The sequence below is a fragment of the Luteibacter sp. W1I16 genome (genome assembly GCF_050434905.1).
In the GTDB taxonomy this organism is placed as follows: Bacteria; Pseudomonadota; Gammaproteobacteria; order Xanthomonadales; family Rhodanobacteraceae; genus Luteibacter.
In genome coordinates this window covers 1,252,835-1,308,098 of record NZ_JBNDJJ010000001.1, presented here as the reverse complement: position 1 = coordinate 1,308,098, position 55,264 = coordinate 1,252,835, and the positions used below count along the sequence as shown (strand labels likewise).

The 55,264-nt window shown below is 66.7% G+C and carries 54 protein-coding genes (2 of these 54 cut by a window edge); 18 read left to right on the top strand and 36 right to left on the bottom strand.

What is annotated here, in order from left to right:
• Window positions 1-34, bottom strand: the 5' portion of a protein-coding gene (locus tag QFZ41_RS05910; RefSeq protein WP_429197899.1) for a hypothetical protein. Its footprint begins 128 nt before the window's first position; only the first 34 of its 162 coding nucleotides appear in the window; the start codon lies at window positions 32-34; its stop codon lies beyond the left edge, outside the window.
• Between the two features lie 2 nt (window positions 35-36).
• Entirely contained in the window at window positions 37-1,644 is a 1,608-nt protein-coding gene (locus tag QFZ41_RS05905; RefSeq protein ID WP_429197898.1) for an electron transfer flavoprotein-ubiquinone oxidoreductase, read from the bottom strand.
• A 146-nt stretch (window positions 1,645-1,790) separates the two neighbouring features.
• Here QFZ41_RS05905 and QFZ41_RS05900 point away from each other — a divergent pair, with 146 nt between their 5' ends.
• Both QFZ41_RS05900 and QFZ41_RS05895 read left to right on the top strand, forming a co-directional pair.
• Window positions 1,791-3,191: an amidase gene (locus tag QFZ41_RS05900; RefSeq protein WP_429197897.1), complete on the top strand. Its 1,401-nt coding sequence runs from the start codon at window positions 1,791-1,793 to the stop codon at window positions 3,189-3,191.
• A complete protein-coding gene (locus tag QFZ41_RS05895; RefSeq protein WP_429197896.1) occupies window positions 3,140-3,787 on the top strand; it encodes an alpha-ketoglutarate-dependent dioxygenase AlkB family protein in 648 nt (215 codons plus the stop codon). Before QFZ41_RS05900 ends, QFZ41_RS05895 begins: the two co-directional genes overlap by 52 nt.
• A gap of 156 nt (window positions 3,788-3,943) precedes the next feature.
• Here QFZ41_RS05895 and QFZ41_RS05890 read toward each other — a convergent pair whose 3' ends face one another.
• Genes QFZ41_RS05890 through QFZ41_RS05875 form a run of 4 tightly spaced genes read right to left on the bottom strand, consistent with a single transcriptional unit; the run spans window position 3,944 to window position 7,414 of the window.
• On the bottom strand, window positions 3,944-4,549 hold the full coding sequence (locus QFZ41_RS05890; RefSeq protein ID WP_429197895.1) for an ABC-type transport auxiliary lipoprotein family protein: 606 nt from the start codon (window positions 4,547-4,549) through the stop codon (window positions 3,944-3,946).
• The gene (locus QFZ41_RS05885) at window positions 4,546-5,484 is read right to left on the bottom strand and encodes an MlaD family protein (RefSeq protein WP_429197894.1); all 939 of its coding nucleotides are present in this window, start codon (window positions 5,482-5,484) and stop codon (window positions 4,546-4,548) included. Before QFZ41_RS05885 ends, QFZ41_RS05890 begins: the two co-directional genes overlap by 4 nt.
• Before the next feature lie 5 nt (window positions 5,485-5,489).
• Window positions 5,490-6,272, bottom strand: a complete 783-nt coding sequence (locus QFZ41_RS05880; protein WP_429197893.1) for an ABC transporter ATP-binding protein — start codon at window positions 6,270-6,272, stop codon at window positions 5,490-5,492.
• Window positions 6,269-7,414, bottom strand: coding sequence for an MlaE family ABC transporter permease (locus tag QFZ41_RS05875; protein WP_429197892.1), 1,146 nt, complete (start codon window positions 7,412-7,414; stop codon window positions 6,269-6,271). The genes QFZ41_RS05880 and QFZ41_RS05875 overlap by 4 nt, the downstream gene beginning before the upstream one ends.
• 124 nt (window positions 7,415-7,538) lie before the next feature.
• Here QFZ41_RS05875 and gcvT point away from each other — a divergent pair, with 124 nt between their 5' ends.
• Window positions 7,539-8,645, top strand: a complete 1,107-nt coding sequence (gene gcvT / locus QFZ41_RS05870) for a glycine cleavage system aminomethyltransferase GcvT (RefSeq protein WP_429197891.1) — start codon at window positions 7,539-7,541, stop codon at window positions 8,643-8,645.
• On the opposite strand, the gene QFZ41_RS05865 is transcribed toward gcvT, so the two are convergent.
• Together QFZ41_RS05865 and QFZ41_RS05860 are read right to left on the bottom strand one after the other, a co-directional pair.
• Complete coding sequence (locus QFZ41_RS05865) at window positions 8,646-9,263, bottom strand: DUF3103 family protein (RefSeq protein ID WP_429197890.1); 618 nt, start codon at window positions 9,261-9,263, stop codon at window positions 8,646-8,648.
• 72 nt (window positions 9,264-9,335) lie between these two features.
• On the bottom strand, window positions 9,336-10,487 hold the full coding sequence (locus QFZ41_RS05860) for a DUF3103 family protein (protein WP_429197889.1): 1,152 nt from the start codon (window positions 10,485-10,487) through the stop codon (window positions 9,336-9,338).
• Window positions 10,488-10,805: 318 nt separating this feature from the next.
• Here QFZ41_RS05860 and gcvH point away from each other — a divergent pair, with 318 nt between their 5' ends.
• The 3 genes from gcvH (at window position 10,806) to QFZ41_RS05845 (ending at window position 13,528) form a co-directional block, all read left to right on the top strand.
• Window positions 10,806-11,201 carry a glycine cleavage system protein GcvH gene (gene gcvH, locus QFZ41_RS05855; protein WP_429197888.1) on the top strand — a complete coding sequence of 132 codons (396 nt, stop codon included), beginning with the start codon at window positions 10,806-10,808 and terminating at the stop codon, window positions 11,199-11,201.
• A gap of 433 nt (window positions 11,202-11,634) precedes the next feature.
• Window positions 11,635-12,222, top strand: a complete 588-nt coding sequence (gene metJ / locus QFZ41_RS05850; RefSeq protein ID WP_429197887.1) for a met regulon transcriptional regulator MetJ — start codon at window positions 11,635-11,637, stop codon at window positions 12,220-12,222.
• Window positions 12,223-12,496: 274 nt separating this feature from the next.
• Complete coding sequence (locus tag QFZ41_RS05845; RefSeq protein ID WP_429197886.1) at window positions 12,497-13,528, top strand: energy transducer TonB; 1,032 nt, start codon at window positions 12,497-12,499, stop codon at window positions 13,526-13,528.
• A 35-nt stretch (window positions 13,529-13,563) separates the two neighbouring features.
• Here QFZ41_RS05845 and QFZ41_RS05840 read toward each other — a convergent pair whose 3' ends face one another.
• Entirely contained in the window at window positions 13,564-14,913 is a 1,350-nt protein-coding gene (locus QFZ41_RS05840) for a serine hydrolase domain-containing protein (RefSeq protein WP_429197885.1), read from the bottom strand.
• 185 nt (window positions 14,914-15,098) lie between these two features.
• Here QFZ41_RS05840 and QFZ41_RS05835 point away from each other — a divergent pair, with 185 nt between their 5' ends.
• Complete coding sequence (locus tag QFZ41_RS05835) at window positions 15,099-16,379, top strand: NTP/NDP exchange transporter (RefSeq protein ID WP_429197884.1); 1,281 nt, start codon at window positions 15,099-15,101, stop codon at window positions 16,377-16,379.
• Here QFZ41_RS05835 and QFZ41_RS05830 read toward each other — a convergent pair.
• The 3 genes from QFZ41_RS05830 to mtgA form a co-directional block, all read right to left on the bottom strand.
• Window positions 16,376-16,804, bottom strand: a complete 429-nt coding sequence (locus QFZ41_RS05830; RefSeq protein ID WP_429197883.1) for a CBS domain-containing protein — start codon at window positions 16,802-16,804, stop codon at window positions 16,376-16,378. The two genes, QFZ41_RS05835 and QFZ41_RS05830, sit on opposite strands and share 4 nt — an antisense overlap.
• Before the next feature lie 78 nt (window positions 16,805-16,882).
• Entirely contained in the window at window positions 16,883-17,827 is a 945-nt protein-coding gene (locus QFZ41_RS05825; protein WP_429197882.1) for a glycosyltransferase family 2 protein, read from the bottom strand.
• An 8-nt stretch (window positions 17,828-17,835) separates the two neighbouring features.
• Window positions 17,836-18,576, bottom strand: a complete 741-nt coding sequence (gene mtgA / locus QFZ41_RS05820; protein WP_429197881.1) for a monofunctional biosynthetic peptidoglycan transglycosylase — start codon at window positions 18,574-18,576, stop codon at window positions 17,836-17,838.
• A 107-nt stretch (window positions 18,577-18,683) separates the two neighbouring features.
• On the opposite strand from mtgA, the gene QFZ41_RS05815 reads away from it, so the two are divergent.
• Window positions 18,684-19,604 (top strand): Hsp33 family molecular chaperone HslO, encoded by a 921-nt coding sequence (locus QFZ41_RS05815; RefSeq protein WP_429197880.1) that lies wholly within the window; start codon window positions 18,684-18,686, stop codon window positions 19,602-19,604.
• On the opposite strand, the gene QFZ41_RS05810 is transcribed toward QFZ41_RS05815, so the two are convergent.
• A complete protein-coding gene (locus tag QFZ41_RS05810; protein WP_429197879.1) occupies window positions 19,605-22,499 on the bottom strand; it encodes a bifunctional diguanylate cyclase/phosphodiesterase in 2,895 nt (964 codons plus the stop codon).
• A 259-nt stretch (window positions 22,500-22,758) separates the two neighbouring features.
• On the opposite strand from QFZ41_RS05810, the gene QFZ41_RS05805 reads away from it, so the two are divergent.
• Window positions 22,759-23,712, top strand: coding sequence for a hypothetical protein (locus tag QFZ41_RS05805; RefSeq protein ID WP_429197878.1), 954 nt, complete (start codon window positions 22,759-22,761; stop codon window positions 23,710-23,712).
• A 244-nt stretch (window positions 23,713-23,956) separates the two neighbouring features.
• On the opposite strand, the gene QFZ41_RS05800 is transcribed toward QFZ41_RS05805, so the two are convergent.
• The 6 genes from QFZ41_RS05800 to QFZ41_RS05775 all read right to left on the bottom strand — a co-directional run bounded on the left by QFZ41_RS05800 (window position 23,957) and on the right by QFZ41_RS05775 (window position 29,692).
• Window positions 23,957-24,865, bottom strand: a complete 909-nt coding sequence (locus QFZ41_RS05800) for a DUF4097 family beta strand repeat-containing protein (protein ID WP_429197877.1) — start codon at window positions 24,863-24,865, stop codon at window positions 23,957-23,959.
• A gap of 24 nt (window positions 24,866-24,889) precedes the next feature.
• Window positions 24,890-25,309: a hypothetical protein gene (locus QFZ41_RS05795; protein WP_429197876.1), complete on the bottom strand. Its 420-nt coding sequence runs from the start codon at window positions 25,307-25,309 to the stop codon at window positions 24,890-24,892.
• Window positions 25,306-25,893 (bottom strand): RNA polymerase sigma factor, encoded by a 588-nt coding sequence (locus QFZ41_RS05790; RefSeq protein ID WP_429197875.1) that lies wholly within the window; start codon window positions 25,891-25,893, stop codon window positions 25,306-25,308. The genes QFZ41_RS05795 and QFZ41_RS05790 overlap by 4 nt, the downstream gene beginning before the upstream one ends.
• 115 nt (window positions 25,894-26,008) lie before the next feature.
• Entirely contained in the window at window positions 26,009-26,944 is a 936-nt protein-coding gene (locus tag QFZ41_RS05785; RefSeq protein ID WP_429197874.1) for an IS110 family transposase, read from the bottom strand.
• 265 nt (window positions 26,945-27,209) lie between these two features.
• Complete coding sequence (locus tag QFZ41_RS05780; protein ID WP_429197873.1) at window positions 27,210-29,003, bottom strand: phosphoenolpyruvate carboxykinase (GTP); 1,794 nt, start codon at window positions 29,001-29,003, stop codon at window positions 27,210-27,212.
• A gap of 98 nt (window positions 29,004-29,101) precedes the next feature.
• The gene (locus QFZ41_RS05775) at window positions 29,102-29,692 is read right to left on the bottom strand and encodes a TetR/AcrR family transcriptional regulator (RefSeq protein ID WP_429197872.1); all 591 of its coding nucleotides are present in this window, start codon (window positions 29,690-29,692) and stop codon (window positions 29,102-29,104) included.
• 139 nt (window positions 29,693-29,831) lie between these two features.
• On the opposite strand from QFZ41_RS05775, the gene QFZ41_RS05770 reads away from it, so the two are divergent.
• Together QFZ41_RS05770 and QFZ41_RS05765 are read left to right on the top strand one after the other, a co-directional pair.
• Complete coding sequence (locus QFZ41_RS05770; RefSeq protein ID WP_429200192.1) at window positions 29,832-30,710, top strand: alpha/beta fold hydrolase; 879 nt, start codon at window positions 29,832-29,834, stop codon at window positions 30,708-30,710.
• A 54-nt stretch (window positions 30,711-30,764) separates the two neighbouring features.
• Window positions 30,765-33,236, top strand: coding sequence for an acyl-CoA dehydrogenase (locus tag QFZ41_RS05765; RefSeq protein WP_429197871.1), 2,472 nt, complete (start codon window positions 30,765-30,767; stop codon window positions 33,234-33,236).
• 288 nt (window positions 33,237-33,524) lie between these two features.
• On the opposite strand, the gene ptsP is transcribed toward QFZ41_RS05765, so the two are convergent.
• From ptsP to QFZ41_RS05705, 12 genes are all read right to left on the bottom strand, one after another.
• The gene (ptsP, locus tag QFZ41_RS05760) at window positions 33,525-35,282 is read right to left on the bottom strand and encodes a phosphoenolpyruvate--protein phosphotransferase (RefSeq protein ID WP_429197870.1); all 1,758 of its coding nucleotides are present in this window, start codon (window positions 35,280-35,282) and stop codon (window positions 33,525-33,527) included.
• Between the two features lie 32 nt (window positions 35,283-35,314).
• A complete protein-coding gene (locus QFZ41_RS05755; RefSeq protein ID WP_429197869.1) occupies window positions 35,315-35,584 on the bottom strand; it encodes an HPr family phosphocarrier protein in 270 nt (89 codons plus the stop codon).
• On the bottom strand, window positions 35,577-35,969 hold the full coding sequence (locus QFZ41_RS05750) for a PTS sugar transporter subunit IIA (protein ID WP_429197868.1): 393 nt from the start codon (window positions 35,967-35,969) through the stop codon (window positions 35,577-35,579). Before QFZ41_RS05750 ends, QFZ41_RS05755 begins: the two co-directional genes overlap by 8 nt.
• 37 nt (window positions 35,970-36,006) lie before the next feature.
• The gene (rapZ, locus tag QFZ41_RS05745; RefSeq protein WP_429200191.1) at window positions 36,007-36,888 is read right to left on the bottom strand and encodes an RNase adapter RapZ; all 882 of its coding nucleotides are present in this window, start codon (window positions 36,886-36,888) and stop codon (window positions 36,007-36,009) included.
• Between the two features lie 19 nt (window positions 36,889-36,907).
• A complete protein-coding gene (hprK, locus tag QFZ41_RS05740; RefSeq protein WP_429197867.1) occupies window positions 36,908-37,858 on the bottom strand; it encodes an HPr(Ser) kinase/phosphatase in 951 nt (316 codons plus the stop codon).
• A gap of 221 nt (window positions 37,859-38,079) precedes the next feature.
• Complete coding sequence (hpf, locus tag QFZ41_RS05735; RefSeq protein WP_429197866.1) at window positions 38,080-38,430, bottom strand: ribosome hibernation-promoting factor, HPF/YfiA family; 351 nt, start codon at window positions 38,428-38,430, stop codon at window positions 38,080-38,082.
• A 120-nt stretch (window positions 38,431-38,550) separates the two neighbouring features.
• The gene (locus tag QFZ41_RS05730; protein WP_429197865.1) at window positions 38,551-40,032 is read right to left on the bottom strand and encodes an RNA polymerase factor sigma-54; all 1,482 of its coding nucleotides are present in this window, start codon (window positions 40,030-40,032) and stop codon (window positions 38,551-38,553) included.
• Window positions 40,033-40,131: 99 nt separating this feature from the next.
• On the bottom strand, window positions 40,132-40,851 hold the full coding sequence (gene lptB / locus QFZ41_RS05725; protein ID WP_429197864.1) for an LPS export ABC transporter ATP-binding protein: 720 nt from the start codon (window positions 40,849-40,851) through the stop codon (window positions 40,132-40,134).
• A gap of 4 nt (window positions 40,852-40,855) precedes the next feature.
• Window positions 40,856-41,374: a lipopolysaccharide transport periplasmic protein LptA gene (gene lptA, locus QFZ41_RS05720; RefSeq protein ID WP_429197863.1), complete on the bottom strand. Its 519-nt coding sequence runs from the start codon at window positions 41,372-41,374 to the stop codon at window positions 40,856-40,858.
• A 25-nt stretch (window positions 41,375-41,399) separates the two neighbouring features.
• Window positions 41,400-41,999: an LPS export ABC transporter periplasmic protein LptC gene (lptC, locus tag QFZ41_RS05715; protein ID WP_429197862.1), complete on the bottom strand. Its 600-nt coding sequence runs from the start codon at window positions 41,997-41,999 to the stop codon at window positions 41,400-41,402.
• The gene (locus tag QFZ41_RS05710; RefSeq protein ID WP_306852076.1) at window positions 41,996-42,544 is read right to left on the bottom strand and encodes a KdsC family phosphatase; all 549 of its coding nucleotides are present in this window, start codon (window positions 42,542-42,544) and stop codon (window positions 41,996-41,998) included. The genes lptC and QFZ41_RS05710 overlap by 4 nt, the downstream gene beginning before the upstream one ends.
• 55 nt (window positions 42,545-42,599) lie before the next feature.
• On the bottom strand, window positions 42,600-43,613 hold the full coding sequence (locus tag QFZ41_RS05705) for a KpsF/GutQ family sugar-phosphate isomerase (protein WP_429197861.1): 1,014 nt from the start codon (window positions 43,611-43,613) through the stop codon (window positions 42,600-42,602).
• Between the two features lie 176 nt (window positions 43,614-43,789).
• Here QFZ41_RS05705 and QFZ41_RS05700 point away from each other — a divergent pair, with 176 nt between their 5' ends.
• On the top strand, window positions 43,790-44,029 hold the full coding sequence (locus QFZ41_RS05700) for a BolA family protein (protein ID WP_429197860.1): 240 nt from the start codon (window positions 43,790-43,792) through the stop codon (window positions 44,027-44,029).
• Between the two features lie 57 nt (window positions 44,030-44,086).
• Window positions 44,087-45,346, top strand: a complete 1,260-nt coding sequence (murA, locus tag QFZ41_RS05695; protein ID WP_429197859.1) for a UDP-N-acetylglucosamine 1-carboxyvinyltransferase — start codon at window positions 44,087-44,089, stop codon at window positions 45,344-45,346.
• Between the two features lie 173 nt (window positions 45,347-45,519).
• Here the strand turns inward: murA and QFZ41_RS05690 are convergent, their stop codons facing one another.
• The 3 genes from QFZ41_RS05690 to purM all read right to left on the bottom strand — a co-directional run bounded on the left by QFZ41_RS05690 (window position 45,520) and on the right by purM (window position 48,080).
• Window positions 45,520-46,212 carry a DUF3108 domain-containing protein gene (locus tag QFZ41_RS05690; RefSeq protein ID WP_429197858.1) on the bottom strand — a complete coding sequence of 231 codons (693 nt, stop codon included), beginning with the start codon at window positions 46,210-46,212 and terminating at the stop codon, window positions 45,520-45,522.
• A gap of 174 nt (window positions 46,213-46,386) precedes the next feature.
• The gene (purN, locus tag QFZ41_RS05685) at window positions 46,387-47,034 is read right to left on the bottom strand and encodes a phosphoribosylglycinamide formyltransferase (protein WP_429197857.1); all 648 of its coding nucleotides are present in this window, start codon (window positions 47,032-47,034) and stop codon (window positions 46,387-46,389) included.
• Between the two features lie 8 nt (window positions 47,035-47,042).
• Window positions 47,043-48,080 (bottom strand): phosphoribosylformylglycinamidine cyclo-ligase, encoded by a 1,038-nt coding sequence (purM, locus tag QFZ41_RS05680; protein WP_429197856.1) that lies wholly within the window; start codon window positions 48,078-48,080, stop codon window positions 47,043-47,045.
• Window positions 48,081-48,217: 137 nt separating this feature from the next.
• On the opposite strand from purM, the gene QFZ41_RS05675 reads away from it, so the two are divergent.
• From QFZ41_RS05675 to hda, 3 genes are all read left to right on the top strand, one after another.
• Window positions 48,218-49,204, top strand: coding sequence for a DUF2066 domain-containing protein (locus QFZ41_RS05675; protein ID WP_429197855.1), 987 nt, complete (start codon window positions 48,218-48,220; stop codon window positions 49,202-49,204).
• A gap of 73 nt (window positions 49,205-49,277) precedes the next feature.
• Window positions 49,278-50,444 carry an AI-2E family transporter gene (locus tag QFZ41_RS05670; protein ID WP_429197854.1) on the top strand — a complete coding sequence of 389 codons (1,167 nt, stop codon included), beginning with the start codon at window positions 49,278-49,280 and terminating at the stop codon, window positions 50,442-50,444.
• Window positions 50,441-51,136, top strand: coding sequence for a DnaA regulatory inactivator Hda (gene hda, locus QFZ41_RS05665; RefSeq protein ID WP_429197853.1), 696 nt, complete (start codon window positions 50,441-50,443; stop codon window positions 51,134-51,136). Before QFZ41_RS05670 ends, hda begins: the two co-directional genes overlap by 4 nt.
• Window position 51,137: 1 nt before the next feature.
• Here hda and QFZ41_RS05660 read toward each other — a convergent pair whose 3' ends face one another.
• Window positions 51,138-52,181, bottom strand: coding sequence for a metallophosphoesterase (locus tag QFZ41_RS05660; RefSeq protein WP_429197852.1), 1,044 nt, complete (start codon window positions 52,179-52,181; stop codon window positions 51,138-51,140).
• Between the two features lie 139 nt (window positions 52,182-52,320).
• On the bottom strand, window positions 52,321-53,124 hold the full coding sequence (locus tag QFZ41_RS05655) for an inositol monophosphatase family protein (RefSeq protein WP_429197851.1): 804 nt from the start codon (window positions 53,122-53,124) through the stop codon (window positions 52,321-52,323).
• A 134-nt stretch (window positions 53,125-53,258) separates the two neighbouring features.
• Here QFZ41_RS05655 and QFZ41_RS05650 point away from each other — a divergent pair, with 134 nt between their 5' ends.
• Both QFZ41_RS05650 and QFZ41_RS05645 read left to right on the top strand, forming a co-directional pair.
• Window positions 53,259-54,026 carry an RNA methyltransferase gene (locus QFZ41_RS05650; RefSeq protein WP_429197850.1) on the top strand — a complete coding sequence of 256 codons (768 nt, stop codon included), beginning with the start codon at window positions 53,259-53,261 and terminating at the stop codon, window positions 54,024-54,026.
• Window positions 54,027-54,163: 137 nt separating this feature from the next.
• Window positions 54,164-55,264, top strand: partial view of a bifunctional aspartate kinase/diaminopimelate decarboxylase gene (locus QFZ41_RS05645; RefSeq protein ID WP_429200190.1) — the beginning only. The gene runs 1,461 nt beyond the window's last position; the window shows 1,101 of its 2,562 coding nt (coding positions 1-1,101); it begins with the start codon at window positions 54,164-54,166; its stop codon lies beyond the right edge, outside the window.

Below are 55,264 nucleotides of genomic sequence, written 5' to 3'. Positions count from 1 at the left end.
CCAACCAGGCGAGCCATCCCAGGCGAACGAGCATGGTCAGAGGTTCTGGTAATTCGGCCCAGACCCACCCTCAGGCGTCACCCAGGTGATGATCTGATAAGGGTCCTTGATATCGCACGTCTTGCAATGCACGCAATTGGCCGCGTTGATCTGCAAACGCCGCCCTGCGTCATCCTGCACGATCTCGTACACCCCCGCCGGGCAGAACCGCTGGCAAGGATTCCCATACTCGGTGGTACACCGCTCGATACAGATCGACGTATCGGCCACCTTCAGGTGCACCGGCTGGTCTTCGTCGTGCTCGGTGGCGGCGAAGTAAACGCTGGCCAGACGGTCACGCGGCGCCAGCGTCCGATCGACATAGTCCTTCTTCGGCGCCTCGTACTTGCCGAGCTTACCGAGGGCCGACCAGTCCGCGTGGTTCTTCAACGTCCAGGGCGAACGCCCACCGGTCACCGTCTCCCATGCCGCATTGATCAACCCCCACCACAACCCCTTGTTGAAGCCAGGCCGGATGTTGCGCACCTTCTTCAGTTCATCGACGACGGCGGAGCCGCGCAGCTTCGCATCCCAGCCAGCCGGCGACAGCTGCGACGCGACGAGATGTTCGGCGGCGAGCATGCCCGACGCGATGGCCTGGTGGGTACCCTTGATCTTCGGCACATTGACCAGCCCGGCGGAGTCACCGATCAGGATCGCGCCCGGCATCTCGACCTTCGGCAGCGATTGCGCGCCGCCTTCGATGATGGCGCGCGCACCCGCGGACACGATGCTGCCGCCTTCGAGCAGGCCCTTCACGTTGGGGTGGTGCTTGAACTGCTGGAACGCCTCGAACGGCGAGAAGTTCGGGTCGGGGTAGTCCAGGCCGACCACGAAGCCGACCGCCACCCGGTCGTTGTCCATGTGATACAGGAAGCTGCCGCCGTAGGTGTCGTTGGCCAGCGGCCAACCGAGGGTGTGCACCACCTTGCCCGGCTCGCCCCGGCCGGGCGGCAGCTGCCAGAGTTCCTTGATGCCGATGCCGTAGGTCTGCGGATCGCTGTTGGCGTCGAGGTCGAACTTCTTGATCAGCGTCTTGCTGATATGGCCGCGGCAGCCTTCTGCCAGGACGGTCACCTTGGCCCGGATGTCGATGCCCTCGGTGTAGCCGGGCTTGTGGCTGCCGTCACGCGCGACGCCCATGTCGCCGATGCGCACGCCGTTCACCGCGCCGCTTTCGTCGAGCAGGGCCTCGGCCGCGGCGTAGCCCGGGAACACGTCCACGCCCAGGGCCTCGGCCTGCGGCGCCAGCCAGGCGCACAGGGCGCCAAGGCTCACGATGAAGTTGCCGTGGTTGTTCATCTGCGGCGGCGTCATCGGCGCCTTGATGCCGGAGGCGTGGTCGCGCAGGAACCAGAACTCGTCCTTGGCGACCGGCACGCATACCGGCGGCGGGTTCTTGCGCCAGTCGGGCAGGAGGCGGTCGAGCGGGGCCGGTTCGATCACCGCGCCGGAGAGGATCTGCGCGCCGATCGTCGAGGCCTTCTCGATCACGCAGACCGAGACCTCGGGATTGAGCTGTTTCGTACGAATGGCGAACGCCAGGCCCGCCGGGCCGGCCCCGACGACGACGAGGTCGTATTCCATGGTTTCGCGTTCGCTCATGGCTGGCTCACTCAACGGCTGGCTGCGGGATCAACCCGGCATTGTCCGGTTTCGCCGGGAGCGGGGCAAATCGGCGTTTCAAACGTCACGGGTTGCACGATCTTCACGTGGGGCGTTCATAATCGTCCCACGCGCAAGGAGATTTCATGAATACGATGCCGCCGGTCGCCGATGTCGACATGCGACGCGCCACACTGCTGCAGATCCTGCATTGGCTGGCCATTGGACGGGTCCAGCCACAGGCCCTTTCCGACGTTTACCAGGACGCCATCGAGCGCCTGAACCCCCGGCTCAACGCCTTCGCCGACTACAGCGTCTCCCTGATCCAGGAACAGGCCCTGGCGGCGGACAGGCGGCGTCGCGACGGTGTCATCGGCCGTCTCGACGGCATGCCGATCGCCATCAAGGATAATTTCGACGTGGCCGGCGTGCCGACGCGGGCCGGTATGCGGCGGCGAACCGTCGTTCCCGAGGAAGACGCCCATATCGTCGCGCGGCTGCGCGCGTCGGGGGCCGTGCTGGTGGGCAAGACCAATATGGACGAAGGCGCCCTCGGCCTGACCACGAACAACCCCTTCCATGGCGCGACGCACAATCCGCACCGCCTGGGCTACACAGCGGGCGGTTCGTCCGGGGGTGCGGCCGCGGCCGTGGCTGCCGGACTCGCGGTCGCGGCGATCGGCTCGGACACACTCGGTTCGATCCGCGTGCCCGCCAGCTACTGTGGTGTCTATGCGCTGAAACCCACGCATGGCGAGATATCCACCCGCGGCCTGGTACCCGCGGCCCGCCGCCTCGATGCGGTGGGCCTGCTGGCGCGCGGCGTGGACGATCTCACGGTGCTCTTGCAGACGCTGGCCGGGTACGACGCCGACGACGCGCGCTCCCGCCGGCGCCGCGTCGCCTTCTCACCGCCGGATTGGGAACCGGGCAATCTCCGCGCGGGTTTCCTGCCGGATCTCGCGGCGGTGGGGGTGGAGCCGGATGTCATCGACGTCTTCAACGACGCCCTGTCAAAGTTGAAAGGCGAACTGGGCGAGCGCCGAACGGTCGATTTCTCCGACTGGGATTTCGCCAGGACCCGCCGTGCCGGCCTCCTGCTGATGGAGGCCGAAATGCTCAACACCTTCGCGACCGAACTGGCCGATGAGGCCTATCCGGTGTCGAACGGATTCCGCGACATGGTCGGTTTCGCGGCAAGGAAGTCCGCGGCCGACTATGTGGCGGCCGACCTCGTACTCGATGCGGCCACGCTGAAAATGCGCCGCCTGTTCGCCCAGGTCGACGTGCTGGTGCTGCCCACGACCCCGCAGGGCGCGTTCCCGCTCGATGGGCCGGTGCCTTCTTCGCAGGCCGACCTGTGCAGCTTCGCCAGCCTTGCCGGTTGCCCGGCTGTGAGCATTCCCATGGGCACCTTGTCCAATGGCATGCCGATCGGCCTCCAGCTGGTGGGCGCTCGCGGCTCGGATCTCCGCCTGCTCGAACTGGCCGGCGTATGTGCGTCGTCGCTGGACGCGGAGCCGCCGTACCCGGTCGAACCCGTCTGAGCCCCGGCTGGCATCGCGTCGCACTGCCCGGCGCGGACATCACCTTCGCGCCGGCATGGCTGGAGCGCGAAGAAGCCGACGCGTTGCTGGCAAAGTTGATCGACGAAGTGCCCTGGGAAGTGCATCGCATCCGCATGTTTGGCCGGGTAGTTGATTCGCCCCGGCTGAGTGCATGGATCGGTGACGACGACGCGACGTACCGCTATTCCGGCACGCGCTTCGTGCCACATCCTTGGACACCGGTGTTGGCGGCGCTGCGCGAGCGCGTCGCCGAGGCGTGCGGTGGCCGTTTCAACAGCGTTCTCGCGAACCTGTATCGCGACGGCGGCGATCGCATGGGTTGGCACAGCGACGACGAACCGGAGCTGGGGCCGGAGCCGTTGATCGCTTCATTGAGCCTGGGCGCCGAGAGGACGTTCCGTTTCCGGGCGAAGGCGGGCGGCGAGCCAGTGGCGATCGATCTTCCGCATGGCGGCCTGCTGCGGATGGCGGGGGGCACGCAGCGTTTGTACAAGCATGAGTTGCCGGTGCGGAAGCGGGTATTGGGGCCGCGGGTCAACCTCACCTTTCGTTCTATTGGAGAGCTTCGCCGCTGAAGCGGCTCCCACAAGAGCATCGCCGACAGGGTCGGCTCCCACCGAGGCGAAGAGCATCGCCGGCTAGCCGGCTTCCCACCAGGTTACCGTTAATCCATCAGGTTACGGTTAATCCGGTGGGAGCCGACCCTGTCGGCGATGCTCTTGTGCGACAACCTACTTCCCCGGCACCGTCTGCAACGTCCACCCCACCACATCCGCCGACACCTTATCCATCGCCCGGCCGAAGGCCTCGACCACCCGCGGCACTTCCTTCCCATCGACCGGCTCGTGCACCTCGAAGCGACGGCTGCCCACGATCTGGTGCTTGCGCGTGCTCGCCAGCACCGCGTCGTAACGGATCACCACTTCCGGCTTGCCGCCCACGTATTCCGTCTGGAACGCATCCAGGCCGCCGCCCAGTTCATAGTCCGCGGCCAGGTTGCTGTCGTCGGTGCTGATCGCGGCGACGCGTCCGGTATCGCGGAAGGCATCGGCCAGTCGTTCGCGGAAGAGGTGCGGCGAGGTGTCGGCCCAGCGGGCGCCGCCATAAACCGTGATCGTGTTCGACTCCGGTACCACCGCGATGCGCGAGTTGTCGAGGGCGCGCGGCGCGTTGGGCGCGGCGATGCGCAGCGCCCAGTTCACGGGCGTCGGCGCGGCGGGGCGAGCGCCCGGCGCCGCTGGCAACGTATAGATATGTGGCGTTTCCGCCTTGGGCAGGATCGAACACGCCGTCAGCAGCGCGAGAACCAGCGGAGCGGCGAAGCGGACACGGCTCATGGGGTGAACTCCTTGGTCTTTTCGCGGCCGAAAAGATAGCCGCTGGGATTCTCGTCGAGGCGGCGCGTGATCGAACGCAGCGAGCCCAGCGTGTCGCGCAGTTCGCGCAGTGCGGGCGCGAGTTCGCCAAGGCTGGCGGCGCCGCCGTTGATCGCGTCGCTGTTGTCGTTGAGCAGGCGGTCGACCGAGGCCATGGAGTGTTCCAGCGAGGCCATCGCGCGCTGCGCGCTTTCCAGCGTCGCCTTGCCCTGGCCTTCGATGAGCCCGTTGGCGTTGTGCACCAGCGTACGGCTCTCGGCCAGTGTGTCGTTGGCCTGCTGGGTCGCCAGGGCCAGTTGCTTGATCAGGGAACGGATGTCCTCACGCTCGTCCGCGATCACGCCGGTGGTCTTGTCCAGGTGATCGAGCGTGCGCTCGATCCGGTGCACGTTCTCCTTCGACAGCAACTCGCTGGCGCGTGCGGCGGCCTGGTTGATATTGGTGATCAGGTCTTCGCCGTTGGCCAGCAGGCGGGCGAAAGGCGAGGGATCGGCGATGATCACCGGCACCTCGCCATCGTGGCCCACCAGCGGCGGGCTGCCCGGCGAGCCGCCCGAAAGCTGGATGATCGCCACGCCGGTCACGCCCGTGAGCGCGAGCTTGGCGTGGGTGTCCTTGCGCAACGGCGTGTCGCCTTCCACACGGACACGCGCCAGCACGCGGCGGGGATCCTGCGGGTCGAGGCGCAGTTGCATCACGTCGCCCAGGCGGATGCCGTTGTACTGCACGGCGCCCCCTCGGGACAGGCCGGTCACCGCCTCGTTGAAGACGATATCGTAATAGTTCCATTCCTGGTCGGAATGCGCTTTCGCCAGCCAGACGCCGAAGCCGAGGCCGAAGAGCACGACGAGGACGGTGAACAGTCCGATCAGGACATGATGGGCGCGGGTTTCCATGGTCTTCAGTCCTTGCCGGGATGAGCGGCGCGGGTGGCCGCGCGGCCGCGCGGTCCATTGAAATAAGCCTGTACCCAGGCGTCGTCGGTGCGCGCCACTTCGTCGATGGGTGCGGCGGCGAGCACGCGCTTCTGCGAAAGCACGGCGACGCGATCGCAGGTGGAGTAGAGGGTGTCGAGGTCGTGCGTCACCAGGAAGACCGTGAGGCCCAGGGCATTGCGCAAGGTGACGATGAGGCTGTCGAAGGCGGCGGCGCTGATCGGATCGAGGCCTGCGGTCGGCTCGTCGAGGAACAGGATCTCCGGGTCGAGGGCCAGGGCGCGGGCCAGCGCCGCGCGCTTGACCATGCCGCCGGAAAGCTGCGAGGGGTATTTCCTTCCCGCGTCCACGGGCAGGCCGGCGAGGGCGAGTTTCACACCGGCCAGCCGCTGCGCATCCACGCGGGGAAGACCGGCGTGTTCGACCAGGGGCAGGGCCACGTTCTCCGCCACGGTGAGCGAAGAGAACAGGGCGCCACTCTGGAACAGCACGCCGAAGCGTCGCTCCACCCGGGACCGCCGTTCGTCGGACAGGGCGAGCAGGTCTTCGCCGAACACGCGTACCTCCCCGGCCACTGGCCGCACCAGTCCGACGATCGTGCGCAGCAGCACGGACTTGCCGGTGCCCGAGCCACCGACGATGCCGATGATCTCGCCCCGGTAGACGTCCAGGTCGAGGTTCTCGTGCACGGTCTGCGTGCCGAACCGGTTGACCAGGCCCCTCACCTCGATGACGGTCTCGCGCGTCACCAGCCCATCTCCATATAGAAGAGGGCGGCGAGCGCGTCGAGCAGGATCACCACGAAGATCGACTGCACCACGGCCGAGGTGGTGTGTTCGCCGACGGACTGCGCGCTGCCGGCCACCTTGAAACCCTCCATGCAACCGATCACCGCGATCATGAAGGCGAAGACGGGCGCCTTGGCGATACCGACCAGGAACTGGGTCAGTGAGATATCCGCCTGGAACATCGACAGGAACATCGAGGGCGACATCTTGAGCACGGCCATGCAGACCACGCCGCCGCCGACGATGCCCGCGATCATCGCCAGGAAAGTCAGCAGCGGCAGCGCCACGAGCAGGGCGAGCACGCGCGGCAACACGAGCAGTTCCACCGGGTCGAGGCCCAGGGTGCGGATGGCGTCGATTTCCTCTCGCGCCTTCATCGAGCCGATCTGCGCCGTGAACGCGCTGGCCGTGCGGCCGGCCAGCAGGATGGCGGTGAGCAGCACGCCGAACTCGCGCAGGAAGGCGAAACCGATCAGGTCCACCGTGAACAGGCTGGCGCCATAGCTCGCCAGGGCGGTGGCGCCGAGGAAGGCGACCACGCAACCGACCATGAAGGAGAGCAGGGCGAGGATGGGCACGGCATCCAGGCCGGTCTGCTCGATGTGCGACACCAGCGAGGTGACGCGCCATCGGCGCGGGCGCCACACCGTGGCCAGGAATCCCTGCAAGGTGATGCCGATGAAGGCCAGCAATTTGGCCGTCTGTTTCCAGAAGCCTTGCATGGCCTTGCCGATGCGCTCCAGCGCGGCGACGAATCCGGCGTCGCGCGGACGCTTCACGCCGGTGCAATAGGTATCGATGGCATCGCCCACGGTCTTCAGCAGCGCGCGGCGCGCCGGTGGAAGCGCCTCGTCCTGGGCCAGTGCCTGCGTGCGCGAACTGCCCAGCAGTTCGGCGATGACGAAGGCGCCCGAGGTATCCATGGCGCCGAGGCGGTCGATATCGACGGCGATGTCCGGGCCGATCGAGCCGGCCAGCTCGTTGGCGCGGCGCTGGAGGTCGGAGTAATGGGGCAGGGTCCAGTCGCCGGCGATGGCCAGCCGCGCTCCGCCCGTGTCGCGGGTGAGCGTGGCCGAGCCGGGGAGGGGTGGTGCTGTCGCCATGCGTCAAAGGCTAGCAGGACTACCGCACGAAATCGCCGATGCTGCGACCGCGCTTGGACGAGAGGCCCCTGGGCCCCGATAATGCCAGGCTGCACCCGCCGCCATTCCCCTGCAAGGTACGACGATGACCGACAAGACCGCACTCAACGCCACCCACCGCGAGCTCGGCGCCCGCATGGTCGACTTCGGCGGCTGGGACATGCCCATCGCCTACGGCTCGCAGATCGAGGAGCACCATGCGGTTCGCAAGGACGCCGGCATGTTCGACGTGTCGCATATGACGGTGGTCGATCTCACCGGCGATCGTACCCGCGAGTTCCTTCGCAAGCTGGTGGCCAACAATGTCGACAAGCTGGCCAAGCCCGGCAAGGCGCTCTATACCTGCATGCTCGATGAGAACGGTGGCGTCATCGACGACCTCATCGTCTATTTCCTCCGCGAGGACTTCTTCCGCCTGGTGGTGAACGCCGCCACGCGCGCCAAGGACCTGGCATGGATCGAGAAGCAGGCGGCCGCCTTCGGCGTCACCGTCCGCGAGCGTCCCGAGTTCGGCATGATCGCCGTGCAGGGGCCGAACGCCCGCGCGAAGACGATCGGCCTGCTGCCCGAAGAAGTCCGCGAGAAGGCGACGAAGCTCGGCAAGTTCGCGGCCATCGAGGTCGAAGGCCCGAACGGCATGCCCCTGTTCCTCGCCCGCACCGGCTACACCGGTGAGGACGGGTTCGAGGTGGTGGTCCCGAATACCCGCGTCGTGGAGTTGTGGAACCTGCTGCGTGAGGCGGGTGTCGCCCCGGCCGGACTGGGTGCGCGCGATACGTTGCGTCTCGAGGCGGGCATGAACCTCTACGGCCAGGACATGGACGAGACGGTGACGCCGTGGGAGGCGTCGCTGGCCTGGACGATCTCGCTGGACGAAGGCCGTGACTTCATCGGCCGTTCGGCGCTGGAGAAACAGAAGGCGGCGGGTGTGCCGCGGGTCATGGTCGGACTGGTCATGGACGACAAGGGCGTGCTGCGCCACGGCCAGAAGGTACTGACGTCCGCCGGGGAGGGAGAAATCCTCTCGGGCGGTTTCGCGCCGACCCTCGGTAAGTCCGTGGCGTTCGCCCGTGTGCCGGCCGGCGAACTCGGCGACGTACGCGTGGACATTCGGGGCCGTGAAGTACCGGTGCGCGTGGTGAAGTTCCCCTTCGTCCGCGACGGCCAGCCGATGCCAGGCATCGTCGACTGATCACCCGCCCGGTTCGAGCGTGAGCATGGCGTTCCTCGCGGCGCCGTTCTGGTTGAGATATTTCTTGCCGCGCTCGATCACGTAAAACGAGTCGACGTAGTCTGTTTCATTGAGGAACGCGCGCGTGCGCATGGTGGCGAGGACCAGGTCGCCCATCGTCTGTACCTGGGATCTCGCGGCCGCCAGTGAGGATCCCGGTAGCCATGTTTCCAGGGAGGCCAGGACCTCGGCCAACTGGTCGATCAACCGGTCGTGCCGCGCGGCGCCATCGTCTTCGAAAAGCTGGATGTTGACGTAACCCGCGGAGAACAGGCTCCAGTCGACGAGCGGGTGATCCGGGTAAAACCAGCGACGGTCGTGGGTGAGCCATGGCATGGGGTGGATCTCGACACGTGCCTTCCCGTCATGGCCAACGCCGGAAACGACGGCGAAGATCTCCGCGGCACCGGCGGCGTCAGGCTCCTTGTCATCGCGCAAAAGGATGCGGCGAAGGATGGTCGTCGCGGTACTGGCATGGCCATCCCCGGTTGAAGGGATGGCCCGGGCAGGGATCGCCCAGAACGCGCTTCCAATGACGAGGACGGCCAGGGCGAGCCTGCCGGGCGTGACGCTTTTCATATCGATACCGTTCCTTGGCGTATACAGGCAGAGGAATGGAGGGGCGGCCGCGAGGCCACCCCTCCACTGACATCACCGGCCCTTCACTTCATAGGGCGCGAGGATCATCTTCGCTCCGCCGCGTGCGCCCACCAGCGGCTTCATGGTGGTGCCGTAGTTCCCTCCGCGCTCGATCACATAGAACGAATCCACGTAGTCCGCATCGTTCTGGAACCACTTGTCGTCCATGGCGTTGAGGATTTCGGCGCCCACCTTCGACACACCGGCGACGATCAGGGCAGGTGGTGCGCCGGGCGAGACCACGGTTGCCAGGCTTCCGACCGCCTTGGTGACGGCCACGGCCAGCGCCTTGAAGTTGGTGTTGCCATCTTCCTCGAAGAGCTGCACGTTGACGTAGTTGCTGCCGTAGTCCGTCCAGTTGATCAGGTCCATGTTCGGCGTGTACCAACGCTTGTCGTGGTCGAGCCAGGGCATGTCCTTCGTGATGAGTTGCGCCTTGCCATCGGGGCCGACGCCGGACACGATGGCGAAGATCTCGGCATCACCCTGCACATTCGGTTCCTGGTCGGATTCAAGGTGGATGTTCTTGAGAAGGGTCAGCTGTTCCGGTCCGGCCACGCGCGAGGTGCGGGTCCCGCCGCTGGACTGCACGCCGCCGTTGCGGAGCACCTCGTTCATGACGCTCATGCCGGCCCGGATCGCCGCGGAGCTGTCGGATTCGACGATGAGCATCGGCACGTCCGGCGTGGAGTCGAGTGAGAAGCGGCGCTCCTGCCCGGCAACGTCATAGGCGACCACCTGTTTTTCTCCGGTGGCCGGATCCTTGCTGACGGTCGCCGTCCAGAAGTCACGAATGCTCGCGATCGGCTGGCCCTTGTCCACGCCATGCACGCGGATATCGAAGAGCGCTTCCAGCGCGCCATCGAGACCGCGCAGCCGGATGGCCTGACGTTCCAGGTCGCGCAGGTCGGCGGTCGCGTCCTCCCTGGCTTGCGTGCCGTGTTCGGCGTAGTTGCGCAGCACGTCGGCCAGCGGCGCCTTGCCCTTGCTCAACTGTTCGCGAAAGGTGGCGTCGAAGGTGGGGTCGTTGACCAGGGCGGCGATGCCCTTGGCCACTTCCTCCCGGGCCTGGTTCACCGACGTGACCTCCGCGGCCATGATGGGTGAAGAAAGAGCGAGGGCCAGCGCGGTGCCGATGAGGGTGGTCTTGAGGATCCGTTTCATGGGGCTTCCTTAGGATGATGGGTTCGCGGTTCGCACCGCAGGGGTGTCGGCAGTCGCCCGATGAGAGGGGAGGGCTATGCCGATGCGGCGTCGCCGAAGTCGAGCCGCAACATCAAGGTAGTCGCCCTCGCCGATGGTCTTCTGTCGGCGGAGGCGCCGGTTCGTGTCGGCGTAGCGCCTGTCCTTCGCCTGTCCGAACCTTGAAGTTTTCCATCCTTTTTTCTTCCCCAACCCGGCTCGAACGCTTTCCTGGAACCCATAGAACGGTACAATCGGCCGTCATACCCGCGACCGTCCCGAGACAACGAGGCATACCCCATGAGCGAAATCCCCGGCGATCTGAAATTCCAGAAGTCCCACGAGTGGGTCCGCGTCGAACAGGACGGTACAGTCACCGTCGGCATTTCCGACCACGCGCAATCTGCGCTGGGCGACCTCGTCTACGTCGAACTGCCGGAAGTGGGCAGTGAAGTCGCGGCTCACGCCGGCGTCGCAGTCGTCGAATCGGTGAAGGCCGCCTCCGATATCTATGCTCCCGTTTCCGGCAAGGTGATCGCCGTGAACGACGCGCTCAGCGACAAGCCGGAGACGATCAACGAGGACGCCTATGGCGACGGTTGGATCTTCAAGTTGGAGATCTCCGACAAAGCCGAACTCGACGACCTGCTCGGTCCGGACGAGTACGCCGAACTCGCCGAGAACGACGATCACTGATCCCCTCTTCGAACCCCGAACATGGTGCCGGTCGACCTCGACCGGCATTTTTTTGTCCGTTTGGGCGGGTCCGGCAAAAATATTTTTTGCCCCCAGTTGAACTCCGTTCATCCCCCGGGAAGGGGTCCGACGACACCATCCGGGCGATCTCTCACGAACGCCATCTCACGTCGCCGCTTGTCGTCGTCGTTTCTCGTGGCGAACGAAAAATGCCTTTATTTAAGGTGTTTGCTGAACCGATAAATTCGCTCGGTATGTTTTGTTTTGGATGTCCAATTATCCGTGGCACTCGTCGCGACGGGTGCGAACGTACCTCGTCGGTGGCAGGGAAGGCCCGGCTATGCGTCCGCAAGGTCTTCAATTTAGAGCCAAAATTTATTGACAGCGGAAATGTTCAGGAATAGCTTTTGCGTCAATTGACGGGGAACCGGAAATGGAAACAGGAAAATTCATCAGGCCGTACGTGGAGCATGGTTCGAAAGCGGGCTCGGTTAGAAAGATCACAGTATCGATTCCGCTGCACATCCTCCGCCTGCTTTCCGATGAACGTACTCGCCGCCAGGTGAACAATTTGAGGCACGCGACGAACAGCGACCTGCTGGTCGAAGCGTTCCTCCACGCTTTTACTGGGCAACCACTGCCAACTGATGAGGAGCTGAGAAGAACTATGGCCACTGCCAAGAAAGCCACTGCCAAGAAGTCCGCCGCCAAAAGGGCGTCGAAGAAGTCCACCGTGAAGAAGACCGCCGCGCGCAAGTCGCCGGCAAAGAAGGCCTCGACCCGTAAGGTCGCGACCAAGAAGGCCGCGACCCGCAAGTCGCCGGCGAAGAAGGCTGCTGCTAAGAAGGTAGCCCGCAAGGCGCCCGCCAGGAAGGTCGCCGCCAAGAAGGCGGTGAAGAAGGCCGTTCGCAAGGCCCCCGCCAAGAAGACCGCGCGCAAGGCTGCACCGCGCAAGGCTGCTTCGAAGAAGGTCGCCGCCGCCAAGGTGGTCCGCGCGACCAAGGCCGCCAAGGCCAAGTAAGCGTCACCTTCCAATAAGAAAGTACGTTTTGCGAATTAGCTCCCCGCGGTGCCCAGCGCGGGGAGTCACTTCGAAAACTTGACCCCGGCCTGGCCGGGGTCGTTCGTTTCAGGGCTACCGATTTTTCCGCCCGGGAAAAGCTCCTAGGCCGCCCAACTGGATTCACGCGCCCATTACGGTTACCTTGTCGCCACATCGCGCTGCGGAGGACGGGGGGTTCTTCGCGTCAAGCCATCAGGGGGCGCGCGCCTTGCGGAGTCCGTTCTGTAACGCCATGGATAACCGTCATCGCTTTGCCGCGCGCTCGCGAGCCCGCGGCGCCATCAATCCCGTCACCCTCGCCGTCATCGCCATCGTGCTGGCGCTCGCGGTCGCGGCCTGGTTCCTGATCATCAAGCCCTACCGCGACGCGGCGGCCGGTTCCACACCGGTCCCCACCGCCGCGCAAAAGGCGGCGGCCACGCGCGAAGCGCCTCCGGCCAACGTGGACGCGCTCAGTGTCGACCAGCTGTTGGCCGAGGCGCGTACCGCCATGAACGAGCAGCGGCTCGTCGCGCCGGCGGGCAACAACGCCTTCGAGTTCTACATGAAGGTGTTGCAGAAGCAGCCTGGCAATCCGGTCGCCGCGGACGCGTTGCGCGAGACCTTCTCCTACGGCGCCGCCGCCACCGAGCAGACGATCAACCAGCGCGACTTCAACGAGGCGCAAAGGGAAATCGACCTGCTGGCCAAGGCCGATCCCGAGAACTACACGCTCACGATCCTTCGTTCCAAGCTGGACGCCCAGCGCAAGACGCTGGATCGCGAGCAGCAACAGGCGGTCGATGCGCAGAAGGCGCAGCTCGCCCAGCAGAATGCCGCCGCGGCCGCGAAGCTGCAGGCGGAGCAGGCTGCCGCCGCCGAAGCGCAACGCCAGCAGGCGGCTCGCGAACAGGCGGCACGGGTCGCGCAGCAACCCCAGGCGGCGAACGCCACGGCCGCGCGTCCGGCCGCCCCGACGCCGCGCGCACCCGCGGCGGATGCCGCCGATGCGATCAGCGATGCCGTGCTCATCCGCCAGGTCAGCCCGCGCTACCCCACGGCCGCGATGCGTGCGAACCAGGAAGGCTGGGTCGACGTGGAGTTGACGGTGGGCACGGATGGCACGGTGACCAACGTCGCCGTGGTCGATGCGCAGCCCAAGCACGTCTTCGATCGTTCCGCGATCGATGCCGTCAGCCGCTGGGAATACAAGCCGGCCACCCGCAACGGCGAACCGATGACCGTGACGCTACGGCGCCGGTTGCAGTTCAACCTCGGCAGGTAACGACAGGTCCAGCCGTGGCCGGCGCCGCGGCTGGATCAATCCGGTTTCTTCTTCCTGGCCGGCGTCTTCGCCGCGCTCTTCTTGACCGGGGTCTTGGTCGCCGCCTTCGCGCGCGACTTCGCCGGTGCCTTCGCGGCTTTCGCCACCGGCGCGGTGCGCGCCGAGCCTTCCACGCCCGCCCAGTCCACATGCGGCAAGCCGAGCAGGCTGTCGAACACCATCGGCATGAGGCCGGCCGGGATCGGCCCCGCGGCGTTCCACATCGTCACCACGCCCGCGTGGTACTTGGGGAAGAAGCCGATCATGGTGCGGTAACCCGACACGGCACCCGCGTGGTAGATGAGGTCTTCGTTGGCGTACTTGAACACGCGCCAGCCGAGCGCGTAGTGCGCATCCGTCACGCGCGCCCGGCGCCAGGGCAGCGAGCGCTCCTCGGAGGGCGTCGCCACTTCCGGCGCGTGCAGCACGTCGAGCAGCGGCGTGGGCAGCACGTCGGGACGGCCGCCCATCTGGGCCATCAGCCATTGCTCCATGTCGCGCAGGCTCGCATTCACGCCCGCCGCCGGAGCGACGCGGTAGTAGCTGTCGTTGGGCTCGTAGGGAATCCAGTTGTGCGGACCGCCGCGATGCGGACGGGCCCAGCTCTTGCTCGCCTCGAGTGCGTCACGGCCGTAGCTGGCGGTGGTCATGCCCAGCGGTGCGAAGATCCGGCGCTCCACCTGGCGGAAGAAATAATCGCCCGTGGTCGCGTAGATCACGTCGCCGATCATGCTGAAGGCGACGTTCTGATACCCGTAGCATTCGCCGACCTTGCAGGAGAGGTCGACCTCGTCGAGCTTGCGCACGAGCTCCTCGTACGGCGCGTCGGATTCGAGCATGGAATCGTAGGTGTTGCGTGGCAGGCCGAGCCGCTGGCCGAGGATATCCCTCACGGTGGCCTGCTGGGCCGCCTGCATGTCCTTGAGCTTGAAGTAGGGGATGGTGTCGATGAGCTTGGTGTCCCAGCTCAGGAACCCGGCGCGCACCAGTACGGCGGTGACGCCGGTGGCGAAGGCCTTCGACAGGGAGGCAAGGCGGAACACCGTTTCCGGCGTGGCGGGTTCCTTGGTCTTCGCATTCGCGTAGCCGATGGCGCGTTCATAGACGACCTTGTCGTCGACGATCACGGCGGTGACGATGGCCGGCGCGGCGTCGCGGGCCTCGGCGGCGTCGAGCCATTGCTTATAACTCTCGACGGTCGCCTTGACCCGTTCCGGCGGCAGCCTGACCGCCTCGGGATCGACGTGGACGACAGGCGGCTTCGGCGGCGGCGCGGCGAGCGCGAAGGGAGCGGCAACGGCGCAGGCGAAAGCGCAGGCGAGCAGGGAAGCGGAACGGAACGACATGCTTTTCTCGCGGGGTCGAGGCGTGGGGCACGCCGCGGAGTGGGGACGCCGGGAGGAGTCCGGACGTCGTTCCCGGCATTGTCTTTTACTTCCTCGTCCGCGACAACGGATGGTGCCTTGACGACGCTGAACGGCACGCCTCGCCATGCTAGGCTTCACCGACTCCACCGGACACGCCGGCCATCGTGAACGCACCACCGCATGCCACCCGGAGCAAGGGGATCACCCTGGCGCTCTCGGTCATCGCCTTCTTCCTGGTGCTGACTTCCTATTACGTCCTGCGACCCGTGCGCGACCAGCTCGTCGGCGCGGCCGGCTCGTCGTCGCTGCCGATGTTCTACGCGATCGTCTTCGTGGTCATGCTGGCGCTGACGCCCGTGTTCGGCTGGCTCGTCGCCCGGTTTCCCCGCAAGCAGGTGCTGCTGGGCAGCTACCTTTCCTTCATCGTCTGCCTGGTCGCCTTCGTCCCTGCGTTCGCTGCCCAGGACCGGATCGGCGCCGTGGCGCTCGGGCGGGTGTTCTTCGTCTGGGTGAGCGTCTTCAACCTGTTCGTGGTCTCGCTCTTCTGGAGCGTGATGGCGGACGTGTACCGGAGCGTGCAGGCGCGCCTGGTATTCCCGTTCATCGCGTTCGGCGGGATGGCCGGCGCGCTGGTGGGGCCGTTGCTCACGCGATCGCTGGTGCTTCGCCTGGGCGTGCCGTCCATGCTCGTGGTGTCGGCCGTTACGTTGCTGTTGGCCCTGGGAGCGCTCCTGGCGCTGCCTACGGACGAGGAAGGCAACGACCGCAGTGGGGGAGCCCCCGTCGGCGGCTCGATCCTGCAAGGTGCCAAGGCGGCGTTCTCACAGCCTTTCCTGCGCTACATGACCCTGCTGATGCTGCTGAGCGACGGCATCGCCACGTTGGCCTACGCATTGATGGCCGACTATACGAAAGCCCATTTCGCGGACAACGCCGCTCGCACGGCGTTCTACGCCGACCTCGACCTGTGGATCAACGGATTCGGCGCCTTGTTGCAGCTCACGCTCACGCCGCTGCTGTTGCGTGGCTTCGGCCCCCTCTGGGCACTCGTGCTGCCCTCGGTGGTGAACGTGGGACTGCTCCTGCTGCTGACCTTGCATGGTCCGTCGGAAGCCACGCTGTTCGGATTCGCCGTTCCGTTGATCGTGATCGTGCAGGTGGTCACGCGCGGGATGACCTACGGCATGACCAAGCCCGCTTCGGATGCGCTCTACACGCGCATGCCGCGCGAGGCGCGCTACAAGGGCAAGAACTTCATCGAGACGGCGGTCTGGCGCTTCGGTGACCTGGTCGTCACCAGCGGTCTCACCGGTCTTCACGCCGTGGGCGTGGGCATCGGGGGTATCGGCCTGATCGGCGCGGGACTGGCGGCCGTCGCCACCGATGTGGCCCGGCGCGCCGCGACCTCGCCGGACCTCGAACCGGAATCGAAGGACGACGCCTAGCCGACGATGTAGCTCTCGAGCTGGTTGATGGTTTCCTTCTGCTCGGAGATCGTGGCTTTCACCAGGTCGCCAATGGAGACCATGCCCACCACGCGACCGCCTTCCAGGACGGGCAGGTGGCGCAGGCGGCCGTCTGTACACAGGCGCATGCATTCGTCGACGGACGCATCCGGTGCGACCGTCACCACGCTGGCCGTCATGATGTCGGCCACGGGCGTGTCGCGCGACGAACGGTCCTTGAGGATCACCTTGCGCGCGTAATCGCGCTCGGAAACGATGCCGACCAGTTCGCTGCCCCGGATCACCGCCAGCGCGCCGACGTTCTTCTCGGCCATCTGCTGGATCGCTTCATAGACGGGCGCCTCGGGTGCGACGGCGAACACCGCCGTGCCCTTCGCTGCCAGGAGATGCTTGACCTGCTGCATGCTCGACTCCCCGGATGGACGCGGCGCGTGCCGCTCGGGCTCCAGTCTACCGCCGCGGCGGGCCGGCCAGGGTAACGATCAGGTGAAGGGCGGACGTTCGCCCCGGCGCGATTCCACGTAGTAGAGCGGCCGGCGTTTGGATTCGGAGTAGGTACGGCCGACGTATTCGCCGATGACGCCCAGCGCGAGCAACTGCGCGCCGCCGAGGAACAGGATCACCACCATGAGCGTGGGGTAGCCACGGACGGGGTCGCCCCATATCAGGACCTTCAGCAACACCCAGAGGCCGTAGAGGAAGGCGAGCGTGGCGGCGGAGACGCCGAGCCACGTGGCGATGCGCAAGGGTGCGGTCGAGAACGAGGTGATGCCCTCGATCGCGAGGTTGGTCAGCCGCCAGTAGTTCCATTTCGTGCTGCCGGCGTAGCGGGCATCGCGGTGGTAGGTGACGGCGGCCTGCCGGTAGCCGATCCAGGCGAACAGGCCCTTCATGAACCGCTGCCGCTCGCGGAGTTCACGCAGCGCTTCCACCGCGCGCCGCGACAAAAGGCGGAAGTCGCCGGTGTCGCGTGGCAGCGGGGTGTCGGACACGCGCTCCATCACGCGGTAGAAGGCGGCCGAGGTGAATTTCTTCGTGCGTGTCTCGCCGTCGCGTTCGCCGCGGGTCGCGTAGACCACGTCGTTGCCTTCGCGCCAGCGCGCGATGAGCGCGGGAATGACTTCGGGGGGATCCTGCAGGTCGGCGTCGATGACGACGACGGCATCGGCGTCCACCTGGTCCAGTCCGGCGGTGAGGGCGGATTCCTTGCCGAAGTTGCGCGAGAGCCGCATGGCTTCCACGCGTGGATCCCGGTCGGCCAGCGCGCACAGGCGTGCCCACGTCTCGTCCTGGCTGCCGTCGTCGACGTAGACGACGTGCGCGCTCGCCTCGATGGTGTCGAGGACCGCGCCCAGCCGGCTATGGAAGCTGTCGATGACCAGGGCTTCGTTATAGGCGGGAACGACGATGGCGAGAGAGAAGGGCATGGGCGTTCTCAACGGACCCGGCCGGCGACGGCGGCCGGGCGGGAAAGGTAGGCCGGCCCGCCGAGCTGGCCCATCTGCTGGGCGATCCACGCGGTACGCCGCTGCACGTAGGCAGTGGGCGCGTCGATGCGGAAGCGGCGCGGATTCGGCAAGACGGCGGCGAGCCGGGCGGCCTGGATGACGCCCAGCCGGTCGGGCGCGGTGTGGAAGAACACGTCGCTTGCCGCGCCGACGCCGTAGACGCCGTTACCCAGCTCGACGATGTTCATGTAGACCTCAAGGATGCGCCGCTTCGGCCACAGGGCCTCGATCAGCACCGTGAAGTAGGCTTCCAACCCCTTGCGCACGAAGCTGCGCCCGTTCCAGAGGAAGAGATTCTTGGCCACCTGCTGGCTGATGGTGCTGGCGCCGCGCAGGCGCTTGCCTTCGTCGGCGGCGTCGATCGCATCCTGGATCGCGTCCACGTCGAAGCCATGGTGGAAGGGGAACTTCTGGTCTTCACCCGCGACCATCGCGATGCCGACCTGCGGCGAGATGCGGTCCCACGGAACCCAGCGGTGCCGGTAAGTGAAATCCTTCTCGCCACTGGTCAGTGCCTCGACGCGGCGCTCCATGATCATCGCGCTGGTCCACGGCGGCACGAAACGCAGTACCCCAACCACCAGGCACGACAAGGCCACCCACGAAACGAGCAGCAGGCCGATAAGGCGGGCGATCCGGCGGAGCGGTGAACGGGGCGTCGGACTCATGGCGGCGCGGTGACGGAGGATGGCGCAGTATAAGGGCCTGGACCTTCGCGGGCTTGCTGGCGCGCCGGCGAGTCCCCATCTTCCGTCGGATCACCCAGGAGACCGCCGTGACCGATTCGATCGTCGAAACCCTTGCGTCCGAAGACGTATTGCACCGCTTCATGCTCGAGAAGGCGGGCGTGCGCGGCGTACTGGTGCGCCTTGGTGCCAGCTGGCACGAGATCGCCTCGCGGGTCGACTACCCGGCAGGCTTGCGTGACACGCTGGGCCAGGCCGTGGCCGCCAGCGCGCTGCTCACGGGCAACATCAAGTTCGAGGGCTCGCTGTCGCTGGAATTCAAGAGCCAGGGTCCGCTGCACCTGCTTTTCGCCGAATGCACCGACAAGGGCCGCCTGCGCGGTCTTGCGCGCTACGACACGGCAGCCTTGCCTCCGCGGCTCGAGCTGGGCGGCCTGCCCGAGGCGATGCTCGCCATCACCATCGGCCACGCCGAGCGCGGCCGTTACCAGGGTGTCGTGGACCTGGATGACGCCGAGTCGATCGGCCAGGCGCTGGAAAACTATTTCGAACGGTCGGAGCAGCTTCCCGCGCGCATCCTGCTTGCCGCCAATGGCAAGCACGCCGTGGGCCTGATGCTGCAGCCGGTGCCAGGCGAGGGTGGCCACAGCGCGGCCGAGGACGATGACGATGCCTGGGCACGAGTCGGCCATCTCACGGCCACCCTCAGCGCCAGCGAGATGCTCGCCACGCGGCCGGAGGAATTGCTGTATCGCCTCTACCACGAGGAATCGGTCCGCCTCTACGAACCGAAACCGCTGGCCTTCGGTTGCACCTGCTCGCAGGAACGCGTGGAAGGCATGTTGCGTGCGCTGGGGCGCGAGGAAGTGGAAGCCACGCTCGACGACCGCGAAGGCGAGATCGAAGTGATCTGCGAGTTCTGCGCCACCCGCTACATCTTCGACCGCGTGGACGCGGAGCGCCTGCTCACCCAGGTGGACACGCCGCCGTCACCCTCGACGTTGCAGTAGTCAGGCGTCCAGCGACAATGGCGAGCCGAGCCATTTGCTCGCCGGCGCGGGCTGGGCGAAGAGGAAGCCCTGGCCGAAACGGCAGCCGATCCGGCGCAGGGCGCGCATTTGCGACTCGGTTTCGATGCCCTCCGCGATCACCTGCATGCGCAACGAGTCGGCCAGCGCCTGGATCGCGCGAACGACCGCGGTGCTGTGAGCCTCACTGTCCTCGGCAGGCAGTTCGATCACGAACGAACGATCGATCTTGAGGGTCTCGATCGGATACTGGTGCAGGTAACTGAGGGACGAATAGCCGGTACCGAAGTCGTCCAGCGCGATGCCCACGCCATGGTCGCGAAGGTTCTCGAGGATGCGCTTCACCTGGGCCGGATTTTCCAGCAGCGCGCGTTCCGTCACTTCCACGCGGATGGAACGCGCGGGCACCTTGTGCTCGAGCAGCAGGTCGAGCAGGCGCTGGTCGAGGTCCGGCGAGCGGAAGTGGCTGCCGGAGACGTTGATGCTGATGAAGCCTTCATCGCCGACCAACGCGCGCGCCTGGCGGGCCACCTGTTCGAAGATCTGCCAGTCGATCGCCTCCGAGCAACCGGTGTCCTCGGCCACGGAAAGGAATTCCCCAGGTGACAGCAAGCCGCGCTCCGGATGGCGCCAGCGCAGCAGGGCTTCGTAACCGACCACGCGGTGGTCTTCCAGGTCGACGATCGGCTGGAAGAACGGCACGAACTCGTTGCGCGTGAGCGCGCGGCGCAGGTCGCCTTCCAGCTCCAGCAAGGACAGCGCTTCGCGGCGCAGGCGGTCGTCGAACACGGCCGCGCGGTGGCGGCCTTCGTCCTTCGCCCGGTACATCGCCGAATCGGCGTCGCGCAGCAGTTCCTCAGGCCGCGTGTACTCAGGCGTAGGCAGCGCGATACCGATGGAGGCGGAGGTGAAGATCTCTTTCGCCCCGAGCCGGAACGGGGTCTGCAACTGCGCGATGATGCGTTCGGCGATATGCGTGGCGGACTGTGGATCGACGATCCCTTCGACCAGGACGGCGAACTCGTCGCCCCCCAGGCGGGCCACCACGTCGCGCGTCTTCAGGCAGGCCCGGATGCGGCCGCCGACCTGGAACAGCAGGTCGTCGCCGACGAGATGACCCACCGAGTCGTTGATGACCTTGAAGCGGTCGAGGTCGATGAAGAGCACCGCGAACAGGTCGGCGGAATTCTCGCGGTAATGATTGAGCGCCTGCTCGAGCCGTTGCAGCAACAAGGTGCGGTTGGGCAGGCCGGTAAGTGAATCGTGCAGGGTTTCGTACTTGAGACGGCGCTCCACGCGCTCGCGCTCGGCGATCTGTTCGCGCAGGTCGCGATTGGCCAGGGCCAGGGCGCGCGTGCGCTCGGTCACGCGGCGCTCGAGGCTGGCGTAAGCCTGCTTCAGCGATTCGGTGGTGTACTTGCGCTGCAAGGCGTTGGCGATGTGGTAGCTGACGAAGGTCAGCAGTTCCTGGTCGCGCGCGCTGTAGGTGTGCTCGGGCGTATAGCTCTGCACGGCCAGCACGCCCATGGACTTCTCGTTCCAGATCAGCGGCACGCCCAGCCAGTGCAGGGAACGCGCTCCACTCGGGGAGAGCACATGGTCGCGGTTGAGCCGGTCGATCTCGTCACGGTCGGCGAGCAGGGCCTTGCCGTTACGCAGCACGAACTCGGTCAGGCCGCGGCCGAGCTCACGCGGTTCGCGCACGCCGTCCAGCTCGTCGACCGAATACGGGAAGGTGAGCTTGTTCTGGTCTTCCGAAAGCAGGGCGATGTAGAAGTTGCGCGCATACAGCAGGCCACCGATGACCCGGTGCACCGCCGCGTAGAAGTTCTCGATGCTATCGGAAGTATTGGCGAGTTCCGCGATCCGGAACAACGCCGCCTGCAAGCGCTCGCCACGCTGGCGCTGCAGCACCTGCTGGCGCAGCACCCGGTTGGCCTCGCGCAGGGCTGCCGTGCGCGTGGTGACGCGGCGCTCCAGTTCCTCGTGGGCCTGCCGGCGTTCGAGCGCCGTCTGCACGTGCTGCGCCACGTAGGTGAGCAGCTCGCGGTCGTTTTCCGTGTAGTGCGTGTCGTCGCGATAGCTTTGAACCACCAGCGCGCCGACCACGTCTTCACCGCGCTTCATGGGCACGCCCAGCCAGTCGTCGCTGGGCGGTCCGATCGGCACGCGCGGGCCGGGCAGGTTCTTCTCCAGCTCGCTGCTGGCGCCCATCATCGAACGGCCGCTCTGCAACACGTGCCAGGTGAGGGTGTTCTCGATCGCCTCGATGGTGCGGACACCCTCGGGATCGGGAATGTCCTGGTCTTCCGTATCGACGAAATAGGGGAAGCGGACGGTGCGGTTCTGCGCGTCGTACAGGACGATGAAGAAGTTCTCGGCATACATGAGGCTGCCCACGATGCCGTGTAGCGCGCTCATCATGTCCTTCATGTTGTGCTCGGCGCCCGCCTGCTCGGCGATCGCGTACAGCGCCCGTTGCAGCCGCTCGGCGAGGGCCAGCCGCGAGATCGCCTCGTAGAGGTTCGCCGTTTCAGCGAGCTGGCGCAGCCGGGCCGATGCCAGGCGGCCGAGCCAGGCGAGCATGTCCCCGCCCGCGGACACGTCGGCGTCGCTGGTGACGAGATCCAGGATGCGCTCGCTCTGTGGATCGACGGCCAGCTCGAGCGCCCCCGGTGTGGTCGCTTCGGTACTCCCCACCGGCCGCCAGGCCACCTTCGCGTCCGGAAGGATGCACTGGACGAAGGTTTCGCATTCCGCGCGCACGCTCTCCGCGTCCGCGGCGCGCAGCAACCTTTCCACGGCGTCCTGCAACGGCTCTACCTCGCCGTGACCGGGCGCCTGCAAGGTCGGGCTGTGGGATGGAGCGAAAGTCATCGCCTGACGAGGTTCCGGTCGTGGTCGGGCCAGTCTATATGTGTTAACGCAGCCGTGCGATGGGCGTGAAAGCCAATCTCACGGGCGCTGCGCCTGGGTGCCCGAATCTTCCCTTGCCGTCATAAACGGCAGCTAATCCGAATACTGAAGGGGTCTCTCCGGGGTGTTAGTAAAAAGTAAAATGGTTTAGACTGATGTCGTTCCCGTCAGGCTGAGGCGGGACCTCGGGGAATCTCAGCCGCTGCCGATAAAGACCACGATGCGCAGATCCTTACTCACCATGCTTCTGTTCATGCCGCTCGCCGCGGCAGGGCAAGTCGCGCCGGTGGGTTCGGACGCGACGGCGTCGCAGCTGCTGGGCCAGCAACCGGTGTCGTCGGGCCGCGCGGACCAGGGCAGCCTGCCTTTGTGGCGCGCCCCGGATGGCCGCACGTTGTCCCTGCAGTCCGACGACCGCGCCGACCCGGCCAAGCCGCTGGCGCTGCGCCCGGTGGACTCGGGTCCGTTCCTTTCCAGTGGCCTGCAGTATGACCTCGGACCGCGTGTCCAGGCCCATGCCAGTGTCAGTGGCCAGGGCTGGATCAACTCGGTGGAATCCTGCAGCACCTCGGCCGGCAACACCGATCGTTGCAGCACGCCCGGCGCACCTCCGCGCATCGTCGGCAGCGAATTGGGCGCCACCTTCCGCGGCACGGGCTACAGCGTGGGCGTAGGGGTCGGGTCCAGCCGTCCGACAGGTACCGGCGCGGCCTTGCCTCGCGTCGTTCCGGGCCTCGCCACGGCTTCTGGATTGCCCATCAGTGCGCTTTCCTCCAGCACCGAATTGAATGCCCACGGCCGTGTCGACCTTGGCGCGCGCAGCGGGATCGACCTTGGCGCGAGCATCGGCCGGATTCGCCTGCTGCCGGGCAACCTGCTCGGTATCGGCGCCGTGGACCAGAAGGCGCTGAGTTTCGGCGTGGATCGCGGCCCGTTGTCGGGTTCGATCACCGGACGCACGATGCAGCCGGAAGCCAATGCCGTGAATGGCATCAATCCCGACCGTCGTTGGAGCGCCATCGACCTCGGTGTGACCTGGCGCCTGCCCTGGCGCGGTGAGTTGTCCGTAGGCGCGCAGAACGTGTGGTCTTCGGGTAACGCCCCGAGCAGCCCCGCCGGCCCTGAGCCGGACCAGTCCCGCACACCCTACGTGCAGTACCACCAGGATCTCTGAGGCCGAACAGCCGGCCCCTGAAAGCAGGTTCTTCGGGCGAATTCGTCTGTTGTCACGGCTCCCTCACCCGGGTGGGAAGCGGCTGGCCCGCGATGCTCAATCTTCTGCTCGCGAAGGAAGCTTTGAGTTGATCAAGCCGGGCTTTTACCGCTCGCCCGAATGCGATGCAAAGCCTCACTCGCTCGAAATGGGTGGCGAATCGCGGGCCAGCCCGCTTCCCACCCGGCAGCTTCCTTCGCCGTCCTTAGCGACCGGCGCCGCGTATGCGGACATCGCCGCTGAACGATTCGACGTGGATGAAGGCGTCGCCGCCGCCGACCGTGGTTTTCAGTTCCTTGCCCGGGCCATCGTCGCCACGCGAGGGATTGCCCCAGTCGCTGCGCAGGTCACCACTGAAGGTCGAGGCTTCGAGCCGTGCCGAGGCGTCGGCAGGCAGCTGGACTTGCACGTCGCCGCTCATCGAATCGATGTCGAGCTTGCCGCCGCGCGCCGGCGTGCCGTTGACCTGCGTGTCGCCGGACACCGTGCTGAAGCTGGCCTCCTTCCACGGGCCGCCGCCGATGGTCATGCGGCCCGAGACCGTCTGGGCATCCACCTTGTCGCCGATGTTCGGTGCCGTGATGTCGCCGGAGACCGTCTGCAGGTCGGCCTCTCCAGCGCGGCCGGCGAGGTCGATCGTGCCACTGACGGTCTGCATGCTGACATGAGGCGACCGCACGTTGGCGCGGATGCGTCCGCTGACCGACTCGATGTCGATCTTGCCGCCGTCCAGGCCGTCGATGCTGACCGGGGCACTGACCACGTTCACGTGCACTTCCACGGACCGGGGCACGCGCACGTTGAGGATCGTCGGCTGCATGCGTGAGTCGTTGCCCCAGCTGAACCAGTTGCCCTTCTTCTCGTCACCTTCGACGCGGATCTCCACGTTGCGGTCGTCGCCGTCGAGTTCGAGCGGGCGGGCGCCGTCGCCAAGGCTGCCGGAGACCTGCACCTGGTTCTTGTCCCAGGCGGTGACGGTGACTTCGCCCTTGACGTTCTCGATGCTGATCTTCGCGTTGGGGCGGATGTCTTTCGACAGGTTGATCGGCGTCGAGGCCAGGGCCTCGCCGATCGAAAGCGCCAGCAGCAGGGGGGTGAGATATAGCGTTTTCATGGGTAGTGTCCTGGCTGTTCGCGTTTAGCCGGCTTGCTTTTCGAGGTTGCGCAGACGGTCGCGCTGGCGTTCGGTGCGTAGCAGCAGGCGCTGCAACGCGGCTGAATCGGGGGAGTCCTGCATGGCCTGCGTGAGCTCCATGCGTGCGGCGTCGAGTTCCACCGCCGCGCCGGACAGCCGCGGATCGGAGGGCTTCCACGACTGCCCCGCCGCCATGCCCGCCTGGTCGGTGGGCGAGACCAGGTGCAGGCCCAGCCCGCCACCCAGGACGGCGACTCCGGCGATGGCCGCTGCCATCAGCCAGGGACGTGCCCGGCGGTGTCGTATCGCGGACGCGCCCGGCGCCTCGTCGAGACGGGCTTCGATACCGGTCCACAGGTCGCGATGGGGCACGACAGGGCGGTTGAGGGAGCGCATCTGGCGCAGGTAGTCGAGTTCGTTCATGGTTTATCTCCCAGCGCGCGGCGGAGCAGTCCACGCGCACGGTGCAACTGTGCTTTCGAGGAGCCCACCGCCATCGAAAGTTCGATGGCGATCTCCTCGTGTTTCCAACCTTCCACATCGTGCAGCACGAGTACGGCACGGGCCCGCGGTGGCAGGCATGCGATGGCTTTTTCCAGCTCGCCGCGCTCGAACGCGCGGACGGGGTTGTCGATGTCGGTGATCTCCGGCAGGTGCTCGTCGTCGACGATGCTGACGGGATCGGCGTTGCGGGCGCGTATGGACATCAGCGCCACATTGACCGCCAGACGGTACACCCATGTTCCGAAGGCACTTTCGAAACGGAAACCGTCCAGCTTCTGCCAGGCGCGGACGAAGGCTTCCTGGGTCAGGTCCTCCGCACGGGCATGATCGAAAGCCGCCAGCCGCAGAACGGCGCCGTAGACGCGATCCGCATGGCGCCGGTAAAGCGTTTCGAAGGCCCTGCGGTCACCGGCCACGGCCGCGCGCACGATGTCGTCGTCCGACGAGGCGGCGGGCAGCTCAGGCTGCATGAAGGACGTGGCGGCGATGCATAGGGCGTTCATCTTGCCAGCTTGGATGCGGGCAAGGGGGAAACGGTTTAACGAGAAGGTGCCCGCCCGCCAAGGAGGAAGGCAGCCCCGGCCTTTGTGGGAGCAACTGTCTTTTTGCTTTGGCTCCTCAAGGTGCGGAAGATCGCCAGCCGACCTGATCACGGACCATGGCGTTGATGGCGTTGATGGCGGTGATGAAGCTGCGCATGCAGGCGACGAGGGCGACCTTGGCCAGCTTTCCGCGCGCCCGTAGGGCGCGATACCGTGCGCCGAGGGCGCTGCCCTTGACGCGGATGGCGGACCAGGTAGCCATGTAGAGCGCACGTCGGACGACCCATCGGCCGGCGCGGACGCGTCGAGGCCCGTCGCGCCGGCCGCTTTGGTCGACGTACGGCGCGACACCGACCAGCGCCGCGATCTGTTGTCGCGACAGTCGCCCCAGCTCGGGCAGGTAGGCCAGCAACGTCGCTTCCGTCACCGGTCCCACGCCGGGCACCTCGCGCAACCGTGACGCGGGCGCCGCCGCCGTCGTGGCCGTGGCGATGCGCTTGTCCAGGTCGGCGATCTGGACCTTGGCCGCCTCGATCATGGCCTGCAGGGCATGCCGTGCCGCGGCCAGCCGGGTCTGCGCCAGGCGGCGGCGGTTGTCATCGCGCTGTCCGACCAGTTGCAGACGGCAACGCAGCAACTCGGCCAGTTCCGCTCGCCCGGGCGAGGGCGCTTGATACGGTTGGGGCGTCACATGGGCGGCCATGCGGGCCAGGACCTGCGCGTCCAGGGCATCGCTCTTGGCGAAGTGGCCCAGGGCCCGTGCGTAGGCGGTGGCCCGGTGCGAGGCCAGGCGCGTGACGCAATAACCGGCCTGGGCCAAGGCGTCGAGAATGCCTCGTTCGTAACCGCCCGTGGCCTCGATGGCGATGTGCTGGACCGCCTGTGGCGCCAGCGCATCAAGCAACGCGCGGTGCCCTTGGGGCGAGTTGGCGAAGCGCCCGCCGGGGCCGCGGGGATGGCAGGCCACGTCCAGCGTGGCTTTGCCCACGTCGATACCTACAAAGATGCTCATGGCTTCACTCCGGAGTACGATCGGCAGTGAGAGCACCTCCACCATGCCCCGGCTTGTGAATTCGAGGTACGACTCGAGCAACTGTTCGGGCTGTAGTGGAGGGAGTGCGGCAGCCCTAGCTCCCACACGTGCTCGCAGCACTGCCGTCCATCGGCTTGCCGCACTCCGCTCTCACCTCCAAGCCTAGCCCTTCGGAAAGACACAAGCCGACCTTGTCGGCGGCACGGCCCGCCCCGAGGTCGGGGCAGGCCGTAAGAACGCAAGGTCAGGCCACGTGCGCCGCGCGCTTCCCTGCGTAGGCGGCATCGAGCGCCTTGCTTACACGCTCACGCTCGGCCTTCAGCCGCTCCGGCATGCGCTCGCCGAAGCCATCGAGGTACAGCCCGATGGCGCGCAGTTCCTCCTGCCATCCCTCGACGTCGACGCGGAGAAGTTCCTCCAGCGTGCCCGGCGTCAGGGACAGGCCATCGGTGTGGAGTTCGCCTTTCGCGGGGACGGTTCCGATCGGCGTATCCACACCCTTGGCCAGCCCCTCCACGCGCTGGATCATCCAGTCGAGCACCCGCAGGTTCTCGCCGTAGCCCGGCCACATGAAGCGCCCGTCGGCGTCCTTGCGGAACCAGTTCACGTGGAAGATGCGCGGCAATTTCGCGCCCGGCTTGTCGAACGAGAGCCAGTGGGCGAAGTAGTCGGCGAAGTTGTAGCCGCAGAACGGCTTCATCGCCATGGAATCGCGGCGAAGCACACCGACGGCGCCCGTCGCGGCAGCGGTGGTTTCCGACCCCATGGCCGCGCCGACGAGCACGCCATGTGCCCAATCCTTCGCTTCGAATACCAGCGGGACCAGCGATGGACGGCGGCCGCCGAAGACGATCGCCGAGATAGGCACGCCGGCGGCATCTTCCGATTCCGGCGCCCAGCTCGGGCATTGCCTGGCGCTCACGGTGAAGCGCGAATTCGGATGGGCGGCCGGCCCGTTGACGCCATCGTAGGGGCGGCCCTGCCAATCGGTGACGGGTTCGCCTTTGCCGAGGCCTTCCCACCAGGGACGGTTGTCGGCGGTCAGCGCCACGTTGGTGAAGATCGCATCGTGGCCGAGCGTTTCCAGCGCCGTGGGATTGGTGCTGGCGCTGGTGCCCGGAGCCACGCCGAAATAACCGGCTTCCGGATTGATCGCCCAGAGGCGCCCGTCCTTTCCCGGAGTCATCCAGCAGATGTCGTCGCCGACGGTCCAGACTTTCCAGCCGGCCTTGCGGTAGCCCTCGGTCGGGATGAGCATCGCCAGGTTGGTTTTGCCACAGGCCGAAGGGAAGGCCGCGGCGATGTAGTGCTTTTCGCCCTTGGGATTCTCGATGCCGACGATGAGCATGTGCTCGGCGAGCCATCCTTCGCGGCGCGCCTGATAGCTGGCGATGCGCAGCGCATGGCATTTCTTGCCGAGCAACGCATTGCCGCCGTAGCCCGAGCCGATCGACTTGATCGAGAGTTCCTCGGGGAAATGCATGATGAAACGGCGCTCCGGGTCGAGATCGCCCGTGGAGTGCAGGCCCTTCACGAACTGGCCTTCGCGCTCGATGCGGGCGAGTGCCGGGGCGCCCATGCGGGTCATGATGCGCATGTTGGCGACGACGTAGGGGCTGTCGGTGATCTCGACGCCACAGCGCGCGAGCGGCGAGTCGATCGGACCCATGCAATAGGGAATCACGTACATCGTACGGCCGCGCATGGCGCCGGCGAACAACGCGTCGATCTTGGCATGCGCTTCGGCCGGGGCCATCCAGTGATTGTTCGGGCCGGCGTCTTCCTCGTTCGGAGTGCAGACGAACGTCAGGTGTTCCACGCGCGCGACATCCGACGGGTGCGAGCGATGCAGGTAGCTGCGGGGATTGCTCTCCGCATTGAGCGGGAGGAGGTCGCCACTGGCTAGCATCGTCTGGACGAGTTCGGCGTATTCCGCTTCCGAGCCGTCGCACCAGCGAACGGAGGCGGGCTCCGTCAACGCGGCGACCTCGTCGACCCATCGATTCAATGCTTCCAGTGAACTGCCGTGCGATCGCATCCTTGGTGGTCTCCAGTTAAACGCAAGCGGAGACAGTAGTTTGCGCTGCCTGGTATTGGCAAGGCACGGCGCAGCAAACGCGCGCGTGCCATTCAGAATCAATCGGCGGAGCGCGCCGGTGTGAGCGTGGCGATCATATGTTCGACGTAGGCGTCGAACTCCTCATGGCTGAGACGGGGCAGGCCGAGGGTGAAATTCAACTGCAGGAAACCGACGTAGGCGGCGTAGGTGAGGCGCGCGCGATGCAGTGCGACGACGGGATCGAGGCCGGCTTCCTGGTAGAGCCGCGTGAGGAATTCCATGCGCCGCTGCGAGACCCGCGACATCACCGGGACGACCTGCGGGTGGTCGAGCGCCTTGAGCAGCGCGGCGTACACGCGATGCGGCTGCAACTCGTGCGCGACGCGGCGGAACAATTCCGGGAACCGCTTCAGCGGGTCGGGGATGCGTTCGATTTCGGCGAGCACCTCGCGTTCGCCGTACTCTTCCCAGCGTTCGAGCGAGGCCTGGAGCAAGGCTTCGCGGGTGCGGAAATGCCAGTAGAAGCTACCCTTGGTGACGCCGAGGCGCCGCGCCAGGGCTTCGACCGCGAGGGCACCGACACCTTGCTCGGCGATGAGGGCTAGGGCGCCGTCTTCCCAATCTTCGGCGGAGAGGCGGACTCGTTCGTTCTTGGCACCGTCGTTCATCGACGCATGGTAGCGGAGACGCGGCGGTTTGCAATTGGGAGGGCCGCCGCATGTTGCATAAGACCTTGACTTGTCAGCCGTTACATGACCGTACGCGGGCGTATTGACGCATCCGGTTATGCACTACATACTCAACCGTATGGTAGTGACCCCTTCCCCCGTCCATTCAGCCCGCGCCAGCCTCGTTTCCTTCGACGGCGTCGCGCTGGCCACCCAGCACTGGCACGGCGAGCGCTCGCCGTCGCTGTTGTTCGCGCACGGGTTCGGCCAGACCCGCCACGCGTGGAATGGCACGGCGCGGACACTGGCGGGACTGGGATTCGATGCCACCACCTTCGATGCGCGCGGTCATGGTGAAAGCGAGCGCGTGCCACGTGGCGACTACCACATGGAGCAGTTCGTCGCCGACCTGCTGACGGTGGCCGCCAACGCCCGTCCGGCGGATGGCCGGGCCCCGGTGCTGGTCGGTGCGTCCATGGGCGGCCTGCTCGGCCTGCTGGCCGCGGGCGAGGCGGAGGAGGGCAAGGAGCCCTTCTCGGCCCTGGTCCTGGTGGATATCACGCCACGGTGGGAAACCGCCGGCGTGGAACGTATCCTCGGTTTCATGCGCGCCCATCCGGGCGGTTTCGCGAATTACGACGAGGCGGCCTCGGCGATCGAGGCATACCTGCCGCACCGTCGTGAACGCAAGACCGAGGCTCAGCTGAAGCCCTTGCTCCGCCAGGATGACGATGGTCGCCTGCGTTGGCATTGGGACCCGGCCCTGCTCGACGGTCCGATCCAGCAAAGCGAGCGCTACCAGCCCCGCCTCTTCGCGGCAGCCGCGCGGGTGAGGGTGCCGGTGCTTCTGCTCTCGGGCGCCCGCAGCGACGTCGTGTCCAGCCACACCGTCGACGAATTCCTCGGTCTCGTGCCGCATGCGCGCCACGTCACCCTGCCCGACGCCACGCACATGGTGGCGGGCGACGCGAACGACGCGTTCACGCGCGAGATCGCGACGTTCCTCGAAACCCTTTGATCCACCGTTCCACGAAACACGTAGCAACGACCCGACTGTGACGAGGTGATACCGATGTCTGCGATCCTAGTTGTGCTGGCGGCGCTCATCGCCTCCGGTGCCTGTGCCTACCACCGCACGTCCCTGAAGACGTGGGCCGTCGCGACGGCGGCGACGATCCTCGTCGTGGGCTTCCTCGCTGGCGCGCCGGCGACCACCATCGTGCTGCTCGTCCTGCTCGCGGTCGTGGCGGTGCCATTGCTGATGGTCGACTTCCGCCGGAAGAAGATCAGCGCGCCGCTGCTGTCGATGTTCGCCAAGGTGACGCCGAAGCTTTCGGACACCGAGCAGACCGCGCTGGAGGCCGGCACGGTCGGTTTCGAGGGCGAACTGTTCTCTGGTAAGCCGGACTGGTCGCAACTGCTTCGCCAGCCGAAGCCCGAGCTCTCGGTCGAAGAGCAGGCCTTCCTCGATGGTCCCGTCGAAGAACTCTGCGGCATGATCGACGACTGGCAGATCACCCATGAGCTGGCCGACCTGCCGCCAAACGTGTGGGAGTTCATCAAGAAGAACAAGTTCTTCGGCATGATCATTCCGAAGAGCTACGGTGGCCTCGGCTTCTCCGCGCTCGCTCATTCGGCGGTGCTGCAGAAGTTGTCCAGCATGTCGCAGACGCTGGCGTCCACCGTCGCCGTGCCGAACTCGCTCGGGCCGGGCGAACTGCTGATGCACTACGGCAGCGACGAGCAGAAGAACCACTTCCTGCCGCGATTGGCGGATGGGCGTGAAATCCCCTGCTTCGCGTTGACGGGCCCCTACGCCGGCTCGGACGCCACGTCGATTCCCGATTTCGGCATCGTCACCAAGGGCATGTGGAACGGCGAGGAAACGGTCGGTATCCGCCTGACGTTCGACAAGCGCTACATCACGCTGGCACCGGTCGCCACGATCGTCGGCCTGGCGTTCCGCATGTACGACCCGGACAAGCTGCTCGGCGACAAGGAAGACCTGGGCATCACCCTGGCCCTGCTTCCCCGCGAGACGCCGGGAATGCAGATCGGCCGCCGGCACTTCCCGCTCAACACGCCGTTCCAGAACGGCCCGGTCCACGCCAAGGACATGTTCGTGCCGTTGTCCGTGCTGATCGGCGGTCCGCACATGGCTGGCCAGGGCTGGCGCATGCTGGTGGAGTGCCTCTCGGTCGGCCGCGCCATCTCGCTGCCGTCGAACGCCACCGGCGCGTCGCGCATGGCGGTGGCCGCCACCGGCGCCTATGCACGCATGCGCAAGCAGTTCGGCCTGGCCATCGGCCGCTTCGAGGGCGTGGAGGAAGCGCTGGCCCGCATCGGTGGCCTCACCTATGCCACGCAGGCGTTGTCGCGCGCCACCGCCGCGGCGGTCGATCGCGGCGAAAAGCCGGCCGTGCCGTCGGCCATCGCCAAGTACCACGCCACGGAATGGTGCCGCCAGATCGCGTCGGACGCGATGGACATCCATGGCGGCAAGGGCGTGATCCTGGGCCCCAAGAACTACATGGGGCGTGGCTGGCAGAGCGTGCCGATCGCCATCACGGTGGAAGGCGCGAACATCATGACGCGCAGCCTGATGATCTTCGGCCAGGGTGCGATCCGCTGCCATCCTTATGTGCTGAAGGAAATGCAGGCACTGAACATCGCCGACTACCGCGAACGCCTCGCCACCTTCGACAAGGCGTTGTTCGGTCACATCGGCTTCGGCTTCTCCAACGCGGTGCGCAGCTTCGTCCTCGGCATCACCGCGGCGAAGATCGGCGATACGGCCGGCGATGCCTACACGCGCCGCTTCTACCGCAAGCTCAACCGTTACTCAGCGGCGCTGGCGTTGTGCGCCGATGTATCGATGGGCGTGCTGGGTGGCAAGCTGAAGTTCAAGGAGAAGCTGTCGGCCCGCCTCGGCGACACGCTCTCGTACCTGTACATCGCCAGCGCGATGCTCAAGCGTTACGAAGACACCGGCCGTCCCGAAGCGGACCGCCCGCTGCTGGCCTGGGCGTTCCACGAGTGCGTGTGGAAGATGCAGATGGCGCTGGACGGCGTGATCCGCAACTTCCCGGTCCGTCCGGTGGCGTGGCTGCTACGTGCCCTGGTGTTCCCGTTCGGCCGCCGTGAGGTGCCGCCGTCGGATCGTCTGGGACGTCGCGTGGCGGCGCTGATCACGGCTCCGAACGAGGCTCGCGACCGCCTCATCACGTGGAGCTACCTCACGCCGACGGCGAACAACACGGTAGGCCGCATGAACGCGATCCTGCCGGACGTCATCGCCGCGGAGCCGGTGGAGCGCAAATTCCTCAAGGCGTTCAAGGGCGGCCAGCTGCGCTCGCACACGTACAACGAGCAATTGGCGGAAGCCGAGAAGCTCGGCGCCATCACGCCCGCCGAGCGCGAGCTTCTGCAGCGCGTGCGCGACGGCGTCGCCGAGTTCATTGCGGTGGACGACTTCGACAGCGAGGAACTGCGGGCGAACGTGGTGCGCAACGCGGAAGCGATGAAGCCGGTACGCGCCGCGTAATCGACGGCATCGTTTGAAATGAAAAGGCCGCGAGCGATCGCGGCCTTTTTGTCGTTTGGCGGAAGCCGACCTTGTGCCTGGCGGGAAGCCGACCTTGTGCCTGGTGGAAGCCGAACCTTGTGCTCGGTGGGAGCCGAACCTAGTGCTCGGTGGGAGCCGACCTTGTCGGCGATCCCGCGGCAGCGGGCCAGCTTACGGCGAGCACCCATCGCCGCTTAAGCGGCTTCCCACCCATCGGCTTCCAGCGATGGGCCCCAACCAGAGCGGCTCCCACAGGAAGCGGCGCGGCTATCGGGTTTCGGAGCAGCCGTCCTGTAGGGCCACGACTTCCAGCAGCCGTTCCTCCACTTCATCGCGCGAATGCGCACGGAACAGACGGGGTGCCGCGCGACGGAGGGCGCCGCAGTCGAGCTGGGTGAGGCGGTCGCGCACCTGCAGCAACTGCCCCGGATGCATGCTGAATTCCTCCAGGCCCATGGCCAGGAGCAAGGCGGTGAACTGGGTATCCCCGGCGATTTCACCGCACAGGCTCACCGGCTTCTTCGCCCGGCGCGCGCTGGCGATCACGTGGGCGATCAGGCGCAGGAAGGCTGGCTGCAGTGGATCGTAGATGCCTTCCAACGCATCGTTGTTACGATCGGCGGCGAGCACGTACTGGGCCAGGTCGTTCGTGCCGATGGCCAGGAAGTCGGCCTTCTCCAGGATCGAGGTGACACCGATCGCGGCGGCCGGCACTTCGATCATCGCGCCCACGTCGAGCCGTTCGGGCAGTTCCTGTCCAGCACGGGCCAGGTCCTCCCGTGCCTTCTTGATCAGGCGGCGCACGTCGGTCATTTCACCCAGATGGGTGATCATCGGCACCAGGATACGCACCGGCCCGTAGCAGGCCGCACGCAGGATCGCGCGCAACTGCACGCTGAAGATGTCGGGGTAGCGCAGCGAGAGGCGGATGCCGCGGACACCCAGCGCGGGGTTGTCCTCGCCGCGGATGGCCAGTCCTGCGGCGTCCGCCTTGTCGGCGCCGAGGTCGAGCGTGCGGATGGTGACTGGCAGGCCGCCCATGCCGAGCACGACGTCACGGTAGGCGGCGAACTGTTCGTCTTCGGAGGGCAGGCCCCGCTGGCGCAGGAACAGGAATTCGGAGCGATAGAGGCCGATGCCATCCGCTCCGCGCGAGCGGGCGAGGGTGACGTCACCGGCCAGTTCCGCATTCGCAAAGAGGCGCACATGGGCGCCATCCTTCGTGAGCGTGGGGGCCGTGGCCAGGGCGGCGAGCCGGCGGCCTTCCGCGGCCGCCTGGCGTTGCCACTGGCGGTAGCGCGCGAGATCCTGCGCGGTGGGATGGACGATCACTTCGCCGTGCTCGGCGTCGATGAGCACGAGGTCGTCGTCGTTGACGGTGGCGAGCGCATCGCGGGTACCGACGAGCATCGGCAGGTTGAAGCTGCGTGCCAGGATGGCGCTGTGCGAGTAGATGCTGCCCGCGCTGGCGATGACGCCGAGCATGCCCTGGCCGGCCATCGCCGCCATGTCGGCTGGTGCGATCGTATCGCTGACGACGATCTCGCCGACACGGGCGGCGAGTTTGCGTTCCTCGCGGCTGGACTGCTGGTTGAGCGCGGACATGACGCGGCCGATGACCTGGTCGATGTCTTCGCCCCGACTCTTGAGGTAAGGGTCGTTCATCGCGTCGAACACCGCCGCCAGGCGGTCGCGCTGCATCTTCAGGGCGGCGCTCGCGGTGTAATGGCCCACGGTGACGAGTTCGTCGAGGCCGCGGAGCAACTCCTCGTCGTCGAGCAACAGGCTGTGCGCGTCGATGAAATCGCCGACTTCGCGGGCGAGGGCGCCATGAAGCTTGCCGCGCAATTCGTGCAGTTCCGTACGGGCGGTATCCAGGGCCTGGTGCAGCCGCTCGACTTCCGGCGCGATTTCCTTGTCCTCGAGCATCCGCATGTCCACGGCGAGGATGTTCGGCTGGACCAGGCGCGCGCGCCCGAGGGCCATGCCCCGCGCCGCCGGCGTGCCGGTCAACACGATTCTCATGTGGTCCCCGATTCGCGCACGTGGTTCATGCCTCAGGCGCCCTCGTCGAACTTGCGGTCGAACAGGTCGGCGACGGCGGCGAGCGCGGCCTCCTCGTCCGGCCCCTCGGCACGCACGGTGAGCGAGGTGCCCATGCCGGCGGCGAGCATCATGACGCCCATGATGCTTTGCGCGTTCACTTCGCGCCCCTTGCTGACGAGCCAGACCGTCGATTTGAACCCTGAAACCAGCTGGACGAGCTTGGCTGATGCGCGCGCGTGCAGGCCCAGCCGGTTGGATACCACGATGTCTCGTTCAAGCATGGTCGATGAAGATCCCTCCGCGGCCGCCGCTGGCCGCGATCTCGGCCAGTTCGGGCAACGATTTTTCCGAATAATTGAGAACCCGCAGCAGCATCGGCAGGTTGAGCCCCGAAACGCAGCGCAGGTGGACGCCGAGTTCGCTCAGGGACAGGCCGATATTGCAGGGCGTGGCGCCGTAAAGATCCGCAAGCACGAGCACGCCCTCACCGTGGTCGAGGTCGCGGGCGTGCTTCGCCGTGAGCGTGCGCATGACGTCGGGATCGGCGCTCGGTGGCACCTCGACGGCGTCGATGTCCAGCGGCAGCTTGGGCATGACGTGCCGCGCCGCCGAAATCAGCGCCTTGCCGACGGCTTCGTGGGTCATGAGGAGGACGCCGACGCTCATCGCCCGGTGTCTCGTGATGGCTTGGGCTGGGTCATGGTCACTCGAGCTCGCGATGGAAAGTCAGTACGTTGCCGCGTTCCGAGCGGAAATGCTGGGCCAGTTTCTCCACCAGGTAGACCGAGCGGTGGCGACCGCCGGTACAGCCAATGGAGACCGTGACATAGCTTCGGTCTTCGCCCTCGAAGCGCGGCAACCAGGTGTCGAGCCAGCGGGCGACGTCGGCATAGTATTCGCCTACCAGGGGGTTCGCGTCGAGGAATTCCCTGACGGGGAGGTCCTTGCCCGAGAAGGGGCGAAGCCGCGGGTCCCAGTGCGGATTGGGCAGGCAGCGCGCGTCGAAGACGAAATCGGCGTCGGACGGGAGCCCGCGCCGGTAGGCGAACGACTCGAACAACAGGGTGGTGCCGTCGGAAGCGGCCGCATAGCCCGTGGCGAACAGGCGCCGCAACTGGTGCACGTTGAGGTCGCTGGAGTCGATGACCTTCTCGGCGATCGAGACCAGCGGGCGGAGCAGCTTGCGCTCCTGGGCGATGGAATCGGCCAGCGAAAGCTTCTCGGCCGCGAGCGGATGGCGGCGGCGCGTCTCGGAATACCGCTTGATGAGGACATCGTCGCGGCTGTCGAGGAAGATCAGGTGCACGTGCACGCCGGCAGTCGACAACTCCGACAGCACGTGTGGCATGCGCGAGAGGTCGATGCGTCGGTTGCGCACGTCCACGCCCACGGCGATGCGCTTGCGCGGACCGTGCTCACCCTGGCTCACCGCGGCGACCAGTTGCGGGATCAGCTCCGCGGGCATGTTGTCGACGCAATAGAACTCGAGGTCTTCCAGCGCGCGCAGCGCGACGGTCTTGCCGCCTCCCGACATGCCGGTCAGCACCACCAGGTGGATGGCATCGGGATCGACGATGGGGCTCATGACTTCGTCGCTCACGGGGTCACCACGGGGAGAAACGGCGCATCTGGTGCGCCTGGCGGTCGATGAAGGTCTGCGCGGGGTCGATGCCCTTGGCCTTCAGCACGTGGTTGCGCACCGCGGCCTCGACCAGCACCGCCAGGTTGCGGCCCGGCGCGACGGGAATGGTGATCTTGGGCACGTCGACATCGAGCACGTTGCGCCGGCTGACGTCGCCGGTGAGGCGGGTCATGGCGTCGGTTTCCTCGCCCTCGCGCAGCGGCTTGAGGTGGATGACCAGGCGCAGGTACTTGGACGGTTTCACCGCGGTGTGGCCGAACATCTCGCGGATGTTCAGCACGCCCAGGCCGCGCACCTCGAGGAGGTCCTGCAGCAGCTCCGGGCAGGCGCCGTCGATGACGTCGGGGGCGATGAGGGTGAATTCGGTGGCATCGTCGGCGACAAGGCGATGGCCCCGGCTGATCAGTTCCAGGGCCAGTTCGCTCTTGCCCGAGGCAGGCTCGCCGGTGATCAGCACGCCGATCGAGAAAACTTCCAGGAACACCCCGTGCAGCGTGACTCGTGGCGCCAGCGTACGCGCCAGGTGGTATTGCAGGTAGGTGAGCAGTTCATGGCCGCGCTTGGTGCTCTGCCACAGCGGCGTGTCCGTTTCCTCGGCCACCTCGCGCAGGTCGGCGGGGATGGACTGTTCCTTGGTGACGATCAGGGCGGCGGGCTGGTAGGCGGCGATCTTGTGGATGACTTCCCAGCGCTGCCGCGAGTCGAGTCCGTCGAGGAAGTTGAGCTCCTCGGTGCCGATGATCTGCACCTTGTTGGGGTAGATCACGTTGAGGTAGCCGACCAGCGAAGGACGCCGGCTCTGCTTGGCGTTGGGCTCCAGGACGCGTGATTCCCCACGCATGCCGGCGGCCCAGCGCAATGCCATGCGCTCGTGTACCCCGTCGAAGAGTTGTCTGGCGGTGAGCCGGTCCACGCTTTGGGTCCCTTGAAGAGAAAAGCCGGCACGCGGGCGGCCGGCTTGCTCATATTGTGCCACAAGGGTGGAAAGCGGCCCGGGTGAAGAGGGGCTGGTCGCGCCCCATAAAAAGGTGGGAAGCGGCCTGGGCCGCGATGGGACTTGCCGCAAGCCCCATCGCGGCCCAGGCCGCTTCCCACCGGTGTGCTTCCCACTCCGCTCCACCCGGAGCCTTGTCCTCAGCTGCTGGCGACGCGTCCGTCGCGCACCTCGTGGTTGTGGTGGTCCTTCAGCTTTTCCTTGTGCTTCTTCAGCTGGTCGGCGAGTTTCGCGATCATCGCGTCGATCGCCGTGTACATGGTGTCGTTCTTGTTGTCGTCCTCGAGGCGGGCGATGCCGTCGGCGTGCAGGCGCGTGCCCGCGCAGTGCAGGGTGCCACCGGCCCTGTGCTCGTTCTTGTCGACGGACAGGACCACGTCGAGGGCTTTGATGTTGTCGAAAAGGCGTTCGAAGCGGCCGACTTGCTGTTCCACGCGCTCACGCAGGGCGGGGGTGATATGGATGTGCTGGCCGCTGATCTGGATTTGCATTGACGCCTCCTTCTTGCTGAGGGTGCCGCCTTGTGGCGACGAGACCGGAACGGTGAGGTACCGCTCCTCTAGCCTAGAACCTATGGGACCGTGGACCTCCGATGGGGTTCCCTGCGCGCGTCAGCTGGCGCGGACGCGTTCGCTGGAACTGGGGATACGCATGGCCTCGCGGTACTTGGCCACCGTACGTCGTGCCACCTGAATACCGCGTCGATGGAGTTCTTCCGCCAGCGCCTGGTCGGAGAGCGGCCGGCGTGCGTCCTCGGCGGTGATGAGTTTGCGCAGCATGGCCTGGATCGCGGTGGCGGACGCGGTGCCGCCGTCCTCGGTGGCCACGCCGCTGGAGAAGAAATGTTTCAGTTCGAAGGTGCCGCGCGGCGTATGCATGTATTTGCGCGTGGTCACGCGGGAAATCGTGGATTCATGCATGCCCACTTCCTCGGCCACCTCGCGCAACACCAGCGGATGCATGGCTTCAGGGCCATAGTCGAGGAACGCGCTCTGCCGGCGCACGATCACGTCGGCCACCTTCTGCAGGGTTTCCGCCCTGGACTGCAGGCTCTTGAGCAGCCAGCGCGCCTCCTGCAGCTGGCCTTTCATCCAGGTGGCGTCGTCGCCGCGGGCGCGTGCGATGAGGTTGCAATAGTGCTGGTTGAGGCCCAGCCGGGGCTGGGCATCGGGATTGAGGCTGACCTGCCAGCGGCCGTTCTCGCGCCGGGCGTAGACGTCAGGCGCCACGTATTCCACGGGGGTGGCGTCCAGCGCCGCCCCGGGACGGGGATCCAGGCTGCGGATGAGGCTTGCCGCGGCGGCCACGTGGGCCTCGGGCGCCTTGAGGCGGCGGGCGATCTTGGCGGCATCGTTGCGCGCCAGCAACTCCAGTTCCTCGTTCACGATCCGGATCGCCAGTTCGCGATGCGGTGTATCGAGCGAGAACTGGAAGAGCTGGCAGAACAGGCAGTCCCGCAGGTCGAGGCTGGCGACGCCGGTGGGATCGAAGCGCTGCACGCGTTGGCGCACGGCCTCGATTTCGTCAGCGGTGGCGCGCAGTTCCGAAGGCAGGGCGGCTTCCACCGCTTCCACGCCGTCGCGCAGGTAACCGTCCTCGTCGAGCGCGTGGATGATCGCCGTGGCGATGGCGTGGTCGCGCGGCGAGAACTGCGACAGGTTGAGCTGCCATTCCAGGTGTTGCTGGAGACTTTCCGGCGCGGCGTTCTGTGGCTCGAAGCCGTCCTCGTCGAGGCTGCCACTGCGCGAGGACGTGCCGGCGTAGTCGCCGGCCTCGCCGTGGAAACGGTCGTCTTCCCATTCCGGCGCGAGTTCCTCGGAAGGCGTGGCGGTGGACTCCTCGTCCTCCTTGGATGCCTTGACCGGGATGTCTTCGCGGGTAGGAAACTCGGGCGCTTCGTACCCGGCGTCTTCCGCGGTCTCGACCTCGGACTCGGCGTCCTCGGCGAACTCCAGCAACGGGTTGCTTTCCGCGATCTGGCGGAGTTCGGCCTCGAGCTCAAGCTGTGACAGCTGCAAGAGGCGAATGGCCTGCTGCAACTGCGGCGTCAGCGTGAGCTGCTGATGGAGGCGAAACTGGAGTCCGGGTTTCATGCCTTCGACGCTTGGGGTTCCCGATCCATCGTAACCCCTTACGGGCTCCGCAAACCAGCAGCGAAGCGGACTACGCCCGTCAGCCGGACCGCCGCCCGGTCAAATGCGGAATTCACGACCCAGATACACTTCCCGTACCTTTTCGTCCGCGAGAATGTGCTGTGGTGTGCCACGCGCAAGTACCTCGCCGTCATTGAGGATATAGGCGCGATCGCAGATGCCCAGGGTTTCGCGCACGTTGTGGTCGGTGATCAGCACGCCGATGCCGCGTTCCTTCAGGTGACGCACGATGCGCTGGATCTCGCCGACCGAGATGGGGTCGACGCCGGCGAAAGGTTCGTCGAGCAACATGTAGCGGGGACGCGCGGCAAGGGCCCGGGCGATTTCCACGCGGCGCCGCTCGCCGCCGGACAGGCTGATGCCTTTCTGCTCGGCGATGTGCGAGATCTTGAGTTCGTCGAGCAGGCTTTCCAGCTCGTCCTCTCGCTGCTTCTGCGTCATGCCCTCGCGCAGTTCCAGCACGGCCAGGATGTTGTCCGACACGCTGAGCCGCCGGAACACCGAGGCCTCCTGCGGCAGGTAGCCGATGCCGAGCTTGGCGCGGGCGTGCATGGGCAGCCCGGTGATGTCCTGCTGGTCGAGCTTGATGGTGCCGGCGTCGGCCTGGATCAGGCCCACCACCATGTAGAAGCAGGTGGTCTTGCCGGCGCCGTTGGGGCCGAGCAGGCCCACCACCTCGCCTTCACGGATGGAGAAAGCGAAATCGCGAACCACCTGGCGCGCGCGGAAGCGCTTCTGCAGGCCTTGGGCTGAAAGCATCGGGTCAGGGCTTCTTCGTGTCGGGTGCCGGCGTCGCGGGCGTCGCCGGAGCGGCGGCCGGTTTGTTCTTCGGCTGGAAGGTCATGTGCACGGGGGCGGCGCCATTGCTCTCGCCGGTCATCGTGCTGTCCTTGGTGTTGTAGGTGAGCTTGTCGCCCTCGGCGCTGCCCTTGACCGGCTGCTTGACCTTGGCGTTGCCCGTGAGGACGGCGAAATCCTGGTCGACCTTGTAGTCGATGTTCAGCGCCTGGCCGTCCATCGGCTCGTTCTGCTCGTCGAGCTGGTGGATGGTCGCGGGCTTGCCATCGACCACCACGCGGGTGATGTTGTTGTCGGCATCCAGGTAGCCCGTGGCCTTGTCGCCGGTGATCTTCAGCGTGCCCTGGGTCAGGATCACGTTGGTGGTCCAGATCACCTTGCCGTTCGGCTGCTGCGAGCCGTCGAACGACTTCGAATGGACGTCGACCGGTTCATTGCGGTCGGACTGCTTCGCCACGACGGGCAGGCTGGCCACGAGTGCCATGCCGAGCACCGCGAGAAGGGCGGCCTTAGCGCTTGCGCGGCAGGTACGTGCTGTGGACTGCATCGAGAAGCTCCAGGTGCTTGGTGTCGAGATTGGCGCGCATGCCAACGCCATCCATTGTAGAGCTTCCCTGCACGATCCGCGCCGCCTCGGCGGTCTCCAGGCGGTTCTCCTTGGGCCAGGCGGTGACCTCGGAGGTGTCGATGCTGGCCGCCTGGGTCGTGCCGAAGGCCGGCCGCTCCATGTGGACCTTGCCCTGCAGCTTGAGCAGGCTGCCGTCCTTGTTCACCCAGCCGTACTGGGAATGGCCCTTCCACGGCGGGACGTCGGTCTCCTTGGTCGAGGGGAGGACGAAATCCGGGGCGTTGATGTAGAGCGAATCGTCGCCCTCGCGGCGCTCGAGGTGGGGCGCGATCAGCTTGAATGCCGGCTTGCCCTCCTCGTTGTACGAATCGAGGTCGAAATTGGTCAGCACGTAGCCGGAGCGCGGCGGGCCGACGAAATCCTGCACCTTCTTCTCCGGCGCCGCCCAGTAATAAAGCAGCACGCTGGCGCCCAGGGCGACGGCGAGGATGCCGGCAACGCTCGTGGTACTTCGATCCTTCAGCAGGTTGAGCACGCTCACAGCCAGCGGTCCCTTTCGGCTTCGGCCTTGCCCTGGGCGGCCAGGATCATGTCGGCCACTTCGCGTGCGGCGCCATAGCCGCCGGAGAGGCGCGTGCGCCAATGGGCGCGCTCGGCCACCCAGGGATGCGCGTTGGCGGTGGCCACGGCGAGCCCGGCGATGCCCATGGCGGGGAGATCCGGCAGGTCGTCGCCGACGAAGGCGGATTCCTCGGGCGCCAGGCGCAGGGCCTCCAGCAGGCCCGCAAGGCAGGCACGCTTGTCTTTCTGGCCCTGGTAGACGTGGGCGATGCCCAGTTCCTCGGCGCGCAGCGACACCGGATGGCTGATCCGCGCCGTGATGATCGCGACCTTCACGCCATTGCGCTCGAGCGCCTTCAGGCCCAGGCCGTCGTGCACGTGGAAGACCTTGGTCTCACGGCCGTCCTCGGCGTACCAGAGGCGTCCGTCGGTGAGCGTGCCGTCGACATCGAACACGACCACGCGCACGCGGGAGGCGCGCTCGGCCACGTCGGCGGGAATCTCGGTGTAATGGGTGTAGGCCATGGTTCGCTATATGGGGACGATGCGGCGCGACGGGAGCGCGCCGGGGCCCGGTCGTTCAGACGACGCGGGCACGAAGCAGGTCGTGGATGTTCAACGCGCCGACCGCGCGGCCGTCGCCATCCACCACGAGCAGGGCGTTGATCTGGTGCTTTTCCATCAGTTGGGCGGCCTCGACGGCGAGCTTGTCGGAGCCGATCGTCTTGGGTCCGCGGGTCATCAGCTGGGCCACGGAGGCGCTGCGCAGGTCGACGCCATCGTCGTCCAGCGCGCGGCGCAGGTCGCCGTCGGTGAACACGCCCAGCAGGCGGTTGTCCGCATCGACCACGGCGGTCATGCCCAGGTGCTTGCGCGACATTTCGACCAGGGCCTCGCTGAGCGTGGCTTCCAGGCGCACGCGCGGTACGTCGTCGCCTGAGTGCATCACGTCGGCGATGTGCAGGAGCAGGCGGCGGCCCAGGCTGCCGGCCGGATGCGAGCGGGCGAAATCGTCGGAGGTGAAGCCGCGTGCCTCCAGCAGCGCCACGGCCAGCGCGTCGCCCATGACCAGGGCGGCGGTGGTGCTGGCGGTCGGCGCGAGGCCATGCGGACAGGCCTCGGAGGCGACGTTGGCATCGAGGTTGAGATCGGCCTGCGTGGCGAGCGACGAGCGCGGGTTTCCGGTGATCGAGATCAGGCCGATGCCCTGTCGCTTGATCGCCGGAAGGATGTAGAGGAGCTCGTCGGTTTCACCCGAATAGGAGATGCCCAGGAGGATGTCGTCCGGCTGGATCATCCCGAGGTCGCCATGGCTGGCCTCGCCGGGGTGGACGAAGAAGGACGGGGTGCCGGTGGACGCCAGCGTCGCGGCGATCTTCCGTGCGATGTGGCCCGACTTGCCCATGCCCGACACGACGACGCGGCCCTTGCAGGCGAGGATCATCTGGCAGGCCTGGACGAACGCCGCGTCAATCTTCGCTTCCAGCGCCCGGATGGCCGCCGCCTCGGTCTTGATGACGTTGCGGGCGCTACGGATGACGGTGTCTGCGTTCACATGGAGGGCGTCGGCGGGCGGTGCGGTGCGGGCGTTCATGTGACCTCATTGTCCGGGTGGGGCAATCCCTGGTTACCCGGGATGTCCATTTCTGCGACACCGGATTTCCATTACCATTACATATTCTCATTTTATAGTCGCTGCCATCGACGGGTGGTTCAGGGTCCGTTTTGGAACCCTCACCGGCGCGGCGACCCCCCATTACCGGAGAATCCATGGACGCTGCGCGCATCCAGGCATTGATCGAAGCCGGCCTGCCCGGCGCGCAAGTAGAAGTTCGTGGCGACGACGGCGTCCATTTCGAAGCCGAAGTGGTCTCGGAACAATTCACCGGCAAGCTGCCCCTGGCCCGCCACAGGCTCGTTTACGCCACCCTCGGCGACCTCATGGGCGGTGCGATCCACGCCCTCGGCCTGAAGACCCTCACACCCGAAGAAGCCGCCGGCCGCCGCTGAACCAGCGCGCCGGAGGCCATCCTCCGCCCGTTCCCTTTCCCAAGGCATTCCCCCTCCATGGCCAAGATCCTGATCAGCGGCGGCCAGCCGCTCAACGGTGAGGTGAGCATCTCCGGCGCCAAGAACGCCGTCCTGCCCATCCTCGCTTCCTGCCTGCTCGCCGACGAACCGGTCAGCATCGGCAACGTGCCGCACCTGCACGACGTCACCACCTTTATCGAACTGCTCGGCCGCATGGGCGTGCGCGTGGTCCTCGACGACCGCATGAAGATGCACATCGATCCGCGCCCGGAGAATTCCTGCGTCGCCCCCTATGAACTCGTCCGCACCATGCGTGCGTCGATCCTCGTATTGGGTCCGCTGGTCGCGCGGCATGGCAAGGCCGAGGTCTCGTTACCCGGTGGCTGCGCCATCGGCTCGCGTCCGGTCGACCAGCACATCCGCGGCCTGCAGGCGCTCGGCGCCGAGGTCACCGTGGAGAACGGCTACATCAAGGCGCGGGCCGGCCGTCTGAAAGGCGCGCGCATCGTCATGGACATGGTCACCGTCACCGGTACCGAGAACATCCTGATGGCCGCCACCCTCGCGTCAGGCACCACGGTCATCGAGAACGCGGCGCAGGAACCCGAGGTCGTCGACCTGGCGCACTGCCTGATCGCGATGGGTGCGAAGATCGACGGCATCGGCACCTCCACGCTCATCGTGGAAGGCGTCGAACGCCTGCACGGCGCTCACTACGAAGTGCTGCCGGACCGCATCGAGACCGGCACCTTCCTGGTCGGCGCGGCGATGACCGGCGGCAAGGTCCGCGCACGCGGCGCACGCGCCGACACCATGGATGCCGTGCTGCAGAAGCTCGAGGAAGCCGGTGCGCACATCAGCACGGGTAAGGACTGGATCGAACTCGACATGCAGGGTCGCCGGCCGAAGGCCGTGAACCTGGTGACCGCGCCTTACCCGGCGTTCCCCACCGACATGCAGGCGCAGTTCACCGCGCTCAACTGCGTGGCCGAAGGCGTGGGCGTGATCACCGAGACGGTGTTCGAGAACCGCTTCATGCACGCACTGGAATTACAGCGCCTGGGTGCGGACATCCGCCTGGAAGGCAACACCGCCGTCATCACCGGCGTGCCGAAGATGAGTGGCGCGCCGATCATGGCCACCGACCTGCGTGCCTCGGCGTGCCTGGTGCTGGCGGGCCTCGTCGCCGAGGGCGACACCACCGTCGATCGCGTGTACCACATCGATCGTGGTTACGAGAACATCGAGGAAAAGCTCGGCGTGCTGGGCGCGAAGATTCGCCGTTTGCCGGGCTGATCGCCTGACATAGCCGCTGCCGGAATCGCGGCGTTGAAATCGCCGACAGGGTCGGCTCCCACCAGAGCCCGCAAGCCCGGTGGGAGCCGACCCTGTCGGCGATCAAGAGGCTGAGTTGAGCAGAACTGGCTGGTGGCCCCACAGGAGAATGTGGGAGCCGACCCTGTCGGCGATCAGCGGCCCTCGAACTTCACCAGTTCCATCGTGAGGTCGCCGCCGTCCTTCTGCGCCAGCTTCACCGGAACCGGAAACTTCGCCGGCACATACCATGCGTTGAAACCACGGTCCGCATCGGTGCGATCCACGCGGACGGCGTCGAACGAGCCAGCCGGCACGGTGACCTTTTCCTTGCCCGACACCTTGAACTGCTGGTTCTCCACCGCCTGCTTCACCGCGACGGGCAGGGCGACCTGCTGCTGGCCCGAGCGTAGCGCCAGGCCAAGCGCGAGCGGCAAGGTGTTGCGTTCGACCATGCCCGGCACGGCCGGATAGCTGAAGCTCTTCTTGTTGTCCTGCACCTGCACGGTGCCGCCCTGGACCGTGAGGTCGCGGGTCTTGGATTTCACTGCCGCGTCCAACTGGTAGTGATAGCTCACCGCCTGGGGTACCTGTCCCGCCCACGTGAAGCGCGAGGTTTCCGCCACGTTGGCACCGAGCATGGCGGCGAGGCCCGAGGTGCCCTTGGTCTGGTTCGAATACTCGAACTGTCCGTTGCCGGCCGGTTTCAGGGTGACGGTGGCTTCGCCCAGGGGGCCGCCGTCCTTGAGCACCTGATACGTGGCGGTGAACGACTGCGGCACGTCGGTGGCGAACGCGGCGGCGGGCAGGGCGAGGGCCAGCGCGAGGCCGGCGCGAAGGAAGGTCATGGTCGTCATGCCACCGAGTTTAGCCGGGGCGGCTGAATGCGGGGCGACATCGCTGGTGGGAGCCGACCCTGTCGGCGATCCCGCGGCAGCGGGCCAGCTTACGGCGAGCACCCATCGCCGACAGGGTCGGCTCCCACCGAGGGCAGGCCGGCCTCCGTCGGGCTTTGTGGGGTGTCAGAGGTCCGTCAGGGCCAGCGGCTGTGTCAGGGGCGCGCCGTCGAACACCGGACCGCGATTCCAGCGCAGGCGGCCGGAGGCGATCGCCCTGACCACGGCGGGCAGCAGCAGGTGTTCCTCCACCAGCAGACGTTCGGCGAGGTCGGCCTCGGTGTCGCCCGGATGCACGGGGATGCGGGCCTGGGCGACCACCGGGCCACCGTCGAGTTCGGCGGTGACGAAGTGCACGCTGGCGCCGTGTTCGACATCGCCCGCTTCGAGGCAGCGGCGATGCGTGTGCAGGCCGCGGTACTTGGGCAGCAGCGACGGATGGACGTTGATCGCCCGGCCTTCCCAGGCGTCCACCACCGCGGCGTCGACGATCCGCATGTAACCGGCAAGAACGAGCAGTTCGGCGCCGCTGCGCGCGACCTGGCCGAACAGCTCGGCATCGAAGTCCGCGCGGGTGGGATAGTCCTTCGGATTCAGCGCGATGGTCGGAATGCCCGCCGCGGCGGCTATCCGCAAGGCGCCGGCTTGTGCCTTGTCACTGCCCACCAGGGTGAACTCCACCGGCAGCCGGCCGGCGTCGCGGGCGGCGATGAGCGCGGCAAGGTTACTGCCGCGTCCGGAGGCGAGCGCGGCGATGCGCAGACGGCGTTCCACGCGAGGTGTCAGGCGATGTGGACGCGGTCGTCGCCCGATGCGGCGACGACCGAACCGATGACCCAGCTGTCCAGGCCATGCCCGGCAAGCAACGCCTTCGCCGCGCCGACCTGGTCCTGCGCGAGCAACACCGTGAAACCGATGCCGCAGTTGAACGTGCGCCACATTTCCTCGGAGGCCACGTTGCCCTCGCGCTGCAGCCACTGGAACACCGGCGGCAGTTCCCAGGAGGAAGCGTCGATGGACAGGCCGAGGCCATCGGGCACCACGCGGATGATGTTTTCCTTCAGCCCGCCACCGGTGACGTGGGCCATGCCGTGCACGTCCACCTTGGCGATCAGGTCGAGCATCGGCTTCACGTAGATCGTGGTCGGCGCCATCAGCGCGTCCACCAGCGTCACGCCGCCGACATCGGTCTCCAGCGGCGAACCCGCGCGCTCGAGAATCCGGCGGATCAGTGAATAACCGTTCGAATGAGGACCGGACGAAGCGACGCCGAGGATGACGTCGCCCGGGACGATGGACGAGCCGTCGTTCATCGCGGACTTTTCCACGGCCCCGACGGTGAAGCCGGCGAGGTCGTACTCGCCCGGCGGATACATGTCTGGCATTTCGGCCGTTTCACCGCCGATCAAGGCGCATCCGGCAAGTTCGCAACCGCGAGCGATGCCGCTGATGACCGAGGCGGCCGTGTCGACGTCGAGCTTGCCGGTGGCGAAGTAGTCGAGGAAGAACAGCGGCTCGGCGCCCTGCACGAGCACGTCATTGACGCACATGCCGACGAGGTCGATGCCGATGGTGTCGTGGCGGCCAAGCTGCTGGGCGAGCTTGAGCTTGGTGCCGACGCCGTCGGTGCCCGAGACGAGAACCGGTTCCTTGTAGCGGCCGGAGAGGTCGAACAAGCCGCCGAAGCCGCCGAGCCCGCCCATCACCTCGGGCCGGAAGGTCCGCTTGACCATCGGCTTGATGCGCTCGACGAGGGCATTGCCGGCATCGATATCGACGCCCGCGTCGCGATAGGTGAGGGAGCCCTGGTCGGAGGACATAAGCGGTACCGGCGCGTATTGGAAACCGCGCATGATAGCAGCAAGCGATGGCGCGGCCGGTCCCTGCACACGCCCTGGATGGACGTCATGCAAAGGTTTGGGCAGACTTCCCGCCTTCACAGAGGGATGCCACGACCATGCGCCCAGCCCGTTTCCTCGCCTTATGGATGCTCCTCGTGGTGGCTTGCGCCGGCTCGGCCATGGCGCAGACATCGATCTACACGGTGACGGTGCCAGTGGCCGATACCAGTGCCGCCGTGCGCGACCAGGCCTTCGCCACGGGGCTTACCCAGGTGCTGGCCCGAGCCTCCAACGGCGCCGACCCCCGCGGTAAGCCCGGCTACGCCGAGGCCATGAAACAACCCGGTGGCCTCGTCCAGCAATACCAGTACGCCCGCACCGGCGGTGCCAACGGGGCTCCGCTGAGTCTCGACATCGTCTTCGATCCTGGCGCGATCCGCCGTGTACTGGCGGTAGGCGACGCGTCGGTGGCGGCGCCGAAGCCGCCCGTGCTGGTGATCGCACGCGACGCTGGCGGCAAACTGCTGGGCCAGCCGGACCTGGTGCCGTTGGCGCAGATGGCCGACACGCGCGGCTACCAGATCGTCGTGCCGAAGCCCGACGCGCTACCCGACCCGGAAGCGATCGCCCAGGGCGACGCCGGCGCCGTGGCGACCGTGGCCCGCCGTTACAACACCGCCATGGTGCTGGTCGGCAAGGTAGGTGACGACCAGGCCGACTGGACCCTCGTGTCGGCCGGCCGGACCAGCAACTGGAAAGACAGCGGAGAGGCCCGCGCCGCGTTGCTCGCCAATGGCGCCAACGCCATGGCGGACAAGCTCGACAGGCAGTTCGCGGCCACCCAGGGCGGTAGTTCCAGTGGCAAGATATGGGTGACCGGCTTGCGTTCCGCCGCCGACTACGCCGGGCTGCTGGCCACCTTCCAGAACGACCCCTCGATCAAGTCGGTCGCGCCGGTAGGGGCCACCACCGACGGCGTACTGCTCAATGTCAACGCCAATGCCCCGCTGGCACGCCTGGTGGCGGCCTATGCGGCGGGTGGTCATATCCTGGCCGCCGACGCCCACGATGGCGCCGACCTGGCCGTGCGCTGGGTTCCGTGACGAACCGCGACTTCAGCGCCCACGCCGCCTCCGGACGTTGGCGGCGCTACCCCTACGACGAATCAGGACTCGCATGAACCACGACACTTCGCGCCGCTGGCAACTCCTTGCGATCACCGCCGTCATCATCTTCGTGATCTGGTTGCTGGCGCCGGTGCTGATGCCGTTCGCCATCGCCGCCATGCTCGCCTACCTCGGCGATCCGCTTGCCGATCGCCTGCAACGGCTGGGCATGGGCCGCACCTGGGCGGTGAGCATCGTGTTCACCGTGATCTCGCTGGTCTTCGTCGGGGTGGTGCTGCTGCTCATCCCGCTGATCCAGCACCAGTTCGAGAACCTCGCCGAGAACCTGCCGCACTACGTCGACTGGGTGCGTGGCACCGCGTTGCCGTGGATACAGACCCGCTTGCGGCTGGACCCGAACGTGTTCGATACGGACAGCCTGCTGGCGACGATCCGCGAGCATATCGGATCGGTGGGATCCATCGCCGCGAAGGCCGTCGCCAAGGTGACGCAGTCCGGCATGGGCGTGGTCACGTGGATCACCAACGCCGTGTTGATTCCCGTCGTCGCGTTCTACCTGCTGCGCGACTGGGACACGATGATCGCGCACATCCAGCGGCTGTTGCCGCGCTCGATCGAGCCGACCGTGGTGCACCTGTCGCGCGAGTCCGACCAGGTGCTCGGCGCGTTCGTTCGGGGCCAGCTCCTGGTGATGCTGGCGCTCGGCGTGTTCTATGGCCTGGGCCTCACCCTCGTCGGCATATCCATCGGTCCCTTGATCGGCATGGTGGCGGGCCTGCTCAGCTTCGTTCCGTACCTCGGCTTCATGATCGGCTTCGTCGCGGCGCTGATCGCGGCACTCGTCCAGTACGGCGACTGGACGCACGTGATCCTGGTCGGCGTGGTCTTCACCATCGGCCAGCTTCTCGAAGGCTACGTGCTGGTGCCGCGCCTCGTCGGCGGCAAGATCGGCCTGCATCCGGTGGCGGTGATCTTCGCGGTGCTGGCGGGCGGCCATCTGTTCGGTTTCCTCGGCGTGCTGCTGGCCCTGCCGGCCGCCTCCGTCGTGGTGGTACTGATGCGTTACGCGTTCGCGCGCTACCGCGAGAGCGACCTCTACATGGAGCCGGCCGCGGATGCATCGGCCGAGCAGGTGGAAGTCGACGTGGACGTCGACGTCACGGTGAACACGCGGCACGGGCAACCCCCGCTTCCTGGCGGCGACGGCCATCCATGACGGCACAGCTCCCTCTCGCCTTGCGCTGGCCGCGACGCCAGCGCTTCGAACACTTCCATCCCGGTGACAACGCGGTGGCGGTGGAAGCCGTGCGTGCGGCGGCGGTGGACGCCTCCGCGCCATGGGTGTTCGTGGCCGGGCCCTTGGGCAGCGGCCGTACGCATCTGTTGATCGCCGCTTGCCAGGCCGCGATCGACGCTGGCCGTACGGCACAATACCTCCCGCTGGCCGGCTTGCGGGGATCGCGCGCGGCGGCGATTCGCGGCATGGCCGGCAGCGACGTGCTGGCGATCGACGATATCGATTCCATCGCCGGCGACGACGACGCGGAGCATGCGTTGTTCGACACGTTCAACCGCTACCGCGCGGACGGATGCACGTTGCTGTTCTCGGCCATGGGCGCGCCGGTGTCGCTGGAGATCGCCTTGCCGGACCTGCGCTCGCGACTGGGTTCGTTGACCCAGGCGGTGCTGAAACCGCTGGCGGACAGGGAACGCCGCGATGTGCTTCGCGACCAGGCCGCCGCGCGTGGCATCGAACTGGACGACGTGGTGCTGGACTGGTTGTTCGCCCACCACGCCCGCGATCTCGGCACCTTGCTGGACCTGCTCGATACGCTGGACCGCGCGTCACTCGCCGCGCAACGGCGAGTGACGGTGCCCTTCCTGCGCAACCTTCTCAAGAACGACTGACTCAGGCGTCCCTGCGGATTGGCACGGTGTCGATCAGGTGCTTGTGCTCAGGGTCGTTGTCACGCACGCCATAGACCCGCAGCACGGCCTCGTCGGTGTCGTGTTCCACGACGAGATAGGTGCGTTGCGAGGCGGATCCGCTGAGAAAGACCGGCACCCCCGCGACGCTTCGGTGGTATCCGAGCCGTCGGTGAAGGTGGCCGGCGAATATCGCCGCGACATCGGCGTCCGCCACCGTCCGGGCGAAGTCGCCGTCGAAACGGTCCGGGTCGTGCACATGGACGATGGCGAAGTCGTAGGCACGATCGTCCCGCGTGCCGAAAGGCGGCACGCTCATGTATTCCTGAAGGATGTTCCCGAGCCAGGGCACGGACGACTCGATCTCGTAGCGGGCCGGGAGGATGCCCTCGGTCGTGTCGAACGAGACGGCATAGAGGGGGTGGTTGTGGAGTTGCAGGTTGAGCACGCGGTCCAGCCCCGGCGCGTTGAACGCGTAGGCCAGGCTACCCTGGTAGTGCGTGGAAAACGCTCCCGGCTGAACCGAGAAGTCGAACGAGACGACACCGTGCTTGCTCGTGACGTGGCGGGACAGGTCGGTGATGCTGTCCCGTGCGCAGCCGTTGTTGTAGCAGCCACTGCCGTTGTCGCGGCGGATGTTGTTTTCGTAGTCGTGGTTGCCCAGGCCAATGTGCACGTTGCCGCCGAGCGTGCGCAACAGGCGCGCCATCACCCTCCGTTCGTCGCCGTGGCCGTAGGCGGTGATGTCGCCGTTGATGAACACCGGGATCTCCTGCCCGGGGCGGGCGGCCCGGTAGGCCACGATGCTGCGGTATTGCTCCTCGATCAGCGCCTCGGATTCGGCGTTGCGTTCGGCGTCGCTCTGGGGGATGCCGGCATCCGTCTTCGCCGTCCACGGGTACTGGGGGTCGGAGGTGACGATCATCGTGCGTACCTCGGCCGCCGCGGTGGGGGCGAGGCAGGCCGAAGCGACGGCGAGCGCGAGCGCGGCCGACAGGCGGCCGATGTCTTGTGTGGGGATTGGCATGGGGGATTTTCCTTGATCCGTCGTAGGAGAAGCGAACATTCGGTTCGCCAGTGACAGATTAGGAGGCGGCGCCCACGCGCGTATGTAGGCGCACGGAAGGACCAGCGCCAGGGTTTATCCCACGGCGCTGGCCGTCCGATTACACGCCGAGGAGGCGCGGCGTGGCGTTGGCACTGATGACCTCGGTCATCGCGGCGGCCACCTTGTGATTGGCGGCGATGATGTTGCCGTTCTCCGGCAGGCCTTCGCGCCCGGCGAAATCGCCGTAGACGCCGCCGGCTTCGCGCACGAGGAGGGCGCCCGCGGCGATGTCCCACACATTGAGGCCAGGCTCGAAGAAACCGTCGACGCGGCCGGCGGCCACGTAGGCGAGATCGAGCGCCGCCGAACCCATGCGGCGGATGTCCTCGGCTTCCTTGAGCAAGGCGGCCGTCATGGACAGTTGCGCGTCGAGGTGGTTGCGCGCGCGGTAGGGATAGCCGGTGGCGATGAGTGCGCCGGCGAGGCCTTCGCGCTTGCCGACGCGGATGCGGCGGTCGTTGAGATAGGCGCCATCGCCCTTGCTCGCGGTGAAGAGTTCATCGCGGAGGGGATCGAAGACCACGCCATAGACCGGCTCGCCCTTCTCGACCAGGGCGATGGAGACACAGAAGTGCGGAATGCCGCGCAGGTAGTTGTGCGTGCCGTCGAGGGGATCGATGACCCAGGTCAGCGGCCCCTTGCCGATCTGTCCGGACTCCTCGCCCAGGATGGCATGGGTGGGATAGGCGCGACGGAGTTCCTTGACGATCTCGGCTTCGGCGAGGCGATCGACCTCGGAGGCGAAGTCCATACGCTGCTTCTCGACGACCGCAAGGCCTTCGATGCGATTCATATAGCGCAGGATGATGTTTCCTGCGGAGCGCGCGGCGCGCGCCGCGACATTGACGGCGGGTCTGGGCATGGGGATCGGCTTGGTAAAAGAACGAGGGAGGCGGTCGAAGCCGCATCGGCCGCAGAGTTTACCACCCTGCCGCGCCTCGCCCAAGTCATTGCCGTTGTAGACTTTCCGGTCCTCCCGCCAATCGCCCGCCGCCCATGGCCCTTTCCGATCTCCACGACCGCCTCCGCTTCGTCCTCGTCCGCACCTCCCACTCGGGGAACATCGGTTCGGCCGCGCGCGCGATCCGCACGATGGGGTTCGACCGCCTGACCCTGGTGGCGCCGCACCGCTTCCCCGATCCGGAGGCGACGGCGCTGGCGGCCGGCGCGGACGACGTTCTCGGCAACGCGGCCATCCACGACGACCTGGTCGGCGGGCTGGCCGGCGCCACGTTCTCCCTCGGGCTCTCCGCCCGGCGCCGTGGGGTGAACCTGCCGGAACTGGATCCGCGCGAAGGGGCGGCCCAGGCGATCGCCGCCGCCCGTCGTGGTGAGCAGGTGGCGCTGGTGTTCGGCAACGAACGCACTGGCCTGGAGAACGACGAACTGGCGCGTTGCCACGCCATGGTGCGCATCCCCAGCGTGGACGATTTCAGTTCCCTGAACCTCTCGCAGGCCGTGCAGGTGGTGGCCTACGAACTGCGCACGGCGCTGTTGGCGGACGAGCCGCGGATTTCCGTCACGGCCGGGGTCGACCCTGACGAAGCGCCGGCGGATGCCGAGCAGATGGAACGATTCTTCACCCACCTCGGCCAGACCCTCGACGACATCGAATTCCACAAGGGCCGCTCGCCCACGACCATCATGCTGAAACTGCGCAAGCTCTTCCTGCGCGCCCGGCCCGAGCCGCGCGAGCTGCGCATCCTGCACGGCATACTCGCCGATGCGCAGCGCATGGCCCAGATCGCGCACAAAGACGGTTGATTGCCTTTTTCCCGTTGCGGCGCAACACTTCGGGAGATTTGCCGGTTCGGCCGGCCAACGCTTTCCCCACCAAACCAAAGAGTCCCGTGAGCGAAAACGCAAACGCGCCGTTGCCCCTCAACGCGCCCTGGATCGTCATGAAGTTCGGCGGCACCTCCGTGGCCACCGCCGCACGCTGGCGCAATATCCTTGAGCTGGCCGCCAGCCGCCGCGCCGAAGGCGCACGCGTGCTGATCGTGGTCTCGGCCCTGTCCGGTATCACCGACGGCCTGAAACAGCTTTGCACGCACACGGAACCCAAACGCCGCTCGGACGCGGCCTCCGCACTGGCCGATCGCCACCATGCCTTGCTCGCGGAGATGTCCCTGTCGATGCCGGCCACCCTGGGCGCACGCCTCGCCGACCTGGCGATACTCGCCGAGGCGGGTGCCGCGGACCTGGGTGAACTGGCCTGGCAGGCGCGCGTGCAGGCGCATGGTGAGTTGATGTCCAGCGCGCTCGGCGCGGCCTTTCTCTCGGCAAACGGGCTGGCGACCACCTGGGTCGATGCCCGTGAATGCCTGCATTCGGTGGTGCTGCCCAACCAGAACGAACGGACGCGCCTGCTCTCGGCGATGGTGGAGCCGCATCACGACGCGGCGCTGTCGGCCGCGCTGGCGGAGCGCGGCGAGGTGTTCATCACCCAGGGCTTCATCGCCCAGGACGAAGCCGGGAGAACGGTCCTGCTCGGGCGTGGCGGTTCCGACACCTCGGCGGCGTACTTCGGCGCGCTGCTGGCGGCGTCGCGCGTGGAAATCTGGACCGACGTCGCCGGCATGTTCAGCGCCAACCCCCGGCAGGTCGCGGGCGCGCGCCTGTTGCAGCGGCTCGATTACGAAGAGGCGCAGGAAATCGCCTCCACCGGTGCGAAAGTGCTGCACCCGCGCTGCCTTTCCCCACTGCGCGAACCCCGCGTGCCCTTGCTGATCAAGGACACCAACCGGCCCGAACTGGAAGGCACCTCGATCGGCCCGGAAGTGCGCGAGCACGCGCCGAGCATCAAGGCGATCAGCGCGCGCAAGGGCATCACCCTGGTGTCGATGGAATCGGTCGGCATGTGGCAGCAGGTGGGCTTCCTCGCCGACGTATTCGACGCCTTCAAGCGCCATGGTTTGTCGGTGGACCTGATCGGCTCGGCGGAAACCAACGTCACGGTGTCGCTCGACCCGACCGAGAACCTCCTCGATTCCGATGCGATC

Coding starts and splice junctions, on each gene's coding strand:
- QFZ41_RS05905 (WP_429197898.1), bottom strand. CDS start 1,644: ATGAGCGAACGCGAAACCATGGAATACGACCTCGTCGTCGTCGGGGCC.
- QFZ41_RS05900 (WP_429197897.1), top strand. CDS start 1,791: ATGAATACGATGCCGCCGGTCGCCGATGTCGACATGCGACGCGCCACA.
- QFZ41_RS05895 (WP_429197896.1), top strand. CDS start 3,140: ATGTGCGTCGTCGCTGGACGCGGAGCCGCCGTACCCGGTCGAACCCGT.
- QFZ41_RS05890 (WP_429197895.1), bottom strand. CDS start 4,549: ATGAGCCGTGTCCGCTTCGCCGCTCCGCTGGTTCTCGCGCTGCTGACG.
- QFZ41_RS05885 (WP_429197894.1), bottom strand. CDS start 5,484: ATGGAAACCCGCGCCCATCATGTCCTGATCGGACTGTTCACCGTCCTC.
- QFZ41_RS05875 (WP_429197892.1), bottom strand. CDS start 7,414: ATGGCGACAGCACCACCCCTCCCCGGCTCGGCCACGCTCACCCGCGAC.
- gcvT (WP_429197891.1), top strand. CDS start 7,539: ATGACCGACAAGACCGCACTCAACGCCACCCACCGCGAGCTCGGCGCC.
- QFZ41_RS05865 (WP_429197890.1), bottom strand. CDS start 9,263: ATGAAAAGCGTCACGCCCGGCAGGCTCGCCCTGGCCGTCCTCGTCATT.
- QFZ41_RS05860 (WP_429197889.1), bottom strand. CDS start 10,487: ATGAAACGGATCCTCAAGACCACCCTCATCGGCACCGCGCTGGCCCTC.
- gcvH (WP_429197888.1), top strand. CDS start 10,806: ATGAGCGAAATCCCCGGCGATCTGAAATTCCAGAAGTCCCACGAGTGG.
- metJ (WP_429197887.1), top strand. CDS start 11,635: ATGGAAACAGGAAAATTCATCAGGCCGTACGTGGAGCATGGTTCGAAA.
- QFZ41_RS05845 (WP_429197886.1), top strand. CDS start 12,497: ATGGATAACCGTCATCGCTTTGCCGCGCGCTCGCGAGCCCGCGGCGCC.
- QFZ41_RS05840 (WP_429197885.1), bottom strand. CDS start 14,913: ATGTCGTTCCGTTCCGCTTCCCTGCTCGCCTGCGCTTTCGCCTGCGCC.
- QFZ41_RS05830 (WP_429197883.1), bottom strand. CDS start 16,804: ATGCAGCAGGTCAAGCATCTCCTGGCAGCGAAGGGCACGGCGGTGTTC.
- QFZ41_RS05825 (WP_429197882.1), bottom strand. CDS start 17,827: ATGCCCTTCTCTCTCGCCATCGTCGTTCCCGCCTATAACGAAGCCCTG.
- mtgA (WP_429197881.1), bottom strand. CDS start 18,576: ATGAGTCCGACGCCCCGTTCACCGCTCCGCCGGATCGCCCGCCTTATC.
- QFZ41_RS05810 (WP_429197879.1), bottom strand. CDS start 22,499: ATGACTTTCGCTCCATCCCACAGCCCGACCTTGCAGGCGCCCGGTCAC.
- QFZ41_RS05805 (WP_429197878.1), top strand. CDS start 22,759: ATGCGCAGATCCTTACTCACCATGCTTCTGTTCATGCCGCTCGCCGCG.
- QFZ41_RS05800 (WP_429197877.1), bottom strand. CDS start 24,865: ATGAAAACGCTATATCTCACCCCCCTGCTGCTGGCGCTTTCGATCGGC.
- QFZ41_RS05795 (WP_429197876.1), bottom strand. CDS start 25,309: ATGAACGAACTCGACTACCTGCGCCAGATGCGCTCCCTCAACCGCCCT.
- QFZ41_RS05790 (WP_429197875.1), bottom strand. CDS start 25,893: ATGAACGCCCTATGCATCGCCGCCACGTCCTTCATGCAGCCTGAGCTG.
- QFZ41_RS05785 (WP_429197874.1), bottom strand. CDS start 26,944: ATGAGCATCTTTGTAGGTATCGACGTGGGCAAAGCCACGCTGGACGTG.
- QFZ41_RS05780 (WP_429197873.1), bottom strand. CDS start 29,003: ATGCGATCGCACGGCAGTTCACTGGAAGCATTGAATCGATGGGTCGAC.
- QFZ41_RS05775 (WP_429197872.1), bottom strand. CDS start 29,692: ATGAACGACGGTGCCAAGAACGAACGAGTCCGCCTCTCCGCCGAAGAT.
- QFZ41_RS05770 (WP_429200192.1), top strand. CDS start 29,832: ATGGTAGTGACCCCTTCCCCCGTCCATTCAGCCCGCGCCAGCCTCGTT.
- QFZ41_RS05765 (WP_429197871.1), top strand. CDS start 30,765: ATGTCTGCGATCCTAGTTGTGCTGGCGGCGCTCATCGCCTCCGGTGCC.
- ptsP (WP_429197870.1), bottom strand. CDS start 35,282: ATGAGAATCGTGTTGACCGGCACGCCGGCGGCGCGGGGCATGGCCCTC.
- QFZ41_RS05755 (WP_429197869.1), bottom strand. CDS start 35,584: ATGCTTGAACGAGACATCGTGGTATCCAACCGGCTGGGCCTGCACGCG.
- QFZ41_RS05750 (WP_429197868.1), bottom strand. CDS start 35,969: ATGAGCGTCGGCGTCCTCCTCATGACCCACGAAGCCGTCGGCAAGGCG.
- rapZ (WP_429200191.1), bottom strand. CDS start 36,888: ATGAGCCCCATCGTCGATCCCGATGCCATCCACCTGGTGGTGCTGACC.
- hpf (WP_429197866.1), bottom strand. CDS start 38,430: ATGCAAATCCAGATCAGCGGCCAGCACATCCATATCACCCCCGCCCTG.
- QFZ41_RS05730 (WP_429197865.1), bottom strand. CDS start 40,032: ATGAAACCCGGACTCCAGTTTCGCCTCCATCAGCAGCTCACGCTGACG.
- lptB (WP_429197864.1), bottom strand. CDS start 40,851: ATGCTTTCAGCCCAAGGCCTGCAGAAGCGCTTCCGCGCGCGCCAGGTG.
- lptA (WP_429197863.1), bottom strand. CDS start 41,374: ATGGCACTCGTGGCCAGCCTGCCCGTCGTGGCGAAGCAGTCCGACCGC.
- QFZ41_RS05710 (WP_306852076.1), bottom strand. CDS start 42,544: ATGGCCTACACCCATTACACCGAGATTCCCGCCGACGTGGCCGAGCGC.
- QFZ41_RS05705 (WP_429197861.1), bottom strand. CDS start 43,613: ATGAACGCCCGCACCGCACCGCCCGCCGACGCCCTCCATGTGAACGCA.
- QFZ41_RS05700 (WP_429197860.1), top strand. CDS start 43,790: ATGGACGCTGCGCGCATCCAGGCATTGATCGAAGCCGGCCTGCCCGGC.
- murA (WP_429197859.1), top strand. CDS start 44,087: ATGGCCAAGATCCTGATCAGCGGCGGCCAGCCGCTCAACGGTGAGGTG.
- QFZ41_RS05690 (WP_429197858.1), bottom strand. CDS start 46,212: ATGACCTTCCTTCGCGCCGGCCTCGCGCTGGCCCTCGCCCTGCCCGCC.
- purM (WP_429197856.1), bottom strand. CDS start 48,080: ATGTCCTCCGACCAGGGCTCCCTCACCTATCGCGACGCGGGCGTCGAT.
- QFZ41_RS05675 (WP_429197855.1), top strand. CDS start 48,218: ATGCGCCCAGCCCGTTTCCTCGCCTTATGGATGCTCCTCGTGGTGGCT.
- QFZ41_RS05670 (WP_429197854.1), top strand. CDS start 49,278: ATGAACCACGACACTTCGCGCCGCTGGCAACTCCTTGCGATCACCGCC.
- hda (WP_429197853.1), top strand. CDS start 50,441: ATGACGGCACAGCTCCCTCTCGCCTTGCGCTGGCCGCGACGCCAGCGC.
- QFZ41_RS05660 (WP_429197852.1), bottom strand. CDS start 52,181: ATGCCAATCCCCACACAAGACATCGGCCGCCTGTCGGCCGCGCTCGCG.
- QFZ41_RS05655 (WP_429197851.1), bottom strand. CDS start 53,124: ATGCCCAGACCCGCCGTCAATGTCGCGGCGCGCGCCGCGCGCTCCGCA.
- QFZ41_RS05650 (WP_429197850.1), top strand. CDS start 53,259: ATGGCCCTTTCCGATCTCCACGACCGCCTCCGCTTCGTCCTCGTCCGC.